This is a genomic window from Marisediminicola sp. LYQ134 (assembly GCF_046599635.1).
GTDB lineage: Bacteria > Actinomycetota > Actinomycetes > Actinomycetales > Microbacteriaceae > Marisediminicola.
Genome location: NZ_JBKIWP010000001.1, coordinates 964,165 through 1,020,173, shown reverse-complemented (window position 1 = coordinate 1,020,173; position 56,009 = coordinate 964,165). Strand labels below are relative to the sequence as shown.

General features: G+C 67.8%; 55 protein-coding genes and 1 tRNA gene (2 of these 56 only partly in view). 22 read left to right on the top strand and 34 right to left on the bottom strand.

What is annotated here, in order from left to right:
- The 3 genes in view from hisD to ACLHIH_RS04970 are tightly spaced (at most 47 nt apart) and all read left to right on the top strand, a layout consistent with a single transcriptional unit that may run on beyond the window.
- Positions 1-1,036: the 3' portion of a histidinol dehydrogenase gene (gene hisD / locus ACLHIH_RS04980; RefSeq protein WP_411315594.1), read on the top strand. It extends 275 nt beyond the left edge of the window; the window shows 1,036 of its 1,311 coding nt (coding positions 276-1,311); its start codon lies beyond the left edge, outside the window; it ends in the stop codon at positions 1,034-1,036.
- A gap of 47 nt (positions 1,037-1,083) precedes the next feature.
- On the top strand, positions 1,084-1,551 hold the full coding sequence (gene nrdR / locus ACLHIH_RS04975; protein ID WP_411315593.1) for a transcriptional regulator NrdR: 468 nt from the start codon (positions 1,084-1,086) through the stop codon (positions 1,549-1,551).
- Positions 1,552-1,558: 7 nt separating this feature from the next.
- Positions 1,559-2,602, top strand: coding sequence for a quinone-dependent dihydroorotate dehydrogenase (locus tag ACLHIH_RS04970; RefSeq protein ID WP_411315592.1), 1,044 nt, complete (start codon positions 1,559-1,561; stop codon positions 2,600-2,602).
- Here ACLHIH_RS04970 and ACLHIH_RS04965 read toward each other — a convergent pair.
- Entirely contained in the window at positions 2,577-3,155 is a 579-nt protein-coding gene (locus tag ACLHIH_RS04965; protein WP_411315591.1) for a DUF3043 domain-containing protein, read from the bottom strand. The genes ACLHIH_RS04970 and ACLHIH_RS04965 overlap by 26 nt on opposite strands.
- A 40-nt stretch (positions 3,156-3,195) precedes the next feature.
- On the opposite strand from ACLHIH_RS04965, the gene ACLHIH_RS04960 reads away from it, so the two are divergent.
- From ACLHIH_RS04960 to ACLHIH_RS04940, 5 genes are all read left to right on the top strand, one after another.
- Entirely contained in the window at positions 3,196-4,599 is a 1,404-nt protein-coding gene (locus ACLHIH_RS04960; protein WP_411315590.1) for a dipeptidase, read from the top strand.
- 92 nt (positions 4,600-4,691) lie between these two features.
- The gene (gene erpA, locus ACLHIH_RS04955) at positions 4,692-5,087 is read left to right on the top strand and encodes an iron-sulfur cluster insertion protein ErpA (RefSeq protein WP_411315589.1); all 396 of its coding nucleotides are present in this window, start codon (positions 4,692-4,694) and stop codon (positions 5,085-5,087) included.
- A gap of 217 nt (positions 5,088-5,304) precedes the next feature.
- Positions 5,305-6,177 carry a cytochrome c oxidase subunit II gene (gene coxB / locus ACLHIH_RS04950; RefSeq protein WP_411315588.1) on the top strand — a complete coding sequence of 291 codons (873 nt, stop codon included), beginning with the start codon at positions 5,305-5,307 and terminating at the stop codon, positions 6,175-6,177.
- Between the two features lie 11 nt (positions 6,178-6,188).
- Positions 6,189-7,934 carry a cytochrome c oxidase subunit I gene (ctaD, locus tag ACLHIH_RS04945; protein ID WP_411315587.1) on the top strand — a complete coding sequence of 582 codons (1,746 nt, stop codon included), beginning with the start codon at positions 6,189-6,191 and terminating at the stop codon, positions 7,932-7,934.
- A 4-nt stretch (positions 7,935-7,938) separates the two neighbouring features.
- Positions 7,939-8,385 (top strand): cytochrome c oxidase subunit 4, encoded by a 447-nt coding sequence (locus tag ACLHIH_RS04940; RefSeq protein ID WP_411315586.1) that lies wholly within the window; start codon positions 7,939-7,941, stop codon positions 8,383-8,385.
- Between the two features lie 534 nt (positions 8,386-8,919).
- On the opposite strand, the gene ACLHIH_RS04935 is transcribed toward ACLHIH_RS04940, so the two are convergent.
- The 4 genes from ACLHIH_RS04935 to ACLHIH_RS04920 are packed head-to-tail and all read right to left on the bottom strand — an operon-like array spanning position 8,920 to position 13,240.
- Positions 8,920-10,608 (bottom strand): cytochrome b, encoded by a 1,689-nt coding sequence (locus ACLHIH_RS04935; protein WP_411315585.1) that lies wholly within the window; start codon positions 10,606-10,608, stop codon positions 8,920-8,922.
- Positions 10,605-11,672, bottom strand: a complete 1,068-nt coding sequence (locus ACLHIH_RS04930) for a ubiquinol-cytochrome c reductase iron-sulfur subunit (protein ID WP_411315584.1) — start codon at positions 11,670-11,672, stop codon at positions 10,605-10,607. Before ACLHIH_RS04930 ends, ACLHIH_RS04935 begins: the two co-directional genes overlap by 4 nt.
- Positions 11,673-11,730: 58 nt before the next feature.
- Positions 11,731-12,537: a c-type cytochrome gene (locus ACLHIH_RS04925; RefSeq protein WP_411315583.1), complete on the bottom strand. Its 807-nt coding sequence runs from the start codon at positions 12,535-12,537 to the stop codon at positions 11,731-11,733.
- A 34-nt stretch (positions 12,538-12,571) separates the two neighbouring features.
- Positions 12,572-13,240: a heme-copper oxidase subunit III gene (locus tag ACLHIH_RS04920; RefSeq protein WP_411315582.1), complete on the bottom strand. Its 669-nt coding sequence runs from the start codon at positions 13,238-13,240 to the stop codon at positions 12,572-12,574.
- Positions 13,241-13,279: 39 nt separating this feature from the next.
- On the opposite strand from ACLHIH_RS04920, the gene trpD reads away from it, so the two are divergent.
- Positions 13,280-14,338: an anthranilate phosphoribosyltransferase gene (gene trpD / locus ACLHIH_RS04915; RefSeq protein WP_411315581.1), complete on the top strand. Its 1,059-nt coding sequence runs from the start codon at positions 13,280-13,282 to the stop codon at positions 14,336-14,338.
- 70 nt (positions 14,339-14,408) lie between these two features.
- Here the strand turns inward: trpD and glpK are convergent, their stop codons facing one another.
- Together glpK and ACLHIH_RS04905 are read right to left on the bottom strand one after the other, a co-directional pair.
- Positions 14,409-15,923, bottom strand: a complete 1,515-nt coding sequence (glpK, locus tag ACLHIH_RS04910) for a glycerol kinase GlpK (RefSeq protein WP_411315580.1) — start codon at positions 15,921-15,923, stop codon at positions 14,409-14,411.
- An 85-nt stretch (positions 15,924-16,008) separates the two neighbouring features.
- Complete coding sequence (locus ACLHIH_RS04905; RefSeq protein WP_411315579.1) at positions 16,009-16,767, bottom strand: MIP/aquaporin family protein; 759 nt, start codon at positions 16,765-16,767, stop codon at positions 16,009-16,011.
- A gap of 229 nt (positions 16,768-16,996) precedes the next feature.
- On the opposite strand from ACLHIH_RS04905, the gene dhaK reads away from it, so the two are divergent.
- From dhaK to dhaM, 3 genes are read left to right on the top strand one after another with little or no spacing between them, the layout of a single operon-like run.
- Positions 16,997-17,998 (top strand): dihydroxyacetone kinase subunit DhaK, encoded by a 1,002-nt coding sequence (dhaK, locus tag ACLHIH_RS04900; RefSeq protein WP_411315578.1) that lies wholly within the window; start codon positions 16,997-16,999, stop codon positions 17,996-17,998.
- Positions 17,999-18,003: 5 nt separating this feature from the next.
- The gene (gene dhaL / locus ACLHIH_RS04895) at positions 18,004-18,675 is read left to right on the top strand and encodes a dihydroxyacetone kinase subunit DhaL (protein ID WP_411315577.1); all 672 of its coding nucleotides are present in this window, start codon (positions 18,004-18,006) and stop codon (positions 18,673-18,675) included.
- Positions 18,672-19,376 carry a dihydroxyacetone kinase phosphoryl donor subunit DhaM gene (dhaM, locus tag ACLHIH_RS04890; protein ID WP_411315576.1) on the top strand — a complete coding sequence of 235 codons (705 nt, stop codon included), beginning with the start codon at positions 18,672-18,674 and terminating at the stop codon, positions 19,374-19,376. Before dhaL ends, dhaM begins: the two co-directional genes overlap by 4 nt.
- A gap of 87 nt (positions 19,377-19,463) precedes the next feature.
- Here the strand turns inward: dhaM and ACLHIH_RS04885 are convergent, their stop codons facing one another.
- The 3 genes from ACLHIH_RS04885 to hxlB form a co-directional block, all read right to left on the bottom strand.
- Positions 19,464-19,772, bottom strand: a complete 309-nt coding sequence (locus tag ACLHIH_RS04885) for a hypothetical protein (RefSeq protein ID WP_411315575.1) — start codon at positions 19,770-19,772, stop codon at positions 19,464-19,466.
- A 101-nt stretch (positions 19,773-19,873) separates the two neighbouring features.
- Positions 19,874-20,497: a 3-hexulose-6-phosphate synthase gene (hxlA, locus tag ACLHIH_RS04880; protein WP_411315574.1), complete on the bottom strand. Its 624-nt coding sequence runs from the start codon at positions 20,495-20,497 to the stop codon at positions 19,874-19,876.
- A gap of 88 nt (positions 20,498-20,585) precedes the next feature.
- Positions 20,586-21,188 carry a 6-phospho-3-hexuloisomerase gene (gene hxlB, locus ACLHIH_RS04875; RefSeq protein WP_411315573.1) on the bottom strand — a complete coding sequence of 201 codons (603 nt, stop codon included), beginning with the start codon at positions 21,186-21,188 and terminating at the stop codon, positions 20,586-20,588.
- Between the two features lie 102 nt (positions 21,189-21,290).
- Between hxlB and ACLHIH_RS04870 the strand changes: the two genes are divergently transcribed.
- The 3 genes from ACLHIH_RS04870 (at position 21,291) to ACLHIH_RS04860 (ending at position 25,363) form a co-directional block, all read left to right on the top strand.
- Positions 21,291-22,586, top strand: coding sequence for a helix-turn-helix transcriptional regulator (locus ACLHIH_RS04870; protein ID WP_411315572.1), 1,296 nt, complete (start codon positions 21,291-21,293; stop codon positions 22,584-22,586).
- A gap of 210 nt (positions 22,587-22,796) precedes the next feature.
- Positions 22,797-24,320: a hemolysin family protein gene (locus ACLHIH_RS04865; protein WP_411315571.1), complete on the top strand. Its 1,524-nt coding sequence runs from the start codon at positions 22,797-22,799 to the stop codon at positions 24,318-24,320.
- Positions 24,317-25,363: a hemolysin family protein gene (locus ACLHIH_RS04860; protein ID WP_411315570.1), complete on the top strand. Its 1,047-nt coding sequence runs from the start codon at positions 24,317-24,319 to the stop codon at positions 25,361-25,363. Before ACLHIH_RS04865 ends, ACLHIH_RS04860 begins: the two co-directional genes overlap by 4 nt.
- Before the next feature lie 167 nt (positions 25,364-25,530).
- Here the strand turns inward: ACLHIH_RS04860 and ACLHIH_RS04855 are convergent, their stop codons facing one another.
- The 3 genes from ACLHIH_RS04855 to ACLHIH_RS04845 all read right to left on the bottom strand — a co-directional run bounded on the left by ACLHIH_RS04855 (position 25,531) and on the right by ACLHIH_RS04845 (position 28,328).
- Entirely contained in the window at positions 25,531-27,162 is a 1,632-nt protein-coding gene (locus ACLHIH_RS04855; RefSeq protein ID WP_411315569.1) for a catalase, read from the bottom strand.
- Positions 27,163-27,249: 87 nt separating this feature from the next.
- Entirely contained in the window at positions 27,250-27,669 is a 420-nt protein-coding gene (locus tag ACLHIH_RS04850; protein ID WP_411315568.1) for a Fur family transcriptional regulator, read from the bottom strand.
- Positions 27,670-27,776: 107 nt separating this feature from the next.
- Positions 27,777-28,328 (bottom strand): YbhB/YbcL family Raf kinase inhibitor-like protein, encoded by a 552-nt coding sequence (locus ACLHIH_RS04845; RefSeq protein WP_411315567.1) that lies wholly within the window; start codon positions 28,326-28,328, stop codon positions 27,777-27,779.
- Positions 28,329-28,501: 173 nt separating this feature from the next.
- Here ACLHIH_RS04845 and ACLHIH_RS04840 point away from each other — a divergent pair, with 173 nt between their 5' ends.
- Positions 28,502-29,134 carry a dihydrofolate reductase family protein gene (locus ACLHIH_RS04840; protein WP_411315566.1) on the top strand — a complete coding sequence of 211 codons (633 nt, stop codon included), beginning with the start codon at positions 28,502-28,504 and terminating at the stop codon, positions 29,132-29,134.
- Positions 29,135-29,143: 9 nt separating this feature from the next.
- Complete coding sequence (locus tag ACLHIH_RS04835) at positions 29,144-29,848, top strand: DUF899 family protein (protein WP_411315565.1); 705 nt, start codon at positions 29,144-29,146, stop codon at positions 29,846-29,848.
- Positions 29,849-29,924: 76 nt separating this feature from the next.
- On the opposite strand, the gene ACLHIH_RS04830 is transcribed toward ACLHIH_RS04835, so the two are convergent.
- The 5 genes from ACLHIH_RS04830 to ACLHIH_RS04810 all read right to left on the bottom strand — a co-directional run bounded on the left by ACLHIH_RS04830 (position 29,925) and on the right by ACLHIH_RS04810 (position 34,217).
- Positions 29,925-30,305, bottom strand: a complete 381-nt coding sequence (locus ACLHIH_RS04830) for a DUF3253 domain-containing protein (RefSeq protein ID WP_411315564.1) — start codon at positions 30,303-30,305, stop codon at positions 29,925-29,927.
- Positions 30,306-30,383: 78 nt separating this feature from the next.
- Positions 30,384-30,857, bottom strand: a complete 474-nt coding sequence (locus tag ACLHIH_RS04825; RefSeq protein WP_411315563.1) for a heme-degrading domain-containing protein — start codon at positions 30,855-30,857, stop codon at positions 30,384-30,386.
- Positions 30,850-31,377, bottom strand: coding sequence for an NUDIX hydrolase (locus ACLHIH_RS04820; RefSeq protein ID WP_411315562.1), 528 nt, complete (start codon positions 31,375-31,377; stop codon positions 30,850-30,852). Before ACLHIH_RS04820 ends, ACLHIH_RS04825 begins: the two co-directional genes overlap by 8 nt.
- Positions 31,347-33,404 (bottom strand): prolyl oligopeptidase family serine peptidase, encoded by a 2,058-nt coding sequence (locus tag ACLHIH_RS04815; RefSeq protein ID WP_411315561.1) that lies wholly within the window; start codon positions 33,402-33,404, stop codon positions 31,347-31,349. The genes ACLHIH_RS04820 and ACLHIH_RS04815 overlap by 31 nt, the downstream gene beginning before the upstream one ends.
- Before the next feature lie 39 nt (positions 33,405-33,443).
- Positions 33,444-34,217 (bottom strand): SDR family oxidoreductase, encoded by a 774-nt coding sequence (locus ACLHIH_RS04810; RefSeq protein ID WP_411315560.1) that lies wholly within the window; start codon positions 34,215-34,217, stop codon positions 33,444-33,446.
- A gap of 46 nt (positions 34,218-34,263) precedes the next feature.
- Between ACLHIH_RS04810 and ACLHIH_RS04805 the strand changes: the two genes are divergently transcribed.
- Positions 34,264-35,046: a glycerophosphodiester phosphodiesterase family protein gene (locus ACLHIH_RS04805; RefSeq protein WP_411315559.1), complete on the top strand. Its 783-nt coding sequence runs from the start codon at positions 34,264-34,266 to the stop codon at positions 35,044-35,046.
- Between the two features lie 165 nt (positions 35,047-35,211).
- Complete coding sequence (locus ACLHIH_RS04800) at positions 35,212-35,577, top strand: RNA polymerase-binding protein RbpA (RefSeq protein WP_411315558.1); 366 nt, start codon at positions 35,212-35,214, stop codon at positions 35,575-35,577.
- Between the two features lie 26 nt (positions 35,578-35,603).
- Here ACLHIH_RS04800 and ACLHIH_RS04795 read toward each other — a convergent pair whose 3' ends face one another.
- From ACLHIH_RS04795 to ACLHIH_RS04750, 10 genes are all read right to left on the bottom strand, one after another.
- Entirely contained in the window at positions 35,604-36,380 is a 777-nt protein-coding gene (locus ACLHIH_RS04795; protein WP_411315557.1) for a polyprenol monophosphomannose synthase, read from the bottom strand.
- On the bottom strand, positions 36,373-37,950 hold the full coding sequence (gene lnt / locus ACLHIH_RS04790) for an apolipoprotein N-acyltransferase (protein ID WP_411315556.1): 1,578 nt from the start codon (positions 37,948-37,950) through the stop codon (positions 36,373-36,375). Before lnt ends, ACLHIH_RS04795 begins: the two co-directional genes overlap by 8 nt.
- A gap of 55 nt (positions 37,951-38,005) precedes the next feature.
- A complete protein-coding gene (locus ACLHIH_RS04785; RefSeq protein WP_411315555.1) occupies positions 38,006-40,489 on the bottom strand; it encodes a DEAD/DEAH box helicase in 2,484 nt (827 codons plus the stop codon).
- Positions 40,486-41,229, bottom strand: a complete 744-nt coding sequence (gene tatC, locus ACLHIH_RS04780; protein ID WP_411315554.1) for a twin-arginine translocase subunit TatC — start codon at positions 41,227-41,229, stop codon at positions 40,486-40,488. Before tatC ends, ACLHIH_RS04785 begins: the two co-directional genes overlap by 4 nt.
- 47 nt (positions 41,230-41,276) lie before the next feature.
- Positions 41,277-41,525, bottom strand: coding sequence for a twin-arginine translocase TatA/TatE family subunit (gene tatA, locus ACLHIH_RS04775; protein ID WP_411315553.1), 249 nt, complete (start codon positions 41,523-41,525; stop codon positions 41,277-41,279).
- Between the two features lie 86 nt (positions 41,526-41,611).
- A complete protein-coding gene (locus ACLHIH_RS04770; RefSeq protein WP_411315552.1) occupies positions 41,612-42,589 on the bottom strand; it encodes a helix-turn-helix transcriptional regulator in 978 nt (325 codons plus the stop codon).
- Positions 42,582-43,610 (bottom strand): helix-turn-helix transcriptional regulator, encoded by a 1,029-nt coding sequence (locus ACLHIH_RS04765; RefSeq protein WP_411315551.1) that lies wholly within the window; start codon positions 43,608-43,610, stop codon positions 42,582-42,584. The genes ACLHIH_RS04770 and ACLHIH_RS04765 overlap by 8 nt, the downstream gene beginning before the upstream one ends.
- A gap of 18 nt (positions 43,611-43,628) precedes the next feature.
- On the bottom strand, positions 43,629-44,531 hold the full coding sequence (locus tag ACLHIH_RS04760) for an FKBP-type peptidyl-prolyl cis-trans isomerase (protein ID WP_411315550.1): 903 nt from the start codon (positions 44,529-44,531) through the stop codon (positions 43,629-43,631).
- Positions 44,532-44,590: 59 nt separating this feature from the next.
- Positions 44,591-45,634, bottom strand: coding sequence for a tRNA (adenine-N1)-methyltransferase (locus ACLHIH_RS04755; RefSeq protein ID WP_411316316.1), 1,044 nt, complete (start codon positions 45,632-45,634; stop codon positions 44,591-44,593).
- 38 nt (positions 45,635-45,672) lie between these two features.
- Complete coding sequence (locus ACLHIH_RS04750) at positions 45,673-46,383, bottom strand: HAD family hydrolase (protein ID WP_411315549.1); 711 nt, start codon at positions 46,381-46,383, stop codon at positions 45,673-45,675.
- 123 nt (positions 46,384-46,506) lie between these two features.
- Between ACLHIH_RS04750 and ACLHIH_RS04745 the strand changes: the two genes are divergently transcribed.
- Complete coding sequence (locus tag ACLHIH_RS04745) at positions 46,507-47,571, top strand: proteasome assembly chaperone family protein (protein ID WP_411315548.1); 1,065 nt, start codon at positions 46,507-46,509, stop codon at positions 47,569-47,571.
- A 35-nt stretch (positions 47,572-47,606) separates the two neighbouring features.
- Here the strand turns inward: ACLHIH_RS04745 and mshC are convergent, their stop codons facing one another.
- The 5 genes from mshC to ACLHIH_RS04720 all read right to left on the bottom strand — a co-directional run bounded on the left by mshC (position 47,607) and on the right by ACLHIH_RS04720 (position 52,936).
- The gene (gene mshC / locus ACLHIH_RS04740) at positions 47,607-48,878 is read right to left on the bottom strand and encodes a cysteine--1-D-myo-inosityl 2-amino-2-deoxy-alpha-D-glucopyranoside ligase (RefSeq protein WP_411315547.1); all 1,272 of its coding nucleotides are present in this window, start codon (positions 48,876-48,878) and stop codon (positions 47,607-47,609) included.
- A 79-nt stretch (positions 48,879-48,957) separates the two neighbouring features.
- Entirely contained in the window at positions 48,958-49,680 is a 723-nt protein-coding gene (locus tag ACLHIH_RS04735; protein WP_411316315.1) for an ANTAR domain-containing protein, read from the bottom strand.
- A gap of 76 nt (positions 49,681-49,756) precedes the next feature.
- Entirely contained in the window at positions 49,757-50,476 is a 720-nt protein-coding gene (locus tag ACLHIH_RS04730; protein WP_411315546.1) for a GAF and ANTAR domain-containing protein, read from the bottom strand.
- Between the two features lie 196 nt (positions 50,477-50,672).
- Complete coding sequence (locus ACLHIH_RS04725) at positions 50,673-51,536, bottom strand: undecaprenyl-diphosphate phosphatase (RefSeq protein ID WP_411315545.1); 864 nt, start codon at positions 51,534-51,536, stop codon at positions 50,673-50,675.
- A gap of 56 nt (positions 51,537-51,592) precedes the next feature.
- Entirely contained in the window at positions 51,593-52,936 is a 1,344-nt protein-coding gene (locus ACLHIH_RS04720) for a M20/M25/M40 family metallo-hydrolase (RefSeq protein WP_411315544.1), read from the bottom strand.
- A 201-nt stretch (positions 52,937-53,137) separates the two neighbouring features.
- On the opposite strand from ACLHIH_RS04720, the gene ACLHIH_RS04715 reads away from it, so the two are divergent.
- Positions 53,138-53,223: transfer RNA gene (locus tag ACLHIH_RS04715), tRNA-Leu, on the top strand.
- A 310-nt stretch (positions 53,224-53,533) separates the two neighbouring features.
- Complete coding sequence (locus ACLHIH_RS04710; protein ID WP_411315543.1) at positions 53,534-54,799, top strand: FUSC family protein; 1,266 nt, start codon at positions 53,534-53,536, stop codon at positions 54,797-54,799.
- Positions 54,800-54,820: 21 nt separating this feature from the next.
- Here ACLHIH_RS04710 and ACLHIH_RS04705 read toward each other — a convergent pair whose 3' ends face one another.
- Positions 54,821-56,009: the 3' portion of a DUF222 domain-containing protein gene (locus ACLHIH_RS04705; protein WP_411315542.1), read on the bottom strand. It continues 209 nt past the right edge of the window; only the last 1,189 of its 1,398 coding nucleotides appear in the window; its start codon lies off the right edge, out of view — the gene reads right to left on this strand; it ends in the stop codon at positions 54,821-54,823.

Sequence of the window (56,009 nt, the reverse complement as noted above, 5' to 3'; positions counted from 1 at the left end):
CCGTGTCGCGACGGTCTCCCGCTCGCAGGTCCCCGCCCCCGTCACGACGACGCTCCTCGACGGGGGCACCGTGACCCAGAGGTGGAGTCCCATCGATCGCGTCGGGCTCTACGTCCCGGGAGGAAAAGCGGTCTACCCCTCGAGCGTCGTGATGAACGTCGTTCCGGCGCAAGCCGCGGGCGTGCCGTCGATCGCGCTCGCGTCGCCGCCCCAGAAGGCGTTCGGTGGCGAGGTGCACCCGACGATCCTCGCCGCCGCGGGCCTCCTCGGCATCGACGAGGTCTACGCGATGGGCGGTGCCGGCGCGATCGGCGCCTTCGCCTACGGCGTCGACGACCTCGGCCTCGACCCCGTCGACCTCGTGACCGGTCCGGGCAACATCTACGTCGCCGCGGCGAAACGCCTCGTGCGCGGAGTCATCGGCATCGACTCCGAGGCCGGTCCGACCGAGATCGTCGTCATCGCGGATGCGGGCGCCGACGCGCGACTCGTCGCCGCGGACCTCGTGAGCCAAGCCGAGCACGATGAGATCGCCGCCGCGGTGCTCGTGACCGACTCCGTCGACCTCGCCGAGCGGGTGCGACACGAACTCGACGACCTCGTGCCGAACGCTCACCACGCGGCTCGCGTGCGCACGGCACTCGGGGGAGTGCAGTCGGCGATCGTGCTCGTGGACGACATGGGCGAGGCCGCGCGGTTCAGCAACGTCTACGGTCCCGAGCACCTCGAGCTGCAGACATCCGACACCCCGGGGTTGCTCGCGCTCATCACGAACGCGGGCGCGGTCTTCGAGGGCGAGCACTCGCCCGTGAGCCTCGGGGACTACCTCGCGGGGTCGAACCACGTGTTGCCCACGGGCGGCCAATCGCGGTTCTCCTCAGGGCTCGGTGCCTACACGTTCTTGAGGCCGCAGCAAGTGATCCGATATAGCGCGACGGCTCTCGAGACGGTCGGTCGTCACGTCGTGGCCCTCTCCGAGGCCGAAGACCTGCCGGCCCACGGAGCCGCAGTGAGCGCGAGGCTCGAGCGCCCGTAGCGAGCCTGCGTCGGGTGAGCGGCTGCCGGGCCTATCCTGGGAGCACGATGTTCTGCCCCTTCTGCCGCCACCCCGACTCGCGTGTCGTCGACTCGAGGACGAGTGACGACGGCCTCTCGATCCGTCGTCGCCGGCAGTGCCCGGAGTGCGGCCGGCGCTTCACGACGACCGAGACCGCGAGCCTCAACGTCGTCAAGCGGAGCGGGGTCATCGAACCGTTCAGCCGGGACAAGATCGTCACGGGAGTGCGCAAAGCCTGCCAGGGTCGACCGGTCACCGACACCGATCTCGCGATCCTCGCGCAGAAGGTCGAAGAGGCCGTGCGCGCGACCGGTGCCTCGCAGATCGACGCCAATAACGTGGGACTCGCGATCCTCCCTCCGCTGCGAGAACTCGACGAGGTCGCCTACCTGCGCTTCGCGAGCGTCTACCAGGGCTTCGACTCGCTCGAGGACTTCGAGGCGGCCATCACGCAATTGCGCGTCGAGCACGGCGCGCCGGCATCCGCCGACTGACGCCGCCGTGTACCCCCTCCTCTTCCGCGTCGTCTTGCGCAGGCTCGACCCCGAGCGCGCCCACCACCTCGCCTTCGCCGTCATCCGCGCGATTCCGCGCACACCGTTCGCGCCACTCGTCCGCCGGCTGACCAGGCCACACCCCGGCCTCGCGACGGAAACTCTCGGGTTGCGATTCGACTCGCCGTTCGGTGTCGCCGCGGGTTTCGACAAGAACGCCGAGGGTGTCGTCGGGCTCGGAGTGCTCGGATTCGGTCACGTCGAGGTCGGAACGATCACCGCGATCGCGCAAGACGGCAATCCCCGCCCCCGACTCTTCAGGCTCGTCGACGATCGCGCCGTCATCAACCGGATGGGCTTCAACAATCGCGGGGCGCGCGACGCCGTCGACCGGCTGCGCCTCGTGCGATCACGGCGAGCACGGCCCGTCGTCGGCGTCAACATCGGCAAGTCCCGCGTTGTCGACGTCGACGCGGCCGTCGACGACTACCTCGAGAGCGCGCGGCTCCTCGCGCCCCTCGCCGACTACCTCGCGGTCAACGTCAGTTCGCCGAACACCCCCGGGCTGCGCGGGCTCCAAGAGCTCGACAGACTCGCCCCCCTCCTCGGCGAGGTCAAGAGCGCGGCTCAGGCGACCCCGGTTCTCGTGAAGATCGCGCCCGACCTCGACGACGCGGAGGTGCGCCGCATCTCCGAGCTCGTCGTCGAACTCGGGCTCGACGGCATCATCGCGACCAACACGACCCTCTCGCGGAACTCGCTGCGCGCGACCGACAGCGAGGTCGCCTCGATCGGCGCCGGCGGGCTCTCGGGAGCACCGCTCGCGGCCCGCTCGCTGCAGGTACTGCGGATCATCAGGTCGGTCGTCCCGGCCGACCTGTGTGTGATCTCCGTCGGGGGAGTCGAGACGGCCGAGGATGTCGCCGGGCGACTCGCCGAAGGCGCGACGCTCGTCCAGGGCTACACGGGGTTCCTCTACCGAGGACCCCTGTGGGCGAGACAGATCAACCGCGGTCTCGCTCGCCTCAGGTGGGAAACTTCCAGCGCTTGACCTGGGGCTTCGGAAGCCTCATCGGGCGCAACTGGATGGCGCGCATCGCGGCGTACCAGCGGGTGCCGCGCTGCACGCTGTCGGGCCCGAACTTCTTCTTGATCTTGCGCGTCACGATCGACCCGAGCAAGAAACTGTCGATGATCGTGAAGACGAAGAACGCCCACAGCGCGATGAACGAGTAGACCGCGGACTCCGGCAGGAACGTCGTGAGGATCACGAGGAACATGAGCGGGATGAGTGCCTCGCCCACGCTGAACCGCGCATCGACGTAGTCGCGCACGAAGCGACGCTGCTCACCCTTGTCGCGAGCCGGGAGATAACGCTCCTCGCCATTCGCCATGCCGATGCGCGCCTTGTCGCGCGCGGCAGCCATCTTGGCGCGAGCCTCCTTGTTGGCCGCGCGGCGGTCCGTGGGAACGAGCGGGCGCATGTTGGCAGCCTCGCGCTCACGTCTCGTGGGTGTCGCCCGACCCTTGCCTCGGGTCACACCGTCGGTGGTGAGCTCGTCGGCGACGACGTCGTCGCTCTTGCCTGCGGGGGTCTTGGCCATGGGAATCCTTGCCGATAGAAGTCCACTTAAGATTACCCGCATGACCTCCGTGCCAGCCACACACCCCGATCTGCTCGCCTCCCTCACCCGATCCGTGACCGAGGGGATGCCCTCGACGATCGCCGAGCTCGCGACCCTCGTGCGCACGGCATCCGTATCGTGGGACGGCTTCGACCCCGAGACCGTCGTGCGCAGCGCCGACGCGGTCGCGGCACTCGCGACCGACCTCGGGGTGTTCGATTCGGTGCAGATCGCGCGCGCACCCAAGGCGGGTACCGACGACCTCGGGCAGCCCGCGGTGCTCGCCACGCGCGCGGCGAAGAACGGCCGGCCCACGATCATGCTCTACGCCCACCACGACGTGCAGCCTCCCGGAGACGACTCCGGCTGGGATTCGCCGCCCTTCGAGCCGACCGTTCGCGGTGACCGCCTCTACGGCCGCGGTGCCGCAGACGACAAAGCGGGAGTCATGGCCCACATGGCCGCCATCCGCACGCTCGTCGAGGTCGCGGGATCCGACTTCGACCTCGGGCTCGTGCTCTTCATCGAAGGGGAGGAGGAGTTCGGCTCGAAGTCGTTCGGCAACTTCCTCCAGCAGCACCGCGCCGAACTCGAAGCCGACGTCATCGTCGTCGCCGACTCCAACAACTGGACGACCGAGATCCCGGCGCTCACCGTGGGGCTCCGCGGCAACGTGACCTTCAAGCTCACCGTCGAGACCCTCGAGCACGCCTCGCACTCCGGGATGTTCGGCGGTGCCGTGCCCGACGCGATGCTCGCCGGCATCCGCCTTCTGTCGACCCTCCACGACGACGCGGGCTCGGTCGCCGTCGCGGGCCTGGTCGGTCGCGACACCGACACCCCGCCGTACGACGAGGCGCAGTTGCGTCTCGAGACGGGACTGCTCGACGGGGTCTCTCCGATCGGCACGGGGTCGATCCTCGACCGGATCTGGTCGAAACCCGCCATCACGGTCACGGGCATCGACGCCCCCACCGTGGTTGCGGCATCCAACACCCTCGCGCCCTCCGTGAGCGTCAAGGTGAGCGTGCGTGTCGCCCCCGGACAGCCCGCGGAAGAGGCCCTCGCCGCGATCGAGGCGCACATCGCGACGCACACGCCCTTCGGCGCCCGAGTGACCATGAGCGACGTCGACCTGGGCGACCCGTTCCTCGTCGACACCGCCGGGTGGGGAGTCGCCGAAGCGAAGCGGGCGATGGCCGAAGCCTGGGATGCCGAACCCGTCGAGGCGGGCATCGGCGGATCGATTCCGTTCATCTCCGAGCTCACCGAGGTGTTCCCCGAGGCGCAGATCCTCGTGACGGGCGTCGAAGACCCCGACTCGCGCGCTCACAGCCCCAACGAATCGCTCCACCTCGGGGTCTTCCGCAAGGCCGTGCTCACCGAGGCCATCCTGCTCGCCCGGCTCAACGAGCGCGCCTGAGGGAACAAAAACCCAGCCCCGGTGTTTACACTGAGGCACACGATGTCCGGTGCGACCCGCGCGGACGATTGTAATTCTGGCAAGGAGTGGTCATGACCGACACGACACTGACTGGCACCTCGGCTCCCGAGGCGGACACCGAGATCCTCACCGAGGAGAGCGCTCACGGCGTCACACTCACGTCGACCGCCGCCGCCAAAGTGCGGAGCCTCTACGAGCAGGAAGCGCGCGACGACCTGCGCTTGCGCGTCGCCGTTCAGCCCGGCGGATGCTCCGGACTCATCTACCAGCTCTACTTCGACGAGCGTCTCCTCGACGGCGACGCGACCGTCGACTTCGATGGGGTCGAGGTCGTCGTCGACAAGATGAGCGTGCCGTACCTCGATGGCGCGAGCATCGACTTCGAAGACACCATCCAGAAGCAGGGGTTCACGATCGACAACCCCAATGCCGGCGGAAGTTGCGCGTGCGGAGACTCGTTCCACTGACATCCACCGTCGCGCGGTCCTCGTTATCGGGACTCGTGCAGGAGCCGCGCGAAGTTCGCTGAGCAGGCTCACAGACAAGGGAATCGCCGACGGCGGTTCCCTTTTTTGTGCAGTGACTCCCCAGGAGTGGCGTCGCTCGGGGGGTTCGGCGACGGGTAGGCTGAACAGGTCAAACAGACTGATCTCGTATCAGCCCGCGTCATCCGAAAGGTTCCCGGTGCGCTCTAACCGCCGTCTTCGATGGGCATCCATTCCGGTCGCCGCGACTCTCGTCGTCGTGCTCGCCGGATGTACCCAGGCCCAACTCCGTGGGTACCTCCCGGGTGAACCCGGGATCACCAACCACACCGACCGAATCACCGGACTCTGGGTCAACTCGTGGCTCGTGCTCCTCGCCGTCGGAATCGTGACCTGGGGCCTCGTCATCTGGGCCGCTGTGGTGTACCGCCGTCGCAAGGGCCAGACCGGTCTCCCCGTGCAGTTGCGCTACAACCTCCCGATCGAGATCTTCTACACGATCGTGCCGCTCATCCTCGTGCTCGGGTTCTTCGCCTTCACCGCTCGCGACCAGGCCGCGATCGAAACCGCGACGCCCGACCCCGATGTATCGATCGAGGTCTACGGCAAGCGTTGGGCGTGGGACTTCAACTACCTCAATGAGGGCCCCGGCGAAGAAGGCGTCTTCTTCCAGGGCGTTCAGGCGCAAGAGACCGACGACGAAGACACCATCGACTACGACCAGCTGCCGGTGCTGTACCTGCCCGTCGACAACACGGTCGAGATCAAGCTCGAGACGCGCGACGTCAACCACTCCTTCTGGGTCGTCGACTTCCTCTACAAGAAGGACCTCGTCGCGGGCAAGTCGAACTACATGTACTTCACGCCCCTCGAGACCGGAACCTTCATCGGCAAGTGCGCCGAGCTGTGCGGTGAATACCACTCGCTCATGCTCTTCCAGGTCGAGGTCGTCGAACGCGACGTCTACGACGACTACATCGCGAGCCTCGCCGCTGCGGGTCAGACCGGTACGGTCGGCAGCGAGGCCAACGTGGTCTACAACGAATCTCCGACGAACCTTCCCGAAGACTGAGAGTCAGAACCATGAGCACAGCGACTCCGACCAGGCCGAGCGGGCCGACGAACCCGTCCACTCCGGTGGGCACCGTCAAGCCGCCGGCCACCAAGGGCAACATCATCGTCGACTGGATCACGTCCACCGACCATAAGAAGATCGGGTACCTCTACCTGATCACGTCGTTCATCTACTTCTGCATCGGCGGAGTGATGGCGCTCGTCATCCGTGCGCAACTCTTCGCACCGGGCCTCGAGGTCTTGCAGACCAAAGAGCAGTACAACCAGCTCTTCACGATGCACGGCACCATCATGCTGCTCATGTTCGCGACGCCACTCTTCGCGGGGTTCGCCAACGTGCTCATGCCCCTCCAGATCGGTGCTCCCGACGTCGCCTTCCCGCGACTCAACGCGTTCGCCTACTGGCTCTTCAACTTCGGCTCGCTCACCGCGGTCGCCGGGTTCCTCACCCCGCAGGGCGCGGCATCCTTCGGATGGTTCGCCTACACGCCACTCTCGACGACGACGTTCTCTCCGGGTGTCGGAGGAAACCTCTGGGTGTTCGGCCTCGCCATCAGCGGGTTCGGCACCATCCTCGGTGCCGTGAACTTCATCACGACCATCATCACCATGCGTGCGCCCGGCATGACGATGTTCCGCATGCCGATCTTCACGTGGAACACCCTCGTCACGTCGATCCTCGTCATCATGGCGTTCCCCGTGCTCGCCGCGGCGCTCTTCGCTCTCGGCTCCGATCGCGTCTTCGACTCGCAGATCTACAACCCCGAAGCCGGTGGCGCCATTCTCTGGCAGCACCTCTTCTGGTTCTTCGGTCACCCCGAGGTCTACATCATCGCGCTGCCGTTCTTCGGCATCATCTCCGAGGTGCTTCCGGTCTTCAGTCGTAAGCCGATCTTCGGATACAAGACCCTCGTCTACGCGACGATCGCCATCGCGGCGCTCTCGGTCACGGTGTGGGCTCACCACATGTACGTCACCGGATCCGTGCTGCTGCCGTTCTTCGCTCTCATGACGATGCTCATCGCCGTACCGACGGGGGTGAAGATCTTCAACTGGGTCGGCACGATGTGGCGGGGCTCGGTGACCTTCGAGACACCCATGATGTGGGCGATCGGGTTCCTCATCACGTTCACCTTCGGTGGACTCACCGGCGTCATCCTCGCGTCGCCCCCGCTCGACTTCCACGTCTCCGACACCTACTTCGTCGTGGCGCACTTCCACTACGTGGTCTTCGGAACCGTCGTGTTCGCGATGTTCTCCGGTTTCTACTTCTGGTGGCCCAAGTTCACGGGCAAGATGCTCGACGAGCGCCTCGGAAAGATCCACTTCTGGTTGCTCTTCGTCGGCTTCCACGCCACGTTCCTCATCCAGCACTGGCTCGGGGTCATCGGTATGCCGCGTCGATACGCGACCTACCAGCCGGAGCCCGGTTACGAGTGGATGAACCAGCTGTCGACCGTCGGCGCCATGGTTCTCGGTGCCTCGATGCTTCCGTTCTTCTACAACGTGTGGATCACGGCGCGACGCGCTCCCAAGATCACGGTCAATGACCCGTGGGGCTACGGACGGTCGCTCGAGTGGGCCACCTCGTGCCCGCCTCCCCGCCACAACTTCACGTCGATCCCGCGCATCCGCTCGGAGTCCCCGGCGTTCGACCTCGCGCACCCCGAAGCGGGTATCCCGGTCGGTGTCGGTCCGCTCAAGGATGCCCCTGACGCTCCCGTCTACGATGCGTCCGACGAGAAGGTGAAGTAGTCCGATGGTCGCCAATATCCGCATCTTCTGGGTGCTCACGGTCTTCTTCCTCCTTCTCGGAGTCGTCTACTCGCTGTGGTCGTACCAGGATCACCTCGGTTCGCTCAGCGAGGTCGAGCGGGAGCAGCCCGTCGAGTGGGTCGGAACCATCGGCCTCTTCCTCGGAGCGATCCTCTCGGCACTCATCGCGTTCTACCTGTCGCGAACCTACAAGGCGCAGGGTGGCGAGCTTCCCGAAGACCGCCTCAACGCCAACATCGACGACGGTGACGCCGAGCAGGGCTTCTTCAGCCCGTGGAGCTGGTGGCCCATCGTGCTCGCCGGTGGTCCCGCGCTCATGTTCGTGGGACTCGCTGTCGGATGGTGGATCGCCGCCATCGGTTTCGCCATCACCGCGATCGCGATCGTCGGGTGGACATTCGAGTACTACCGAGGCAACTTCGGTCGCTGACCTCACGTTCCATTACCTCTGCCCCGGGCCCTGCGCCCGGGGCAGAGGTGGTTAACGGGGGCGAACCGCCCGCGACGATGAGCGTCGCGCAGAAGGTTGGGGCATGGCGGTCACAAACTGCTGCTCAAGGCGAGGAAGAGCAGCAGATTGTGACCGCGCGAGGGGATCTCTGCCGACGGCCGTGTGCCCCGGCCCGCCCCGTGGGCGGCCGGTGTGCCACCTCGGGCCCGTTCGACGACTCTCGATCACGGGAACTCAATCACGGGAACTCGATCAAGGCCACGCAACCACCGGCACTCGACTGCCGACGTTCGGCCCCCGGCGCTCGACCGCAGCCACTCCAGCTCCGACGCCGCCCCGGCCGTGAACGTCCGCTTGCACCAGCACGAGACACACGCCGCGAGGGGCCCGCCTGAGCGTGCAACGCGGCGCCGTGCTGCGTGAGTGTCCGTTCAACGACGAAGCCCACCCCGACGTGATGTCGGGGCGGGCTTCGGTGCGCTGTGCGCGGAACTCGTCAGAGCGGGGGAGGGATCAGTGCGATCCGACCTTGTCGTGCTCGAGCTCCTTCGTGGTGGCCGGCGCGATGCGATCCTCGAAGAACCACGACGACATCCCGGCCCGCACCCGCTCGGCGACGGTGATGCGGCCGCGCTTGTCGGGGCGCACCATGAGGGGCTTGTAGTCGAGGTAGCTCACGAGGCGCCAGCGCTCGTAGTCGTCGAGCTGCTCGTGCACCTCGATGTACTCGCCGCCGGGGAGACGCACGATGCGTCCCGATTCGTAGCCGTGGAGCGCGATCTCGCGGTCCTTGCGCTGCAAGCCGAGGCAGATGCGCTTCGTCACGAGGTAGGCGATGACCGGCCCGAGGAAGAGCAGCGCCTGCATCGTATGGATGACGCCCTCGAGAGACACGAGGAAGTGCGTCGCGATGAGGTCCGAGCTCGCTGCGGCCCACATGACGGCGTAGAACGTGACACCCGCGGCACCGATGGCGGTGCGGGTCGGGGCGTTGCGAGGACGCTCGGCGATGTGGTGCTCGCGCTTGTCGCCCGTGATCCACGCTTCGACGAAGGGGTAGATCGCGACGAGGAGGAGGAACACCGGCAGAACGACGAGCGGCAACAGCACGTTGACCGGATACGTGTAGCCGAAGAGCACGAACTCCAGGTGCGGTGGCACGAGTCGGAGAGCACCGTCGGCGAAGCCGATGTACCAGTCCGGCTGGGTGCCGGCAGACACCGGTGAGGGGTCGTACGGCCCGTAGTTCCACACGGGGTTGATGGTGAAGAACGAGCCCATGAGCATGAGCACACCGAAGACGATGAAGAAGAATCCACCGGCCTTGGCGGCGAACACCGGCATGACGGGCACACCGACGACGTTGTCGTTGGTGCGGCCCGGGCCAGCGAACTGGGTGTGCTTGTTGATGATCATGAGGAGCAAGTGCGCCCCGAGAGCGAGGATGAGGATCGCCGGCAGCAACAGGATGTGCAACACGAACAGTCGCGGAATCACCGAGAGGCCAGGGAATTCCCCACCGAACAGCAGCCACGAGATCCAGGTTCCGATGACCGGAACGGCCTTGACCATGCCGTCGATGATGCGGAGTCCGTTGCCCGAGAGCAGGTCGTCAGGGAGCGAGTATCCGGTGAAGCCCTCCGCCATCGCGAGGATGAAGAGCACGAAGCCGATGAACCAGTTGAGCTCGCGCGGCTTGCGGAACGCACCCGTGAAGAACACGCGCAACATGTGCAGTCCGATGGAGGCGACGAAGAGGAGCGCGGCCCAGTGGTGGACCTGGCGCATGAGCAAGCCACCGCGGATGTCGAAGGAGATGTCGAGAGTCGAGGCCATGGCCGCCGACATCTCGAGTCCGCGCATCGGGATGTAGGAGCCCTCGTACTCGACCTCGGTCATCGACGGGTCGTAGAAGAACGTCAGGAACGTTCCCGTGAGCAGGATGACGACGAAGCTGTAGAGAGCGACCTCTCCGAGCATGAACGACCAGTGGTCGGGGAAGATCTTGCGCCCGAGCGCCTTCGTGATCCCCGAGACGCTCGTGCGCTCGTCGATGTAGTTGGCCGCCGCTCCGGTGAAGCGCTGTCCGCGCGTCGGTGCGGGTGCGGCTACCGCGGTGCCGGGGGCGCCGGAACCTGAGTTGCCCGATCCGGGGGCGTCGGCGCCGGGGGCGGGGGTGGATGATGTGGTCGTCGTGCTCATGAGCGTTCCCAATAGCTGGGGCCGACAGGCTCGAGGAAGTCCGATTGGGCAACCAGGTAGCCGTCTGCATCTACGGTGATGGGGAGTTGCGGGAGGGGCCGTGCGGCTGGCCCGAAGATGACCTCACAGTGGTTGGTCACGTCGAATGTCGACTGATGGCAGGGGCAGAGCAGGTGGTGCGTCTGCTGCTCGTAGAGCGCCACAGGGCACCCCACGTGCGTGCAGATCTTCGAGTACGCGACGATTCCGTTGTATGACCAGTCGGCACGTTCCGGAGACTCGATGAGGTCCTCGGGCTTCAAGCGCATGAGCAGCACGGCTGCCTTCGCTTTCTCTTCGAGGCGGTGCTCCGACTCGTTGAGGCCTTCGGGGATGATCTGGAAGACCGACCCGAGCGTGACGTCGGCGGCTCGGATGGGCACGCCCGTGGGGTCTTGTGCGAGACGGGTTCCCGCCTCCCACATCGTGACCGAGAGGGCTTCGGCGGGACTCGAGGTGGGTCCGAGGTCGCGGAACAGCACGATCGCGGGAATGGGCGTCGCGATGAGGGCACCGATGAGTGAGTTGCGGATGAGGGCGCGACGGCCGAAACCGGACTCCTCGTTTCCGAGCTTGAACACCTCGACCGCAGCGGCGCGCGTTTCGTCTGTTCCCCTCGTGGGGTGACGCATCTCGACGAGCTCGTCACCGCGCATGAGGGTCTTGGCCCAGTAGACCGCGCCGATTCCGATGCCGAGGAGGCCGAGCGAGAGGCCTGTGCCGATGAGTGCGGTGCTGAGACGCAGAGCCGACGGGTCGGAGGGGTCGAGCGGGATGCCCGCGTAGGCGGCGACAGCGAGCACGCTTCCGACGATCGAGACGTAGAAGAGGGTGTAGACGCGACGCTCGGCCTGCTTCGCCTTCTTCGGGTCGAGATCGGTGACGCGCGGTCGGTGCGGGGGGAGACCCGGATTCTCGAATGCGTCGGCTACTTCGACGGCGGTGCCTGCCGAAGGACCGGTCGTGCCGATCCTCTCGACGGAGGATCCGGCAGCGGCGTGATCGCCGGTGTCGTCCTGTGCCATGGTCTGCCCTTTCAATTACTGCGCTGTGTGACGGTGAGGGAGCGGGGTCCGCGAGCGATCAGCTCGCTTTCGCCGCGATCCAGATGGTGACTCCGACGAGAGCTCCGAGCCCGAAGATCCACACGAAGAGACCCTCGGACACGGGACCGAGGCTTCCGAGGTCGAATCCACCGGGCGACGGGTTCTCGTCGATGTAGGTCAGGTACGTGATGATGTCGGCCTTCTGCTCCGGCGTCAGGTTCAGGTCGCTGAAGACCGGCATGTTCTGCGGGCCGGTGACCATCGCTTCGTAGACGTGCACCGGGGCGACACCGTCGAGAGCCGGGGCATACTTGCCCTCGGTGAGAGCGCCACCGGCACCGGCGACGTTGTGACACATGGCGCAGTTGATGCGGAAGAGCTCGGCACCCTCGGTCGCGTCGCCGTCACCCTGGAGGTACTCCTCGTCAGGGATGGCGGGTCCGGGGGCGAGTGACGACACGTACGCCGCCATCGCGAGGATCTGCTCCTCGTTGAACTGGACGGGCTTGACCTCGGCCTGGGGGCCGTTGGCCGCCATCGGCATGCGGCCGGTGCCGACCTGGAAGTGCACGGATGCCGCACCGACTCCGTAGAGGCTCGGCCCTGCATCCGATCCGGAGGCCGCGAGGCCGTGGCACGAGGCGCAGTTGGCGGCGAAGAGCTTCTCGCCCTCGTCGACCATCGACTGGGTGACCTCGGTGGTCTCCGCCGACGCCGTCGAGCTGAACAGGGCGTACATTCCGCCCGTGGTCAGAAGACCGATCACGAGCAGCGCGACGGTCGCGAGGGGATGACGCCGACCCGTCGCCTGACGGCTGCGGGTGTTCGTAGAGCTCTTTCGCATGCTGTGCGGTCTTTCCGGTTCGGTGCGGGGGTGCTTATTTGAGGACGTAGATGACGAGGAAGAGTCCGATCCAGACGACGTCGACGAAGTGCCAGTAGTACGACACGACGATGGCGCGAGTGGCTTCCCGGTGACCGAAGTTGCGCACGCCGTACGCGCTTCCGATGACGAGGAGGAAGGCGATGAGCCCCCCGGTCACGTGCAGGCCGTGGAAGCCCGTCGTGAGGTAGAAAGCCGAGCCGTAGGAGCTCGAGGCGAGACTGACGCCTTCGCTCGTGAGGAGGGCGTACTCGAAGATCTGGCCGCAGATGAAAATGGCGCCCATGGCGTAGGTGAGGAAGAACCACTCGACCATGCCCCAGTCTTTGGGCTTCCAGCTCGTGCGGCGAGGCTGGAGGCGCTCTGCGGCGAAGACACCGAACTGGCACGTGACCGACGACAGCACGAGGATCGTGGTGTTGACGGCCGCGAACGGGACGTTGAGGAGACCGGCCTCTTCGCTCCAGAGCTCGGGAGAGGTGGAGCGGAGGGTGAAGTAGATCGCGAACATCCCGGCGAAGAACATCACCTCGCTGCCGAGCCACACGATGGTGCCCACGGCGACGACGCTCGGTCGGTTTACGACGGGGGCTCCGACTGAACGAGAGAGAGAGGCTGTAGACACCTGTCCATTATGTCCGATAGCGCATGACACTTTTGTCATTCGGGCTGAGCACTTGCGGGGAAAGCTAGGATCGTCGCCATGTCTTTCGCCCCGTCGTGGCCCGGTATTCTCAGCTCGCTGTTGGACGGCGAGGACCTGTCGATCAGCGAAGCATCATGGTCCATGCAGCAAGTGATGAGCGGCGATGCATCTCCCGCGCGGCTGGCTGCTTTTCTCGTCGCCCTGCGCGCCAAGGGGGAGACCGTCGACGAGATCGTGGGCTTCCGCGACGCCGTGCTCGAGAACGCTGTTCCCCTCGAGGTCGACCCTCTCGCTCTCGACATCGTCGGCACCGGGGGCGATCGCTTCGGCACCGTCAATGTGTCGACGATGGCCTCGATCGTCGTCGCGGCGACGGGCGTTCCCGTCGTCAAGCACGGCAATCGCGCGGCGAGCAGCGCCTCGGGGTCGTCCGACGTGCTCTCCGCGCTCGGCATCGACCTCGACCTGTCGCCCGACGGTGTCGCTCGCGTGCTCCGCGAGACGGGGATCACCTTCGCCTACGCGGCGCTCTTCCACCCGGGTTTCCGCCACGCGGGCCCCACGAGGGCCGAACTCGGCATCCCGACGGTGTTCAACTTCCTCGGTCCGCTGTGCAACCCGGCGCGGCCCGAAGCATCCGCTGTGGGTGTCGCCCACCTCGACAAGGTGCCGCTCTTCGTGGGCGTCTTCCAGACGCGCGGCGCGACCGCGCTCGTGTTCCGCGGCGACGACGGACTCGACGAGCTCACGACGACCGGGCACAGCCACATCTGGGAGGTCACGCGCGGCGCGGTGACGGAGCACGACCTCGACCCTCGGGACCTCGGAATCCCGCGCGCGTCGATCGACGACCTCATCGGGGGAGACCCCGACCACAACGCGCGCATCGCGCGAGACACGCTCGCGGGGCGGCACGGTGCCGTTCGCGACATCGTCGTGCTCAACGCTGCGGCGGGGATCGTGTCGTTCGAACTCGCGACAGACCACTCGCGGCTCGACGTGCCGCTTCTCGACCGCTTCCGTGCGGCTATGGATGTCGCGAGCGAGGCCATCGACTCCGGTCGCGCGACGGCCCGGCTCGACGACTGGGTCGCCGCGACGCAGCGCGCACGCTAGACCCGCGCACACGGCGAAGGCCAGGGCTCGCGCCCCGGCCTTCCGTGCTGTTTGTCACACCGTGTGGTGGTCACACCACGTCGTCGTCGACCCAGTCGAACGTCTTCGTCACGGCCTTCTTCCAGTTGCGCAGCAAGCGCTCGCGCTCCGCCTCGTCGAGGTTCGGCTCCCAGCGGGCATCTTCCTGCCAGTTGGACCGGAGCTCGCCGAGGTCGCTCCAGAAGCCGACCGCGAGCCCCGCGGCATACGCGGCACCGAGGGCGGTCGTCTCTGCGACGACGGGGCGGATGACCGGCACGTTGAGGATGTCGGCCTGAAACTGCATGAGCTCGTTGTTGGCGACCATTCCGCCGTCGACCTTGAGTTCGGTGAGGTCCACACCCGAGTCGGCGTTGACGGCGTCGAGCACCTCGCGGGTCTGGAACGCGGTCGCCTCGAGCGCGGCACGAGCGATGTGCCCCTTGTTGGCGAACCGCGTGAGCCCCACGAGGGCACCGCGCGCGTCGGGACGCCAGTACGGCGCGAAAAGACCGCTGAAGGCGGGCACGAAGTAGACGCCTCCGTTGTCGTCGACGGTCTTCGCGAGCGCTTCGATCTCGGGGGCCGAATTGATGAGCCCGAGGTTGTCGCGCAACCACTGGATGAGCGACCCCGTGACGGCGATCGACCCTTCGAGCGCGTAGTGCGGCGCGTCGTCTCCGAGCTTGTACCCGAGGGTCGTGAGCAGCCCGTTCTCCGAGCGCACGATCTCGGTGCCGGTGTTGAAGATCAGGAAGTTTCCGGTGCCGTAGGTGTTCTTCGACTCTCCCGTGTCGAACGCCGCCTGACCGAACGTGGCCGCCTGCTGGTCGCCGAGGATGCCGGAGATCGGCACTTCGCGCAGGAGGCTCGACTCGGAGACGTGGCCGTAGACCTCCGACGAACTCTTGATCTCGGGGAGCATCGACTTCGGCACTCGGAAGACCTCGAGGATGTCGTCATCCCACTGGAGTGTCTCGAGGTCCATGAAGAGGGTGCGCGACGCGTTCGTGACGTCGGTGATGTGGACGCCGCCGTTCACCCCGCCCGTGAGGTTCCAGACGACCCAGCTGTCGGTCGTGCCGAAGAGAAGGTCGCCGGCTTCGGCCTTCTCGCGAGCGCCCTCGACGTTCTCGAGGATCCAGACGATCTTGGTGCCCGAGAAGTAGGTCGCGAGAGGCAGACCGACCTTGGCCTTGAAGCGGTCCGTTCCGCCGTCTTCGGCGAGGCGGTCCACGATCTTCTGCGTGCGGGTGTCTTGCCACACGATCGCGTTGTAGATGGGCTTGCCCGTCGTCTTGTCCCACACGACCGCGGTCTCCCGCTGATTCGTGATGCCGACGGCCTTGATGTTGTGCCGCGTGATGTTGGCCTTCGACAGCGCCTGGCCGATGACCTCGCGCGTGTTGTTCCAGATCTCGGTCGGGTCGTGCTCGACCCACCCCGCCTTGGGGAAGATCTGCTCGTGCTCGAGCTGACCGCTCGTGATGATGCTTCCGGAGTGGTCGAAGATGATGGCGCGCGTGCTCGTCGTGCCCTGGTCAATCGACAGGATGTAGTCGGTCATGATGCTCCTCGTGTTGGTTCGGTCGTCGAGTGGGTTGGGGGCGTCGAGCGGTGCACCTCGTCATCGAGCCGCACCGCCCGACGATCTAGCTGAGGATCGGCAGGAGCGGGATCGAGAGGGCACCCGCGAGGGCACCTCCGACCACGGGTCCGACGATGGGCACCCAGGAGTACGCCCAGTCGGATGACCCCTTGCCCTTGATCGGCAGGATGAAGTGCGCGATGCGCGGCCCGAGGTCGCGCGCAGGGTTGATGGCGTATCCCGTGGGTCCACCGAGCGACGCGCCGATACCGACGACGAGCAGGGCGACGGGGAGGGCGCCGAGAGCCGCGAGCCCGCCCCCCGGCTCCTGGCGGGAGAAGCCGATGACCACGAAGACGAGAACGAACGTGCCGATGACCTCGGTCACGAGGTTCCAGCCGTACGAGCGGATGGCGGGACCGGTCGAGAAGACGCCGAGCTTGTTCGCGGCCTCGGGCTCCTCGTCGAAGTGCTGCTTGTAGGCGAGCCAGACGACGATGGCTCCGATGATCGCTCCGAGCACTTGAGCGCCGATGTAGGCGATCACCGAGACGAAATTGACCGGAACGCCCGAGCCGAACTCCTCGGCGCCGCTCGTCACGAGGCCGATCGTCACGGCGGGGTTGAGGTGCGCTCCCGAGTTGTAGGAGACGATGACACCGGCGAAGACCGCGAGGCCCCATCCGAAGTTCACCATCAGGAAGCCGCCGCCGAGCCCCTTGTTCTTCGCGAGTGCGACGTTCGCCACCACACCGCAACCGAGTAGTACGAGGAGACCCGTACCGAGCACTTCCGAGAGGAAGACCACTCCGAGATTGTCCACACTGACCTTCTTTCGTGTCTTCGAGGGTGGCTCACTCCATTGGGGCCACCCTCGTAATGGCTACAGCGTAGCGCTCGGTATCGCACCCTCGAGGAAGATTTTCGCGAGTCGGACAACCGTTCCCTGGCGGCCATCCGGGGAGTAGGTTGGCATCGGATCGCGAGATCGCACGGCGGTCCGTCCACGTGCTGACGCGGGAGATCCGCGGGCGAGGGATAAAGGAATTTCAATGAAGAAACTCATCAATGATCCGAAGAACGTCGTCGACGAATCGGTCGCGGGGTTCGGCGCAGCCCACGGCGATGTCGTCACCGTGTCGACCGACCCGCTCTACATCGCTCGCGTGGGCGGCCCGGTCGCCGGCAAGGTCGCGATCGTGAGCGGAGGCGGGAGCGGACACGAACCATTGCACGGCGGTTTCGTCGGCTTCGGGATGCTCGACGCTGCCGTGCCGGGACCCGTGTTCACGTCGCCGACGCCCGATCCGATTCTCGCGGCGACACGCGCCGTCGACGGGGGAGCGGGGGTGCTCCACATCGTGAAGAACTACACGGGCGACGTCTTGAACTTCGAGACCGCCGCGGAACTCGCCGAGATCGAGGGGCTCACGGTCGCCTCCGTGATCATCGACGACGACGTCGCCGTCAAGGACTCGCTCTACACGGCGGGCCGACGCGGCGTCGCCGGCACCGTGCTCGTCGAGAAGATCGCGGGCGCCGCGGCCGAGCGCGGCGACGACCTCGCCGCCGTCACCGCGGTCGCGCAGAAGGTCAACGACAGCGTGCGCTCGATGGGTGTCGCACTCACGCCGTGCACGGTGCCCCACGCGGGCGAGCCGAGCTTCACCCTCGGAGACGACGAGATCGAGATCGGTATCGGAATCCACGGCGAGCCCGGTCGGGAGCGCATCGCGCTCGAGCCCGCCGACGCGATCGTCGACCGCATCCTCGATCCGATCCTCGAGGATCTCCCGTTCTCGAGCGACGACTCGGTTCTCCTGTTCGTCAACGGGATGGGCGGCACTCCGTCGGTCGAGCTCTACGTCGTCTACCGTCGCGCGGCGGAATTGCTCGCCGAGAGGGGGATCACGGTCTCCCGCTCCCTCGTCGGCAATTTCGTCACGTCTCTCGAGATGCAGGGCGTGTCGATCACCGTGCTCAAGCTCGACGACGAACTGGTCGAACTGTGGGATGCCCCGGTGCAGACCGTCGCGCTCCGGTGGGGGCGGTAGGCACCGTGGCGCTCGGAACATCGTGGGCCACCGACTGGGTCGCTCGAAGCGCCGAGGTCATCGCGTCGAACCGCGTCGAACTGATCACCCTCGACAGGACGATCGGCGACGGCGACCACGGTGAGAACCTCGATCGCGGGTTCTCCGCCGTCGCGGGCAAGCTCGCTGACATCGCGTCGGACGCCGTGCCGGGCGACGTGCTCAAGGTCGTCGCGACCACGCTGATCTCGACGGTCGGGGGAGCCTCCGGTCCGCTCTTCGGCACCGCCTACCTCAAAGCGGCGGGAGCGGTCGCGGGCCGGGAGTCGCTCGACGGGGAGGCGGTCGTCGCTCTCCTCACGGCGGCACGCGACGGGATCGTGCTGCGTGGAAAGGCCGAGCCGGGAGACAAGACCATGATCGACGCGTGGACTCCGGCCGTCGATGCCGCCGTCGCCGCGCTCGGGCGGGGGGAGACCGAGGCGGCGATTCTCACCGCCGCGGCCGACGCGGCGGAGGAGGGTGCGGCCCTGACCGAACCCCTCGTGGCTCGCAAAGGCCGTGCGAGCTACCTCGGGGAGAGGGCGATCGGACACCGCGACCCCGGGGCCCAGTCGTCTGCGCTGCTCTTGCGCGCTGCCGCGGAAGCGGCGGTCGCCGCGGGCCGATCCGCACCCTCATCTCCGGGATCGTCGTGACGGTCGGCCTCGTCGTCGTCTCGCACAGCGCGCTCATCGCGGAGGGCATCCGCGACCTCGCGAGCCAGATGGCCTCGACGACGAGGATCGTCCCCGCGGGCGGAACCGACGACGGCGGCATCGGCACGAGCTTCGACGCCGTGTCTGCGGCGATGACCGACGCCGACGACGGTGACGGCGTCGTCGTGCTGTGCGACCTCGGATCGGCGATCCTCACAGCCGAGACCGCCCTCGACTTCCTCGACGACGATGTTCGCGCTCGAGTCCGCATCGCCGACGCCCCCGTCGTGGAGGGCGCCGTCGCTGCCGCTGTCGCGGCCGAGACCGGACAGACCCTCGACGAGGTCGTCGCCGCCGCGGAGTCGGCGAACCGCCGCGCGCCCGAGGCCGAGCTCGAGTCGGCAGCCCGCTCTGACCCCCGACCCGAGGTCGACGACGCTGCCGCCGCCGTGTCGCAGACGGTGACCCTGCGCAATCGCGACGGCCTGCACGCGAGGCCGGCAGCGGAGTTCGTCAAGCTCGCGAGTCGATTCGATGCGGATGTCGAGGTCAACGGTGTCGACGCGAAGAGCCTCTTGCGCATCATGTCGCTCGGTCTCGCAGCCGGACGCGAGGCGACGATCGTCGCTCGCGGTCCCGCGGCACGCGACGCGGTGGACGCCCTCGTCGACCTCGTCGAGAGCGCGTTCGGCGAGCCCTGACCCGAGTCGCAAGCGGCGCGAGCGACGCCGATGTCGCGCGGCGGTGTGGCCCGAGCGCCCGGCTGCGCGTGTCTCCCCGGGAGACGCTCAGCGGGTGGCGTTCGCCACGACGGTGACCGAGACGAGCGAGACGGCGGCGATCACGAGGAGCCCGGCGGCGAGCAGTCGAAGCCGGAGCGGACGACGGGCGACGGTGATCCGCACGACGATCATCGCGACGTAGACCACGGAGATCGTGATCGCGGCGGTGATCGCGACGCCCGGCGGATCGAACCGTGCGAGGGGGATGAGTACCGCGAGCGCGATCGCCGTGAACGCCGCGCCCATGACGAGCCAGATACGGCCCGTCGACGTCGTGAGGGCGGGCTGGTTGCGCATGCGAGTCGGGTCACTCATGGTGTCATTCTCCTTCGCGAGGATTGGGGGAGTCGTGAGAAGCACGATGGCTCGCGGCCGACAGTGTCGGTCGCGAGCCATCGAGCGTCGTAGGTCGTACCTCAGGCGATAGCGGCACGCAGCTCGGCCGCGGCGGCGGCGGGGTCGTCCGCCCCGTAGATCGCTCCGCCGGCGACGGCGACGCGCGCTCCCGCGTTCTGGACGTCGGCGATCGTCTTCGTCGAGACGCCGCCCGCGACGGAGAAGGCGACATCCGCTTCGGCTCCGTCGTCGAGGAGCGTCTGGAAGGTGAAGCCCTCTTCGGCCTGCTCGTCGAGACCCGCGTGCATCTCGACGAACTCGGCACCGAGCTCGGTGACCTCGCGAGCACGGGTCACCTTGTCTTTCACGCCGATGAGGTCGACGACGACTCCCTTGCCGTGGGCACGAGCCGCCTTGACGGCTCCTGCGATCGTGCTGTCTCCTGCGGTGCCGAGGACCGTGACGAGGTCGGCTCCCGCCGAGAACGCGATGTCGGCTTCGAGCTCGCCGGCATCCATCGTCTTGAGGTCGGCGAACACGATCTTGTCGGGGTGCGCGTCTTTGATGGCGCGGACGGCGCAGAGCCCCTCGGCCTTGATGAGCGGCGTGCCGAGCTCGATGATGTCGACGTGGGGCGCGACTTTGCCGGCGAGTTCGAGGGCGGCGTCGGTCGTGAGAACGTCCATGGCTACTTGCAGTTGCATGAGGTGATCCTTTTCTTGTGGGGGAGGAGAGCGGTCGAAAGGGGATTGCGGGAGGTCGCGCGTCGGCGGTGCTCGACCCGCGGCACGCTCACTCGAGGTTCGCGTGGCGCGGCCACAGCTCGTCGGCGGGCACTCCCGAGCGACGCCACAGCGCGTCGAAGATGCCGTCGCCGATGATGACGATCGCGTGCTCGAAGAGTCCGCCCGCGTATTGCCGCGAGAGCGATCCCGAGTGGTCCTGCTTCTGTGCGGCGGGAACGATGACGCACTCGCTCGCGAGGTCGGCGAGGGGGGACTCGGCGTCCGTCGTGAGCGCGACGACGTGCGCACCGGAGTCGCGCGCGGTCGTCGCTGCCGAGACGATCGCCGACGTCGTCCCCGATCCGCTCGCGGTCAGAAGCACGTCGTCTGTCGTGATCGCCGGCGTGGTCGTCTCGCCGACGACGTGCACGGTGAGGCCGAAGTGCATGAGGCGCATGGCCGTCATCCGCAGCGCGAGCCCGGATCGGCCCGCACCGAAGACGAAGACGCGCGGTGCCGCGGCGATGCGCTCGGCCACGCGGTCGAGGTCGATCGTCGCGTCGCTCGCGAGCATCGTGCTCACGAGGTCGGAGAGTTCGCCGTCGATGAGGGCGATCGACTCGGCGACCGTCGGGGTCGGGGTCGGGGTGGAGGGTGCGGCGTCGGGCATGCATCCATGCTCGTCGCGCGGTCTCCGGCGTGCCGCCCGCCGACCGGACGGACTCGCCTACCCGGCCGGGTAGTTCCCACCCGCCGCGGGTAGGGTCGGCGGATGTCGTCGCCCACCCCCGCTCACACCGACCTGCTCGACGACCTGCGGGCCGTTCTCGAGAGCCCGCTGCTCGATATCGCCCGAGCTCTCTCCGAGATGCTCGCTCCGACGGTCGCCCACTCGGCCCTCGTGATCTTCACCGAGGACTGCACCGGGCGACCGCGCAAGCGGGCCGGCGCCGCCGAGATCATCGATCACGTGACGATCGCCGAGCTCGACGCCATCCGCGCCGACCGTGCGCTCGATCGGTCGAACGGGCCGAATGACGAGAACGGTTCGCCAGGGGCGGTCACGACCGTCGTCGTCGTCGCCGGTCGGGAGCGCGACGCTCTCGTCTGGGTCGCCGACACCGGATCGCTCCTGGTCGTGACCGACCCGGTGCCCGCGCCGCACACGGATGCCGGGAGACTGCACTCCGAGGTGGCACGCGTGTGGGAGATCGTGGCTCTGAGCATCCGACAGCAGGTCGCCGCGGCCGCGCCGACCTACCTCATCGATTCGCGAGCGGCATCCCGGGAGCGCTCGCGCATCGTCGCCGAACTCAGCGACGAGCACGCCACGACCCTCGAGGCCCTCCTCGGCGTGCTGCGTTCCCCGCGATCGACCGACGACGCCGCGCGCAGCACCGCCGCGAACATCGCCGCGAGCGCCATGGTCAGGCTCCGCTCGGTCACCGATCGGGAGAGGTCGATCGCCGAGGAGCCCGTCGCGAAAGCCTTCGCGCGGTTGAAAGACGACCTGCTGCCCCTCGTGCGCTTCGGCGGGTTCGACATGGAGTACGTCGACCCTCCCGTGCACGGCCGCCCCGTTCCGGGGGAGGTCGCTCACGCGGGTCGCGCGATCGTGCGCGGCGCCGTGCTCGCCCTCGTCGAGCAGCACGGGGTCGGTCGGGTTCGCGTGCAGTGGGACTGCGACGGCCACAACCTGCTCGTCAACATCCGCGACGACGGACCCGGCGACCTCACGATCGAGAGCGCGAGCGTGCGCCCCCTCGCGGCACGGGTCGCTGCCCTCGACGGGGAGTTCCGTGTCGAGGCGACGCCCGGGTGGGGGTCGGATATCGCGGTCCGGATGCCGCTCGACGCCCCCGCCGCGCCACCGGCGTCGGCGACCGAGTGGGCGCTGAGCTCGAGGGAAGCCCAAGTGCTCGAACTCGTCGCCGCGGGGGAGCGCAACCGGGCCATCGCTCGCGACCTCTCGATCAGCGAGAACACGGTGAAGTTCCACGTCGCCAACCTCTTGCGCAAGGCCGGGGCCGCCAATCGGGTCGAACTCGCGGCCCTCGTGCGCGGCTGACGAGACGCGGGCTCCGCGGAAGTCTGAGGAGTCGTCGCGGTCAGGGGAGTCTCAGAGTGATGACCCGGTACTCTTGGTCCACTTGTCAAACAACCTCAGAAAGGCGTTGAGAGCGCACATGCCCTCCACCTTCCTCTCCTCCGGTGCCATGGACACCGACCCGCACCAACCCGGCTCGAGGGCATCCACGCCCTCGATGGAGGTGATCACATGGTGATCGAGGCCCTCCTGCTCCTTCTCGTCGGCATCGTCGTCACTCTCGTGATCATCGCCGCGAACGGCTATTTCGTCGCGCAAGAGTTCGCCTACATGTCGGTCGATCGCAACAAGCTCGGCGCTCAAGCCGCGGCTGGCGACGCCTCCGCCGCGCGGGCGCTCACCGTGACGAAGCGCACCTCCTTCATGCTCTCGGGGGCTCAGCTCGGCATCACGATCACCGGACTCCTCGTCGGATTCGTCGCCGAGCCGCTCATCGGCCAGTCGATCGGCGCTCTGCTCGGCGGTGTAGGTATACCCGCTGCGGTGAGCATCACCCTCGGAACCGTGCTCGCCCTCGCGCTCGCGACGATCGTGCAGATGATCTTCGGTGAGCTCTACCCGAAGAACCTCGCGATCGCGAACCCCGAGCCGCTCGCTCGGGGACTCGCGCGATCGACGTCGTTCTATCTGCTGGCCTTCGGATGGCTCATCACCGTCTTCGATCACGCGGCGAACGCGCTCTTGCGTCTCCTGCGCATCGAGCCCGTGCACGACGTCGACTCGAGCGCCACGGCGCGCGACCTCGAGCGCATCGTCGCCGACTCGCGTGACAGCGGCGACCTCCCCGCCGAGCTGTCGTTCATGATCGACCGCATCCTCGAGTTTCCCGAGCAAGACGTCGAGCACGCGATGATCCCGCGCTCGCTCGTCGACACCGTGCGACCCGAGACCACGATCGGCGAACTGCGCGAGCTCATGGCACGCGCACACACGCGATACCCCGTCGTCGACGATGAGAGCCAGCCCCTCGGGGTCGTGCAGCTCGTCGACGTTCTCGGAACCACGCTCTCGCCCGACGCCTCGGTGACCGAGCTCATGCGACCGAGCGCGGTCGTGCCGACCCTCATGAAGCTGCCCAACGCGCTCGCGGAGATCGTGCGGTCGAAGAATCAGCTCGCGTGCGTCATCGACGAGTACGGCGGATTCGCGGGAGTGCTCACGCTTGAAGACCTCGCCGAAGAAGTGGTCGGCGAGATCACCGACGAACACGACGAGGAGGCCGGACCGTCGATCCAGCCCGACGGCGACGGGGTCTGGCTCATGGATGGCGACGTTCACGTCGACGAGATCCAGCGGGCTCTCGACGTCGAACTGCCCGAGGGTGACTTCGAGACCCTCGCCGGTTTCGTGATCGCCGAGCGCGGCGGTCTTCCTGCCGAGGGTGAAACCCTTCACATCGAGATCCCGGATGATCCGGGCGATCTGATCTTCGACGACGAGGTGCACCGATCCCTCACGGTCCAGGTGCTCGAAGTCGACAGGCACGTGCCGAGTCGCGTTCGCGTGACCCTCGTGCGCCGGTCGAACTCGGACGACGAGCCCGATGAGAAGCCCGACGAGGTTGCCGGAACTGCCGAGACGAGCGGATCCCCGGAGGCCGGCGATACCGCCGAGACCCCCGAACCGAGCGTGCTCGAGGTCAGGGACACCGTGACCGCGACCGACGACGACACCGCGAAGGAGGTCGACCGATGACCGACACCATCATCGTCATCCTCGTCACGGTGGCCCTCATCGCGCTCAGCGCGTTCTTCGTCATCATCGAGTTCGCACTGCTCGGGGCTCGCCGTCACCGTCTCGAAGAGACCGCCGCGACCGACCGGTCCGCGAGGGCCGCCCTCAAGGGCGTCAACGAGCTGACCCTCATGCTCGCGGGTGCCCAACTGGGAATCACCGCGTGTACCTTCGCCCTCGGAGCGATCACCAAGCCGGCGCTCGACTACTGGCTCGGCCCGATCTTCGAAATGTGGGGCATGCCGGACTGGGTCGCGGGAACCCTCGCGTTCGCGCTCTCCCTCTTCGTCGTGACCTTCCTCCACCTCGTCGTCGGTGAGATGGCACCCAAGTCATGGGCGATCGCCCACCCCGAGACGGCGGCGAAAGTCATCGGAATCCCGTCTCGCGTCTACATCTGGCCGTTCCGTCCGCTCCTGGGCTGGGTCAACAGCATCGCGAACCGTCTCGTGAAGGCGTCCGGGGTCGAGCCAGTGGAGAGCGCGGCGGTCGGCGGGCACAACACGCAGACCATCGGCCACCTCGTCGAGCTCTCCGCGCAAGCGGGAACCCTCGAGAAGTCGTTCGAGACCCAGCTCTCCGGAGCGCTCGAGCTGCAGACCCTGCGGCTCGACGAGCTCGTCAACCGTTCGGCCACGCCGACGGCGGTCGGGCACGGGGCGACGGTCGGAGACATCCAGCGTGCCGCCGTCGACTCGGGTCACTTGCGCATTCTGCTCGGCACGGTCGGAGACGACGTCACCGGAATGGTGCACGTTCGCGACACGATGCTCGAGTCGGTCGACGCCCCGGCGGCGCCTTTCGCGCGCGAGGTTCTCGTGCTCGAAGGCAAGACGCCGGCGTACGAGACGCTCGCGCGCATGCGGGCGACGAGCCAGCAGCTCGCCGTGGTCGTCGACGACGAGAAGTTCATCGGCGTCGTGACGCTCTCGGACGTCTTGCTGCGGGTGCTCCCGCAACTCGACGAGGTGTCGAGCCCGTCGGTGTCGCCCACGACGCGGTAGTCGGTCTCCGCGGAGAACGTTTTCTGCAGAGAATGCCAGACCGAGAGCGGTCGACCTCCGGGTCGGCCGCTCTCGTCGTTGTCGCGCCGGCACAACGCCGAAGCGGCGCACCCCCGAGGGGATGCGCCGCTTCGCGAGTCGCCGGGTGGCCCGGCGTCAGGGTCGGATCAGACGAGCACGACGCGCTCGTTGGGCACACAATGCGTCATCACGAGACCGCTGACGTCGCGCGGACCGTTGGCACCGAGGTTGGCGAGACGGGCGAGCTCGTCGTCGTCGAGCGTCTGCGTCGCGAGGGGTTCGAGGTGCTTGACCTCGTCGACGGTGATGCCGATGCCCTCGCCGAGGCGGAGGCCGAGTTCGTCGTCGACCAGGAGCATGTGCCAGACCATGCGCTCTTGAACGGGGCGAGCAGCCTGACCGATGAGACCCGTGAGGTTGGCGACGAGGTCGTCTTTCTCCCACTGCTCGAGCAGCTGGTAGCGCTGACCCGCCTGCGTGTAGTCGTTCGTGCGGGGCAGACGAGCGCGAGTCAGGCGTCCCTCGTAGACCGGACCCTGCTCGGTGTGAGCGGGCTTCGGAGCCTCCTGCAGTCCGCCCGTGATCGACGGCTCGTAGTTGACATGAGGGTTCTGGCCGGTCTGGTCGACGTGGTACGACATCTGGCCGTCACGCTGGTTCGTGGCGACGGGGACCTTCGGGCTGTTGACCGGCAACTGCAGGTAGTTGGGGCCCACGCGGTAGCGCTGCGTGTCGCTGTAGGAGAACGTGCGACCCACGAGCATCTTGTCGTCGGAGAAGTCGAGACCGTCGACGAGCACTCCGGTGCCGAAGGCGAGCTGCTCGTTCTCGGCGAAGTGGTTGGAGACGTTGCGGTTGAGCACCATGGTGCCGACGGTCTTCGGCGGGAAGACGTTCTCGGGCCAGACCTTGGTGTCGTCGAGCGGGTCGAAGTCGAGTTCGGGGTGCTCGTCGTCGCTCATCATCTGCACGCGGAGCTCCCACTCGGGGAAGTCTCCCGCCTCGATCGAGTCGTAGAGGTCCTTCGAGGCGTGACCGAGGTCGCCGCCCTGGATGACCGCGGCATCCGCTTCGGTGAGGCTCTTGACTCCGGCTTTCGGAATCCAGTGGTACTTCACGAGAACGCTCTCGCCGGCCTCGTTGACCCACTTGTAGGTGTTGACCCCGAAGCCCTGCTGGGTGCGGTAGTTGGCGGGGATTCCGCGGGGGCTGAAGAGGTTGACGAGCATGTGCATCGACTCGGGGGTCTGCGACATGAAGTCGAAGATGCGCGATGCCTCCTGGCGGAAGGTCACGGGGTCGGGCTTGAGGGAGTGGATGACGTCGGGGAACTTGATGGCGTCACGGATGAAGAACACGCCCATGTTGTTGCCGACGAGGTCCCAGTTGCCGTCTTCGGTGTAGAACTTGACGGCGAAACCGCGGGGGTCGCGGGCCGCTTCGCTCGAGTCGCGCCCGCCGATGACGGTCGAGAACCGGATGGCGATGTCGGTGCGCTTGCCCGCCTCTTGGAAGAGCTTCGCGCGAGTGAATTTGGCGATGGGCTCGTCGCCCCAGGTGCCGGTCGCTTCGAAGTAGCCGAAGGCGACGGCTCCACGGGCGTGGACGACGCGCTCGGGGACCCGTTCGCGGTCGAAGTGGGAGACCTTCTCGAGGAAGTGGTAGTTCTCGAGGGTGGCGGGGCCGCGGGCTCCAACGGTGCGCTGGTTCTGGTTGTCGTAGACAGGGTGCCCCTGTCGTGTGGTCAGGTTCGTCGGTTCGGTGGTGTCGTCCGTCATGAACGTGCCTTTCTCTCGTGGCGTTCCCGGGCTGTCCGGGAGGGAGGAAGTGGGGGAGGGCAGGGGAGGGGAGGGGAGGGGAGGCGGTCAGGCCGGAGCACACTCGGCGCACAGACCCCAGAAGGTGATCTCGGCCTGGTCGATGCGGAAACCGGCGGTCTCCGACGGGGTCAGGCACGGCGCTTCGCCGTGGACGCAGGGGATGTCGCTCGTCTTGCCGCACGACCGGCACACGACGTGATGGTGGTTGTCGCCGACGCGTGACTCGAAGTGGGCGGGGAGTCCCGCGGGTTGGATGCGCCGCACGAGCCCCGCGTGCTCGAGAGCGTCGAGCGAGTCGTAGACCGCTTGAACCGACACGCCCCCGATTCGCGCGCGCACGAGTTCGACGAGCGCGGCCGCGCTCAAGTGCTCGTGGGGCTCGGTGCCGTCGAGCACATCGAGCACGGCTGCGCGCGGCGCCGTGGCCCGGAGGCCGGCGTCGCGGAGTCGCTCGGTGGTCTGCATACGTCCCTCTTGCTTATTTGGATTGATTCCAAACTAGCGCGCGATGGGCGGTGGCGTCGAATCCGCCGCGGGAGTGTCGGACATCGCCCAGGGGGAGTGGTGCGAGATCACTCCGCCGCGGGCTCGGCGGGCGTCTCCGCGGTTGCGACGATCGTCGCGCGGGCGAGGATGTGCGATGCCATCGTGAAACCGAGGAAGGCCGGGGTGCAGTCGTCCGGAACCCCGATGTCGTCGACGTCGAGAGCGTGAACGGTGATGACGTAGCGGTGCTCGCCGTGCCCCGCGGGGGGAGCCGCGCCGACGAATCGCGGTGCGCGCACCTCGTTGGGCACCGTGATTGCGCCCTCGGGGAGGAGCGCGAGGTCGGGGTCGCCCGCTCCGGCGGGGAGGGACGAGGTGTCGGCGGGGAGGTTGGCGACAGCCCAGTGCCAGAATCCCGACATCGTCGGAGCGTCGGGGTCGTACACGGTGACGGCGAAGCTGCGGGTCTCCGCGGGCGCACCCGTCCAGGAGAGCTGCGGTGATTCGTCGCGGCCGCCGGGGAGCCCGAACATCCCGGACAGCTGAGCCGGAGCGAACGGGCTGCCGTCGGTGACGTCGTCGCTCGTGAGGGTGAAGCTCGGAACCTCGGGGAGTCGCGCGAAAGGATCGTTGGCCATGGTGGCTTCTTTCTGTCGGAGTGGCGGGACGGAGACTGGATCTCTTTCAACATATGCCCCTTCGCCCGCGACGGGATGTGAGAGTCGCCGTCGTGGCGGCCCCGGTGCTCGAGCGGTACCGTGGTCCGGTGATCGCCCCGACGAGGGGGGCGGGCTCGAAGGGGAGTGGGAGCATGAGCGCCACACTGACGGTCGATTTCTTCTGCAGTCTCGACGGCTACGGTTCTGCCGAGGGGTGGCCGGGCTACTGGGGCAAGGAGGGCCTCGAGCTCGTGGCTGACCGGGTGAAGACGTTCGCGCACGACCAGGTGCTCGTGTTCGGTGCGACGACGTTCCGTGAGTTCAGCGAGTTCGTGACGGAGTTCGACGAACCGTATTTCGACAGGTTGACCGAGCTGCCCAAGATCGTGTTCTCGAGCACGCTCGACGAACGCTCGCCCGGATGGCAGAACTCGACGGTCATCGCCGAGGATGCCGTCGGTGCGATCGAGCGCCTCAAGCGCACGACCGATGTGCCGATGCGATCCCACGGCAGCATCACGCTCAATCGGGCTCTGCTCGCCGCCGGCCTCGTCGACCGACTCGAAGTGATCCTGTTCCCCGCGGTGACCGGGCGAGCGGGGTACGCGTCGCTGTTCCACGGCGGGGCGGAGTTCGACCTCGACCTCATCGAGTCGTCGGTCTTCGACGCGCGCACGATCAAGCTCGTCTACGCGCCGACCCTCCACGGCGCCATTCCGGAGGGCGTTGGGCCGCAGCCGAGAGACCGGGGGAGTGCCCTCGACGGCGCCCCGAGCCTTGGCTAGCCTCTCACCATGGTCATCGCACAGCCGCCCATCGTCGACGATGCGGAGTGGCGGCGTCAGGTCGCCACGCTAGCGGCGCAGGAGAGCGCCGTCGCTGCCGAACTCGACCGCCTCGCCGCGGCACGCAAGAGGATGCCGATGGTGCGAGTCGATCGTGACTATCTGTTCGAGGGGCCGAGCGGCGAGGTCTCGCTGCTCGACCTCTTCGAGGGCAGGTGCCAACTGATCCTCTACCGGTTCTTCTTCGAAGAGGGAGTGGATGGCTGGCCCGATGCCGGATGCGTCGGATGCAGCTCGTGGGCGGACGGGGTCGCTCAGCTCGGCCTCCTGCACGCGCGGGACATCACCTTCGCGATGGCGTCGCCCGCGCCCCAGCCGACCATCCGGGCGTACGCCGAGCGGATGGGATGGACGGACAAGCCCTGGTACACGATTCGCACCGAGGCGTTCACCGACGACTTCGGAGCCACCGAGTGGTTCGCGATCAACGTGTTCCTCCGTGTGGGCGACGACATCTACCGCACCTACTTCCTCCAGGACGGCGCCATGGTCAGCAGCATCGGCAGTGTCACGTCTCTTGCTGCGCTCACGCCCTACGGCGGCCAGATCGAGGGGGAGGATGTGCCGGAGGGGTGGCCTCAAGCGCCCATGGCGCACTGGATGCGCCGTCACGACGAATTCGGAGGACTGACGCCTCCATCCCGCCTCACTTGACATAATGTGCATTATCGGCGCATTGCCCCGCGCGGGTGGGCGCCCGAGAATGAGGCGGCAGCCCCACCCGCACGCGTTACGCGCGGCGGATGCGGATCGGCCCTTTGGCCGTCGACGGATCGACGACGCTGCCGCGCTGCGTGATCTCGACATCGCCGCTGTCGACGAGTCGTCGTGCGGCTCGCCTGGCCGGCTCCATGAGGTCTCGCCAGTCGTCACCGCCGACGGCTCGAGCCGCCTCCGACGGGCAGATCGTCGCCGACGCCGCTCGGGTGCTCAGGAGAGACAGGATCGACTTCTCCAAGTCTCGATCGGTGGGTGAGACTTTGCGGCTGCGGCAGGAGGAACTGCAGTATGCGACATCCGCCCAGTTCTTCTCCCACTTCTTGCGCCACTCGATCGTGCGCCCGCATGAACGGCACGTCTTCGATTGCCTGTCGGTGGCGTGTGACATCATGCCCTCACTGTGCCTCACGCGTGTGACAGTGGGCTGTGTCGGTGGGCCGCGTCAGCGAGCTGTGTCCGTGACACCCGGTCACTGCGAGGCGAGCAACGAGCGGATGCCCTCGACGGCCAGGTCGTGGTCGTCGCGCTGCGGCAACCCCGACACCGTGACGGTGCCCACGACTCCGACGTCGCGCACCGCGATCGGGAACGCGCCGCCGTGACCCGCGTAGACGAGCGGATCGATCCACGGCGCCTCCTCGAAGGCGTTGCCGTTGACGGCGGCGCGGAGGCCGGCGAGGTGCGAGCTGATGCCGAATTCGCGCACGGTGTTGACCTTGCGGGTGACCCAGCGGTCGTTGTGCGCCGCGGTGCCGTCGAGGGCGGCGTGGAACAACTGCTGCTCCCCCCGCGTGATGTCGATCGTCACGGGCAAGCCGCGGTCGCGCGCGAGGCCCACGAGAGTGCTCCCGAGCTGCCAGGCGTCGTCGTTCGTGAATCTCGCGAGCACGAGGTCGCGTTCCTGGGCTTCGACCTCGGCGATGCGAGCGGCGATGTCAGTCATGGCTGCGGTCCTTTCGGTGATCCTGTGGCGTTGCGCTGAGTGGCGTTGGTGTGGCGTGCTGAGCGATGAGGTCGAGGAGCATGGGCGGCTCCCACGATTCGGTCGTCTCGCGGAGCTCGTCGAGTGACCACCAGCGGTGCGCGAGAACGTCGATGCGCTCGTCGTCGGTCCAGTGCGTATCGGAGGGCACGAATCGGTCGGTGTGGAGAACGTAGAACTCGGCGTGCCCCGTGTCGTGGTCTCCCCCGGTGTAGTCGACGTCGAAATCGAACGCGAACACCGGTTCACCGAGGTCGTCGACGGCGAGCCCGGTCTCCTCGAACAGTTCGCGCACGGCGGCCTCGTGGTGGGACTCCCCCGGGTCGACGCCGCCACCGGGGGTGAGCCACCGCGTCGGTTGTGCCGGAACGGAACCGAGCGTGTAGAACATGAGGATTCGCCCGCTCGGGTCGACGACGAGGATCCGCGACGTCGCGCGGTGCCGGGCGATCATGCCGACACCGGCAGGTGGCGCGCCCACCACTCGAGGGTGGCCTCGAGCCTCTGCACGCGGTGACGCGGGCTCCCGGTGCGCGGCAGATCGTGGCTCTCGCCGGCGAAGAGCAGCAGCTCGGTGTCGACCCCGCGCCTCTTCAGAGCGAAATAGAACCTCTCCGCCTGGTCGGAGGGATTGCGGCGGTCATGCTCCGCGTGGATCACGAGGGTCGGAATGTCGATGCCGTCGATCCGGTCGTGGATGCTCAGGGCGGCGAGTCGGGCGCGGTCGGAGCCGGGGTAGTCGTCGGCGAAATACACGCTGATGTCGGATGCGCCGACGTACGTCGACGGATCGAGATACGGGCGTTCGATGATCGCCGCGGAGAAGAGGTTCTCGTCTGCCGTGAGCCACGCCGCGAGCCACGCGCCGTACGACGCTCCCGCGACGCCGATCCGCGTGCTGTCGATGCTCGGCGTGCGCTCGAGAACCCCGGCGAGGAAGTCGAGGATGTCTGCACGATCCGGAGCGCCGAGGTCGTGCCTCGTGGCGCGAGCGTGCGACTCGCCGAAGTCTGCGGCGCGACGCAGATCGGACATGATGACGGCGTACCCCGCCGTCGCGTAGACCTGCGCCTCGTCGAACAGCGAGATCGAGAACGACGCGTACGGTCCCTCCGGCACAAGGACTATCGCGGGATGCGGACCCACCCCGGGAGGCTCGACGACCCAGCCGTGAAGCCCGTGGCCGTCGCGGGCGGTGACCGTGACCTCGGTCGGCACGAGGATGTCGAGGTGCGAGACATCCGCCGGGCTGAACAGAGCGCGCTCTCCCCCGGGGTCGACGACGACGAGGGTCGCGGGGTGGGCCGCCGTCGACGTGCTCGCGACCACGACACCGTCGCGCTCGTCGAAGCCCGTGACCTCGAGGTCGCCCGACAGGATGACGTGGGTCCTGCCCTTGCCCGCTCCGTGCACCTCGACGAGGTCGAGGCGTCCGTCCCACCGTTTCGGCACGATCACGCCCGTCTCGGTGACGACCATCGCCAGATCGAGCTCGCGGAAGTCTCTCGCGAGGTGGATGAGCCCGGTCGGGATGGTCCACCGCGGGTTCGTCGTGTCGACCGACATGAGCGCGGTCGCGTCGACGTTGAGCCTCGCCTGCGGTTCCGTGCCCGTCTGATCGGTCGCGGTGAAATAGAGCTCGCCGTGCCGACCCATCGCGAGAGCCCCCATCGTCGTCGCCGCGATCTTCGCCGGAGTGTTTCCGGGGGTGTAGACATGGTCTCTCGGGTAGGCGGCGTCGAAGGTGATCTCGAGGATCGAGGTCGTGAGTGTCGACCTGATCGACGACAGCCCGGTCCAGACGGCGAAGACCGATCCGCCCGAGGGCGCGAAGACGATGCTCGTGTGGGTGCCCGCCTGAGTCGAGATCTGGCACGCGATCGCCGAGTCGACCGGGCCCACCTGTGCGGGTCGCGTGACGTCGAGGAGAAAAACGTGCGCCTCGCGGTCCCGATCGAAATCACCATCGAACCCGGCACCATCGGAGCGGTACTTGAGAGTCGTGATCCTGCGCGGGTCGTCGGGAGCGGATGCGTCACGGGCGAAACGGTCGGGGTCGAGCACGCCCGCGATGAACGCGATGCGCGTCGAATCGGGTGACCAGACGAAAGAGGCGACGCCGAGGGGCGCCGCGGTGGCGATGACCGGCGTGACCGGGGCATCCGGAGCGGCGCCCGCGCCGGTCGTCGATGCCGGGACCAGGGCGATCTGGCGTCGCCCGTCGACCTCGGTCTGGTAGGCGAGCCACTCACCGTTTGGCGAGAATGCGGGCGCCGAGTCGAGAGGGCCCCGAGTGAAGCGCGTCGGCGCTCCCCCGGTCACTTCTCGTCCGGTCGCTTCTCGCCCGGTCGGCGTGTCGACCCGGCCGAGAGAAACCGTCCAGAGCTCGCCGACGTACCGGTTCGCATCGACGTCGGCGCGACGGGTGGCGACGACCGCTCGCGAGCCGTCGGGGTGGATCGTCGGCGTGCCGAGAGTGACGAGCGCGGAGATGTCGGAGGGTTTCATCGAGGCCCATCGTACGGAGGTGCGGTGGAGCCGAGACCCCTAGCTGCGGAAGTCGCTCACGTCGCCCACGTAGCGCGTGTTGCCCGACGGCACCGGCTCGACGACCGCGAGGGCCACCTCGGCGGCGAACTCGCCGACGTTGTAGAGGCGCCCCGCGGCATCCTTGCGCGCACTGATCGCCCCGGGGTTCGCCCGCTCGAGCAGGGTCGCCGTGATGGTCCCCTCGATCATGTCGCCCGACACGACGACGAACTCGACCTGCTTCTCGGCGAGGGTCGGAATGAGCTCGCGGAGCGCGACCTCTCCCGCTCGCTTGCTGAGGGCGACGGGGAGGTATTCGGGCATCGTCTCGACCGTGTCGATGAAGTGGGCCTGGTGACTCGTGACGAAGACGACGCGAGCGCCCGGAGCGAGCAGCGGCAGCGCCTCGGTGAGGAGGTCGACCTGGGCGTCGCGGTTGAGCGCCATCGCGTAGTCCTCGGCCATCCCCGACTCCATGCCGCCCGAGGCGTTCATGACGAGGATGTCGAGCGCGCCCCACTCGCTGCGGATCGTGTCGAACATCGCCGACCGTGATGCCCGGTCGGTGAGGTCGGCGCCGATGGCGATCGCCGCGCCGCCGCCGTCTTCGATCGCCGCGACGAGCTTGAGTGCCCGTGCCTCCTTGTTGCGGAAGTTGATGACGACGCTCGCGCCCGCCGCGGCGAGATAGCGGGCCGTGTCGGCGCCGATCCCCCGAGACGAACCGGTGACGAGGGCGCGCTTGCCGTCGAGCGAGTGGGCGGGCAGAGTCGAGGCGTCGGTGCTGTTCACGGGTGTCGACCCTAGCAACTCCTCCGCTCGAAAGGACGCACGGCCCATGTTCGACGACCGCCCCCGCTCGCCCTTCTTCAGGGGCACTCCCCCGCGGGTCATCGCGCACCGGGGCCTCGCGCTCGAGGCGCCCGAGAACACCGTGCTCGCGTTCGCGGCGGCACTCGCCGCGGGTGCCGACATCCTCGAGACGGATGTGCACGTGAGCGCCGACGACATAGCCGTCGTCAGCCACGACCCCGACCTCTCGCGGCTCGCCGGGCGGGCGGGGGATGTCTCCCATTTCCCTCTCTCGCAACTGGCCACGATCGACCTCGGGTCGGGTCAGACTTTCTCGTCTCTCGCGGAGGTGCTCTCGGCGTTCCCCGACGCGCGGTTCAACGTCGACGTCAAGACGCCGGGGGCCATCGGCCCCACCGTCGCGGCGGTGCGCAGCGCGAAGGCCTCCGATCGCGTGCTCATCACCTCGTTCTCCGACTCCACTCGACGCGACGTCGTGCGGCGACTGCCCGGGGTCGCGACATCCGCGTCTCCCCGCATCGTCATGCTCGCGCTGCTCGCGATCCTCGCGCGCTCGACCCGGCTGCTCGGCTGGGTCACGAAGAGCGTCGACGCGATGCAGGTGCCCGAGCGTTACGGACCCGTGCGCGTCGTCACGGCTCGCACCGTCGCGTGCTTCCACGCCGTCGGCATGGAGGTGCACGTGTGGACGGTCAACGAGGCTCGCGACATGGATCGACTGCTCGACATCGGGGTCGACGGGCTCGTGACCGACCGCGCCGACCTCGCCCGGATCGTCATCGAAGCACGAAAGTCAAGGGGCATCTGAACCGGTCGTCCGCCCCCTAAGGTGGGGGTGCCTCGGCCCGGATCCCGACATGCCGGTCGCCCTCCAAAGCACTGGGAAACCTCTGTAAACGCTGGGTGCGGGAATGTTTCAGGCCATCCTCGGGGTTGTGCTCATCACGAAGTAATGCGAGAAAGGGGCCACACCATGGCAGATCGCAGTTTGCGCGGTATGCGACTCGGATCCCAGAGTCTGCAGAGCGAAGAAGGCGTCACCTTCTCACCGCGAATCACCAGTACCTACCAGTCGGCAGATGGAACGACCTTCGACGTGACATTCGCGTCGGACGCCGAGATTCCGCAGAGCTGGGAGTCACCGAAGTCGGGTCAAGAGGGAATCCTCATCGCCGCCGATGGCAAGCCCGTCGTCATCGAGCCCGTCGACACGAAGGTTCCGCGAACCCACTGGGACATGCTCCTCGAGCGTCGCACGCGCGGCGAACTCGAAGAACTGCTCAACGAGAGGCTCGACGTGCTCCGTGCGCGCAAGGGCCAGCAGAAGGTCGGCGCGTAACTCGAACATCGGACGTCCCCGTCGCATCACGCGCCGGGGACGTTTTTTGTTGCCGGTGCGGCCGTCGACGACCCGCGGATCGGGTCGACGCGGCGGAGCGCCCTCGTGAGCCCCCACCACGTGACGCGAGCGAGAGCCTCGACGACGATGGCCGTGCGCATCTTCGACACTCCGTGCACTCGCTCGATGAAGGTGATCGGATGTTCGACGACGCGGGCGCCTCCGCGCTCGAGCCGCCACGCCATCTCGACTTGGAAGCAGTACCCCTGCGATGACACGGTGGAGAGGTGCGCGTGCCGCAGGGCGGCCGTGCGCAGCACGCGGAAACCCGACGTGAGGTCGCGGATCGACGACCCGAGCACGAGTCGGGAGTAGGTGTTGCCGCCGCGGGAGATCACCTGGCGCAACCACGGCCAGTTCTCGACGCGACCGCCGGGCACCCAGCGCGACCCGATGACGAGATCGGCGCCCTTCCGTGCTGCCGCGATCATGGCGGGGAGCGTCGCAGGATTGTGCGAACCGTCGGCATCGATCTCGACGACGAACTCGTATCCCCCCTCGATGGCCCGATCGAACCCCGCGAGGTAGGCGGCGCCGAGCCCTCCCTTGGCCTCGCGGTGCAGAACCGAGATGCCGGCGTCGGTTGCGGCGAGGTCGTCGGCTCGTCGCCCGGTGCCGTCGGGGCTCGCGTCGTCGACGATGAGGAGGTCGGCCGACGGCACGGATTGCCGGATGCGGCCGACCATGCTGTCGATGTTCTCGATCTCGTCGAAGGTCGGCAGCACGATGAGGGTGTCAGCCACGCGCCCTCCTCGAGCCGATACTGAGGGCGATGAGCCCCGCGAGTGAGAGCCAGGCGATCGCGAGCTCGAGTTCCCGACCGAAGACCGTCGAGGGTGTCGTCGTAGAACTGAGGGGCACGTCTTCGATCATCGATCCGGGTTCGAATGTCGGCAAGCGGTCGATTGTGCTGCCGTCGGGGGCGATAATCGCCGACGTTCCGACGGTCGAGATGTTGACGACGCTGCGGCCGGTCTCGAGAGCCCGCATGCGCGCGATCGCGAGCTGTTGCACGCTCTCGTCGCTGCGCCCGAAGTCGGCGTTGTTCGTGGGGGCGAGGATCACCTCGGCCCCGTCACCGATCATCTGACGCACGAGAGCGTCGTCGACGATGTCGAAGCAGATGGCGACGCCCGCGAGAACACCGTCGATGTCGAAGATGTTGTCGCGTTGACCGATCGAATAGTCCCGAGGGATGAGGGAGAGCAGGTCGGGGGCGAGCGGGTACCAGAAGTCGCGATCGGGCAGGTATTCGGCGAACGGCACCGGGTGGATCTTGTCGTAGATGTCTGTCGCGCCCTCGCCCCGCTCCCACAGCAGGAGGCTGTTGTAGACGTCGTCGCCGGGCGTCGTGATGGTTCCCGTGACGAGGGGCGCGTTCATCCGTTCGCTCACGAGGTCGAGGGCGGATGCCGCCTGGCTGATCTCGAGGGGGTCGAGATCGGAGGCGTTCTCGGGCCACACGACGACGTCGACGTCTTCGCCGTAGAGGGGCTCGGTCGCGGCGATGTGGTCGTCGAGGATCTCGCCGGCACGGTATTCGGCGAAGAGACCCGCGTCGGAGTCGCCCTGTACGGCGGCGACGCGCATGGTGCCGCTTTCGACGATCGGGAACGCGGGCATGAGCGCGAGGATGGCGATGAGTGCGACGGGGAGGAGGCCCGAGACGATGCGGCCGGAGGACCGCGTGTGGCGGTAGGCAGCGGCGATGAGAGCGGCGACGAGAGCGAGCAAGAACGAGAGCCCCGAGACGCCGACCCACGCGGCGAGGTCGCCGAAGACGCTCTCCGACTGAGAGAACGCGAGGCGTCCCCACGAGAAACCGCCGTACGGCCACGAACTCGTGACGAGTTCCCGACCCGTCCACAGAGCGGCGACGACGGCGGGGACGACGAGGATGCGCAACCACCACCGCCGCGAGAGTCGATCGCCGAACCTCCACGCGAGCGTGATGAGCACGGCCCCGATCGCGAAGAAGACCGTCTGCAGCCCCGCGAGGGCGAGCCACGGCACCGCCCCGAGGTAGATCGTGAGCCAGAAGATGTGGGTGCCCCAGAAGGCGAAACCGCCGACGAGCCCGACGAGGAGCGACGTGAGCACCGAGCGCCCCGCGAGCGCGACGAGGATGAGGGGTGTTCCGACGAAGACGAGCGGCCACCACCCGAGACCGGGGAACGAGAGAGACAGCACCACTCCCCCGACGGCGGCGAGGAAGATCGCGAGGTAGAGGGGAACGGTGCGTCCGGCCGGAGTGGTGATGCTGCCCGTCGGGGTCAGGCCCCAGCGGTGCTGCTCAGGGGCGTGCGCGCTCATTCGACCCAGCCTAGGTGGCGACTCGGTGTGCGACCTGCGTGTGGATGCCGCCGGGTCACGCGACGCTGCTGTAGGCGACGATTCCGCGCCTGATGAGGTCGAGCGCCGTGCGCGCTTTCGGGCCGACGGGGGCATCGGCGACCATCGAGAGCTGGTCGAGGAGGTCGATCGTCTGCTTCGAGAGTCTCACGAAGTCGCCCGCCGCGAGTTCGGCATCCTTGAGGACCGAGTTGAGACTCGCACCCTGAGCCCACCGGTTCATCGCGAGTGAGAGGCCCGTCGAGATGGGGGCGCTGCCCGGGAGCTTGTGCTTCGACTCGAGGTCGTCGAGCCGACTCCAGATGTCGGTCGTCGCGTCGAGGGCGGGGCGGAAGGCCCCCTTCGGCAGGTAGCGGTCACTCAGCTGGCCCTCGTCGCGCCGCGGCTCGTAGATGAGGGCTGCCGCCATCGCCGCGAGCCCCGCGGGGTCGAGGTCGTTCCACACTCCGCGCCGCAGACACTCGGCGACGAGGAGGTCGCGGTCGCCGTATATGCGCTTGAGCATGCGCCCCGAGGGGGCGAGCTGCACGGCACCGTGCTCGTTGCGATCGAGGTAGTCGAGCTCCATGAGCACGTCGGTCACCCGGTCGAAGACGCGGGCCACGGCCCCCGTGCGCGACCGGATCTGCCGCGTGAGGTCGTCCGACTGTTTTTTGAGCTTGAACCAGCGCTCGGACCAGCGCGCGTGGGCTTCGCGGTCGTTGCACGCGTGGCACGGGTGCTGCTTCATCCGTCGGCGCAGGGCCTGCAACTGGTGCTGACGCTTGTCGCGTTCGGCCCGGCTCTGCAGGTCGCCGCGCACGGCCCCCTTGCGCTCGAGGTCGGTGAGTTCGCGTCGGATGCCGGCGTACTCGGTGAAATCGCCCAGGTGGCACTGCATCGCCTGGGCGTAGCCGTCCAGGGATTCCTGCTGGCTGCGAACCTTGCGTGCGAGGTCGACGACCGCGCGGTCCGCCTGGAACTGCGCGAACGACGACTCGAGCACCTCGCGAGTGCGCTGACGCCCGAACTGCTCGATGAGGTTTACAGCCATGTTGTAGGTCGGCCGGAAGCTCGAGTTGAGGGGGTAGGTGCGCCGGGAGGCGAGGGACGCGACGGCTTGGGGGTCGAGCCCGTCTTGCCACTGGATGACGCTGTGCCCCTCGACGTCGATGCCGCGACGACCGGCGCGACCGGTCAACTGGGTGTACTCCCCCGGTGTGATCGGCACGCGGGCTTCGCCGTTGAACTTCTCGAGCTTCTCGAGAACGACCGTGCGAGCGGGCATGTTGATGCCGAGCGCGAGGGTCTCCGTCGCGAAGACCACCTTGACGAGCTTGCGGCGGTAGAGCTCCTCGACGACCTCCTTGAACGCGGGGAGCATGCCGGCGTGGTGGGCGGCGACCCCGCGCTCGAGCCCCTCGAGCCACTCCCAGTATCCGAGCACGGCGAGATCCTCGTCGAGGAGCGTACGGCAGCGTTCCTCCACGATCTCGCGGATCTCGTCGCGTTCGTCGGTCGTCGTGAGTCGTGCGCCGGCGCGGAGCACCTGGGAGACGGCCTGGTCGCATCCGACCCTGCTGAAGATGAAGAAGATCGCGGGAAGCAGGTTGTGGCCGTCGAGCAGGGAGATGACCCCCGCGCGGTTCATGCGGGCATCGTCGGGTCGAGCGCCCGAATGGTAGCCGCCGCGCGAGCCGCCCGAGCCGCGGGATCCCCCCGATCGGCCCTGGCGAGCAGACGAGGCGCGGGCGCCGCCCCGAGACATCTGCACGAGTTCGGGGTTCACTCGCGTGATCGCCGCGAGCCCGGCCGGGTCGAGGACACTCCGATCGCTCGAAGCGAAGAGGTCGACGAGCTTCGTGCGCATGAGGATGTGCTGGTCGAGAGGCACGGGGCGCTCCTCTGACACGATGACCTCGTTGTCGCCGCGCACGGCCTGGAGCCAGTCGCCGAACTCCTCGGCGTTGGAGACCGTCGCGCTCAGCGAGACGAGGCGCACCTCGCGCGGGAGATGGATGATGACCTCCTCCCACACGGCACCGCGGAACCTGTCGGCGAGATAGTGCACTTCGTCCATCACGACGAAGGACAGGTCGCTGAGGAGGTCGGAATCCGCGTAGAGCATGTTGCGGAGAACCTCTGTCGTCATGACGACGATGCGGGCGCTCGAGTTGATGTTGGTGTCGCCCGTGAGCAACCCCACCTCGCTCGCGCCGTACTCCGCGACGAACTCCTGGAACTTCTGGTTGCTGAGCGCCTTCATGGGCGCGGTGTAGAAGACCTTCGCGTGGGGTTCGCGCATGGCGAGGTAGACCGCGAACTCGGCGACGATCGTCTTTCCTGCGCCGGTCGGGGCGGCCACGAGCACCCCGCTCCCCCGCTCGAGGGCGGCGCACGCCGCGATCTGGAACGGGTCGAGGTCGAACTTCAACCGGCTGCGGAACGCGTCGAGCCTCGGCAGCCCGCGCCGCGATTTCGATGCGGCGAACCGCTCCGCCGGCGAGAGTTGGTCGGTCACAGCGGGGCTCCCTCGGTGACGAGTCGGGCTCGGCGGCGCGCCACGACGCGATCCCGCATCCACGCGATGCCCACGGCCGCGAAGTAGAGGCCGATCATGGGGATGGCGAGGAGGAACATCGAGAACACGTCGGCGGCGGGCGTAGCGAACGCGCAGAAGACCGTGATGGAGAGGATGGCCCAGCGCCACCCCGTGAGGATCGCCTTGGCCGAGATCACACCCATGAAGTTGAGGAGCACGACGAAAACGGGGAGCACGAACGCGACACCGACGGCGAGGATGAGCTTGAGGGCGAAATCGACGTAGTACTTCGACAGCAGGATCGTCGAGTCTTCGGGTGGCGCGAACCGTGCGAGCACCGAGACGATCTCGGGGAAGATGAAGAAACCGGCGGCGCACCCGACGAGGAAGAGCGGCACCGCGGAGAAGAAGAAACCGAAGGTGTAGCGCTTTTCGGTGCGCGTGAGGGCCGGTGTGACGTAGGCGAAGATCTGGTAGAGCCAGACAGGGCTCGCGAGCACGATGCCGACGGTGATGGCGATCTGCACGCGGAGGTCGAACGGTCCGGTGAGGCTGTCGTAGTTGAGTTGTGCTTCACCCGCGAGCTGGGTGATGGGTTCGCGCAGCAGTGCGAGAACGAACGGCGCGACGATGAAGCCGACGATCGCGGCGACGAGCACCGCGAGGGCCGAACGGAACAGTCGCTTGCGCAGTTCGAGGAGGTGCTGGGCCAGCGACATCCGACCTTCGCCGTTCGCGCGTTTCTGGGAACGCGCGGCCATCGTGACTATGGCTTCGGCGGGTAATCATTCGAGGTCGACGGAGTCGACCCCGGTGCCGAGGTGTTGCGCACGGGCTGAGCATCCGGAGTCTGATCGACGTCGTCGTCGCGTCCGCTCTTGATCTCGTTCTTGAAGATCTTCATCGACTGACCGACACTCTTTGCGAGAGCGGGGAGCTTGGCGGCACCGAACAGCAGGATGATGACGGCCAGGATGATGATCGCGTGTACCCCGGTGAGATTTTGCCACGGCATGATTCGGTCCTCAGATCTCGCGTAGGAAGTGGTGCTGTCGCATCATTTTACGCACTCGAGGGTAGGAATCGTCTGCACGTCGCTCCTCAGCGGGCGTAGCGCGCGGCGGCAGCCGTCGCCCACTGCTCGACGATCGCGCGTGCCTCGGCGGGCTCGACGACGGTCACGAGCCCGGGCAGCCCCGCGATGAGGCGCTTGAGCCCGTGATAGTGGGTGACCCTGATGGTCGTGCGCTCGCGATCGCCGACGGTCGTCGTGACCGAATCGTCGGCGAGGTAGTCGGCGATGAGCGAGCTTGCGCCCTTCGCCATCTCGATCGTCACGGGGAGGTCGTCGCTCGACCCCTCGAAGAGTTTCTCGGGAAGGGGCACGTCTCTCGCGGTGCGTCGCAGCGGTTCCGTCGTCGCTCGCAAATGCGAGATGCGGTCGAGGCGGAACGTGCGCACGGCCTCGCGCGAGTGGTCCCAGCCGCGCAGATACCAGTCGGTGTCGACGGACTCGATGCGCAGAGGGTCGACGAGTCGCTGCTCGTGCTCGCCGCGCGCGTTGATGTAGTCGAACCCGACCGCGACCCCCGCGCGCACGGCGTCGCGAATGGTCGCGAGAGCCGAATCGGCGGCCGACGACTCGACGGCCACGAGGCTCGGTGCCGACGACGACCCTCGGGCGAGTTTCGAGAGCAGCGAGTCGATCGCGGCGCGGTCGGCGTTCTCGGGGAGCGCCGAGAGATACTGCAGCCCCGCGATGAGCGCCGCTGCCTCCCGCCCCGAGAATCGCGGTGAGTCGTCGATCGCGACGAGGTTGGTGATGACGATCTCGTCGTGCTCCTCGAAGCGGTCCCAGGCGATGTCGAAGAGGTCGCCGTGCTGGTACTGGCTCGTCTCCCCCGGTACACCCGACACGGCGATGAGTCGCACCGACGCGCGGATCTGCGCTTCGGGAACGCCGAAGTGCGCGGCGGCGTCGGCGACCGACACCTGGTCGTGGTCCATGAGCCAGGGGATGAGCGAGAGAAGGAACGCGAGTTTGTCGGTCGCGAGCTGCGCCGGAACACGGTCAGCCACGAGGCACCTCCCGGTCGGCGTCTGTTGCAAGCGGCGCGTGGTCGGCTGCGAGGCGGTCGAGCCTCTCGATGACCGCCGCGCGCAGACCCTCGGGTGAGAGCACGAAGACCTCGGGGCCGAACGACGCGAGCTCGTCGGCGAGGATGTTCGCGTCGCTGTAGTGGAGCTCGAGGGAGCCGTCGGGCCGCACCGACGTGCCGCGGCGCTTCGACAGGCGGGCCTGGGCATCCGACTCCGGTCGCACCTCGACGACGGCCGAATTCGATGCCCACACCGCTTCGAGTTCGCGCAGGGCCTCGGCGGGATGATCGCCCTCGCGGGGTTCGAAGGTGCGGCCGGTCGCGACCACGCCGCTCACGATCCGACTGAGCAGGAAGGTGCGTCGAGCTCCGGTCTCGGCCTCCTCGGCGCTCACGTGCCAGCGGCCCTGGTGCTGGATGAGCGCGAGGGGAACTATCGTGCGGACCCTCGCATCCGTCTCGCCGGGCTTGAGGTAGGAGAAGCGCACGATCTGGTGTTTCTCGAGCGCCGAGTCGATCGGGTCGAAGGCGGCGTCGCGCACGCGCACGCGCGGGGCGTAGCCGAGCACCGGAACGTCGGCCGAACCGCCGAGCGAACGCAGTTTGAGCAGGGCGCGGCGTGACTCGGCTGAGAGCGACCCCTCACGCCACACCATCGTCGCGAGACCCAGAAGCGTGAGCTCCTCGGGCGAGAAGACGACGTCCGACGGCAACTCGTAGCTCCCGCGCGGGATGCGGTAGCGCAGACTCTGGTTGTTTCCGGCCTGCCCGGGCGAATCGATCGTCTCGAGAGGCACCCCGAGGTCGCGGATGTCGTCTTTGTCGCGCTCGAACTGCCGCTCGAGGTTGGCGTTGTCGCCGGAACGGTCGAAGCGCTGGCGGTACCCCTGCACCGTCGAGAGGATCTCGTTCTTGGTCAGTCCGGTCTCTGTGGAGAGCAGAGCGAGCACGAGGCTGAAGAGTCGCTCCTCGACGGGCACCCGGGGTGCTTTAGCGGACACGGAGACCCACGATCGGACTCAGCCGACCGTGCCGAGGATGTCGACGACGTAGACGAGGGTGCCTGCCGCGGGGGCGCCACCGACGCCCGCGAGGTCGGGGGGAATGACCGCGAGCACTTGCGAACCGACCGTCTGGCCCGCGATCGCGCGGCTCAGACCCTCGCTCACCTGGCCACCCCCGAGCTGGAGGAACGCGGCGCTCCCCGACGTCCAGCTCGACTCGGCGACCGTGTCGGTGTCCCAGTTGATGGCCGTGTACTTGACGATCACGGCGTCGGTCTCACCGACCTCCTCGCCGTCACCCTGCTTGAGAACCGACGTGCGGTAGTCGCTCGGAGCCTCGGAGTTCGGGATCGTGATGCCGGGGGTGCCGTCGGGAGCCGTGACGACCGCGGGCATGCCCGCGACGGGCAACTGGTCGACACCGTCGGCACGCGACTCGAAGGCCTCGATGACGTCGACGACGAAGACGATCGGTTCGGAGGAGCTGCCCTCCGCCGCCTCGTCGGGGGCCACGATGGCCACGCGCGACCCGACCTCGGCGCACTCGAGGCCCTCACCGAGGGCCGCGAGACCGTCGCTTCCGACCGTGAAGAGGCTTCCGCCCGCGGGGTCGTACGCCGTGGTCTGCAGAGGGGTTCCGTCGGTTCCACTCAGAATCGTGGCCTCGATGATGACGGGCTGACCGTCGTGGAGCACGGTGCCGTCACCCGGAATGAGCACCGAACTCTCGACACCCGTGCTGATGAGCGGCTGCGGAAAACTGACCTGCGGAGCGGTGCCGAAGTCGCCGGTCGCGGTGACGAGGCTCGAGGTCTCCCCCTCGGTGACCGAGCAATCGGATGTCGACGGCGCCGTGCTGCACGCGGACAGGGCGACGAGCATGCTCGACGCGACGATGAGCGCGGGGAGTTTGCGCACGACGGCCTTCTTTCGGTGTTCGGGAGTCGACCGGTCAAGTCTAGGTGTCGATGCGAGGCTCACTGATTCGGCGGCGTCTCGGGCTCGGGCGTGGGCTCGGCTGCGGTCGCGGAGCCCGTCGTCGCTGCCGCCTCGGCCGCGATGGCGAGATCGGCGGCGGTCTGCGCCGCCCGTGCCGCCTTGCGCAACCTCTTGTCTGTCGCGCTCCGCTCGCCGAGCGCCCCGGGTGTCCACGCCTCGACATCCTCGTCGGAGAAATCGGTCTTCGAGGCACGCCTCTTGAGCTGCGGGAGCACCGCGCCCGGCGCGAGACGTCGCGCACTCAGGAGGAACCCCGTGTGGGCGACCATGCGATGGTCGGGGCGGACCGCGAGGCCCTCGACGTGCCATCCGCGGATCATCGTCTCCGACGAGTCGGGGTCGGTGAAGAGGCCCGTGCGACGGATCGCCTCGGCGACGCGAGACAACTGGGTCACCGTCGCGATGTAGCAGACGAGCACACCGCCGGGCGTGAGGGCGTCGGCGACATCGTCGATGCACTCCCACGGGGCCAGCATGTCGAGCACGACACGGTCGACCGACGCGGGTTCGACGGTGGACGGCAGCTCTTCGACGAGATCGCCGACCGTGACCGACCAGTTCGTCGGTGTCGCCCCGAGAAAGCTCGTGACGTTGCCACGCGCGATATCGGCGAACTCCTCGCGGCGCTCGAACGAGTGCAGGCGACCGGTCGGCCCGATCGCGCGGAGGAGCCACAGGCTGAGGGCACCCGACCCGACACCCGCCTCGACGACGGTCGCGCCCGGGAAGATGTCACCGAACGCGACGATCGCCGCGGCGTCCTTCGGGTAGATGATGGCGGCGCCGCGCGGCATCGACATGACGAAGTCGTTGAGCAGCGGACGCAGAGCGAGGTACTCCTCGCCCGTCGTGCCGAGAACGACCGAGCCGTCGGGCTTGCCGATGACGTCGTCGTGGTTCACTCCGCCGCGGTGGGTGTGGAAGATCTCGCCGGGCTCGAGGGAGATGGTGTTGAGCCTGCCCTTGGGGCCCGTGAGCTGAACGCGGTCGCCGGGGAGGAAGGGGCCGCTCTGGCGGCGCATCGCCGCGGGGGTCTCGGCGGTGTCGGGGGTCTCGTCGGTCACGCGATCGCCGCCGCGGTGTGGGCGGAGAACACGGCGGCGATGTCGCTCGTCGACCGACCCGCGAGAGTCGTCCACTGCGTGTGGGTGCCGTCGTCGGGGAGCGCGGCGTGCAGCGGGATCGCGATCGTCGCGGCACCCGAGGCCACGGCCGAGGCAAGCCCGGGAGCGGAGTCCTCGATCGCGACGCACCGCTCGATCGGCACGCCGAGGAGGGCTGCGGCATGGAGGTAGGGAGCCGGATGGGGTTTCGGCAGCTCCACGTCATCGCCGCCGACCACGACGTCGAACGCGTCGAACCCGATCGCCTCGACGATCTGAACGGCCATGCGGTGCACCGACATCGTGACGAGGGCAGTGCGCACGCCGTGCTCACGGAGGTCGGCGAGGAGCTCGCGAGCACCCGGCCGCCACGGAACCTCGACGGCCACTTGCTCGAGAACGCGGGTCGTCATCCACTGGATGATGTCGTCGACCGCGAGCGTCACCCCGCGCGACTGGAAGATCGTCGCGGCGTCGCGGAGGCCCATGCCGACGACGGTGAGGCCGTCGTCGTGGGTCCACGTGCCGCCGTAGGACTCGATGAGCTCGGTCTCGGCGCGCATCCAGTAGGGCTCGGTGTCGACGATCGTGCCGTCCATGTCCCAGAGCACCGCCTCGGGGAGGGTCGCCGTGGACGAGGAGGGGGTGGTCGGGGTCAAATCAGTCACGGTGACTCATAGTACCGGCGGCCCGGTGTCGGGCCTCGCGCACGAGCGTGGGGTGCGCAAGCGGGCAACTAGTGTTGTCAGACGGTGTACACGGGCCGTCGAGCCCGTCGATGGAGGATCTTCGTGACTGATGGCTCGGGACTGCTGAGCGGGCGACTGCTCGTCGTCGCATTCGAGGGGTGGAACGACGCGGGTGAGGCGGCGAGCAACGCGGTCCGCACTCTCAAAGACCTCCTCGACCTCTCCCCCATCATCGAGGTCGAGTCGGAAGACTACTTCGACTACCAGTTCAACCGTCCCCTCGTGACGGCGGATGACGACGGCGAACGGTTGCTCGTCTGGCCGAGCGTGACGGTCTTCGGGCCCACCGGGCCGACCGGGTCGTCGGATGTCGCTGGTGCCGGCGCTCCTGACGCGGGCGCCGGGTCAGTCGATGACGACCCCTCAGCACTCGGTACCCCCGCGCTCGAGGAGGACGACGGCGACATGACGGTCGGCACGGCCGATCGGTCGAACATCTACCTCCTGCTCGGCACGGAGCCGTCACGCGGGTGGAAGAGCTTCACGCGGGAGATCCTCGAGACGGTGAAAGACGCCGGCGTCACCGGGATCGTGATGCTCGGCGCGATGCTCGCCGACGTGCCCCACACGAGACCCATCTCGGTCTTCGTGACGTCGGAGAACGCGACGGTGCGTGCGGAGCTCGGGGTCGAACGCAGCTCGTACGAGGGGCCCGTCGGCATCCTCTCGGTGCTCGGGGAGGCGGCCGAGAAGTCGGGGGTTCCGACCCTGTCGATCTGGGCGTCGGTGCCGCATTACGTGCACAACGCACCCTCTCCGAAAGCGACGCTCGCGCTCATCGACAAGCTCGAAGAGATTCTGGATGTCGTCATTCCGCGCGGTGACCTCGTGGACGAGGCGGCGACGTGGGAGAGCGGGATCGACGCCCTCGCGAGCGAAGACGAAGACATGTCGAACTACATCGAGCAGCTCGAGCAAGCGCGCGACACTGTGGACTCCCCCGAGGCGAGCGGCGAAGCGATCGCGCAGGAGTTCGAGAAGTACTTGCGTGGCAAAGGCGACGGCAAGGGTGACGGCCGAGGCGACGGCAAGGGTGAGGACAAGCCCGACGGTGGTGCTCCCGGCGGCTCGCCGAGCGGAACCCCGCCCTGGCGCCCCAAGGACTGACACGTGACGCTCGGCCCCGGCGCCGGGCCGTGTCGCTAGGCCGTGAGGTCGACGCCGAGAAGGGCGTGGATCGCGGTGACGGACATCCGCGTCGCGGGAGCCCCCGAGTCGACGGCCGAGTCCACCGCGCGGAGGGCCGCGGGCGTGTCGAGGTCGTCGGCGAGGGCTGCGCGGATGCCCGTGACGAGGTCGTCTGTGACAAGGTCGTCCGGCTCCGACGCTGTCGTCGCGTCGGCGGTGCTCGCCCACTCCCGCCACCGGTCGAGCCGGCCGGTGCCGCGCGCGAGAACGTCGTCCGTCCACTCGGCGTCGGCCCGGTAGTGGTGGTCGAGAAGGGCGAGGCGGATGGCGCGAGCGTCGACCCCCGCGGCGGTCAGGCGCGAGACGAGCACGAGGTTGCCGAGCGACTTGCTCATCTTCTCGCCGTCGAAGCCGACCATGCCGGCATGCGAGAAGATGCGAGCGAACGTCGCGCCGCTCAGCGCGGTCGCGTGTGCCGCCGAGAACTCGTGGTGCGGAAAGACGAGGTCGGAGCCTCCGCCCTGCACGGTGATCGTGTCACCGAGGTGGCGCGTCGCGATGACCGAGCACTCGATGTGCCAGCCGGGGCGACCGGCGCCGAGCGCGGTCGACCACTGCGGTTCGCCCTCGCGAGCGGCACGCCAGAGAAGAGGGTCGAGCCGGTCGCGTTTGCCCGCGCGGTCGGGGTCTCCCCCGCGTTCGGCGGAGAGGGTGAGCATCGTCTCTCGGTCGAGTCGGCTCTCGGCGCCCCACGACCACGCGGTGTCGGCGTCGGCGGCCGCGCTGTCGAAGTAGAGGTCGGGCACGGCGCCGAGGGAATCGGATGCGGGGACCTCGTAGGCGAACCCGCGCGAGACGAGTTCGGCGACGGCATCCGCTATCTCGTCGACCATCTCGGTGACGGCGACGAAATGGTCGGGCGGGATGATCGAGAGCGCGGCCATGTCGCCGCGGAACAGGTCGGTCTGCGACGCCGCGAGCTCACGCCAGTCGACACCGGTCGCGGTCGCACGCTCGAGGAGCGGGTCGTCGACATCCGTCGTGTTCTGGGCGTAGACGACGGGGATGTCGGCATCGAGCCACGTGCGCACGAGGGTGTCGAAGGCGAGGTACGTGGCGGCGTGCCCGAGATGGGTCGCGTCGTAGGGCGTGATGCCGCACACGTAGAGGGTGGCCGTCGGAGTGCCGGGAGCGGAGACGAGAGATCCGGTCGCGGTGTCGAAGAGCGTCGGAACGGGGCCGGTTCCGGGCACGCGGGGAACCTGGGGTCGGTTCCACGAGTGCATCCGTTCAGCCTAAGCGAGCGGCGGGAGCGCGCCGACCACGAGAAGTGAAGCGCCGCGCGTCGCGGGCGTGCGTCGTGCCTTACAGGCGCAGCGAGCGCTCCACGATCGCGTCGGCGACCGACCGCAACGAGAGGCTGTTGTTTCTCGCGTACGTGCGTAGTTTCACGAACGCCGCGTCCATGTCGAGGTCGTGGCGGTAGGCGAGAACACCCTTCGCCTGTTCGATCACCACGCGGCTCTCGAGCGCACTCTGCAGTTGCTCGGCGGTGGCCTCGCTGCGGTTGTGTCGGCGCTCCTGCAGGATGCCGATGGTCGCGACATCCGCGAGCCCCTGGGCCGCCGCGATGTCGGCCTCCCCGAGCTCGCCCGTGACGGTGCGGAACAGATTGAGAGCACCGATGACGGTGTCGCGCAGACGCAGCGGCACAGCGTGAACGGCGCGAATGCCTTGAGCGGCGGCGGCGGTGTGGAACGCCGGCCAGCGGTCGGCGACCTCCGAGATGTCGGCGACATCCACGGGGCGACCCGTGACGAAACACTCGACACACGGACCGGCCCCGGCTTCGAGCTGCATGATCTCGATGAGATGGCTGCGTTCACTCGTCGACGCGACGACCGACAGCGTTCCCGAAGCGTCGGCAAGCAGCAGTCCGGCCTCCTGAGCGTCGAGCACATCGGCCGACGTGTGCACGAGCGTGTCGAGGAGGTCGAACACGTCGTAGTCGTCGACGAGAGTGTCGGCGAGGGTCACGAACGCTGAGGTGAGGCGTCGCTCCCGTGACGGTGGAGCGTCGGCCGTGATGTCGCGGGTGCCTTCGGGGGTGGCCTCGCGGGTGCGCGGGCGGAGGGAGCGGAGTTCGTGCTCGCGGCCGGTCGCGTCACTCACGATTCGTCCTGAAGTCGATTCGTCGAGCGATAACGTCGCGGGCGACATCCCGAACGGGGCGTCCGGTCGCGAAAGAGTGCGCGCGCAACAAAAGTGCGGCGTCGTCGGGGGTGATCTCGAGTTGCGCGAGGATCATCCCCGTGGCCTGGTGCATCTCGCGCTGAGCGAGGTGGGCGCCGAAGTCGTCGACGTCGTCGTCGAGCAGACGGCGGATGACCTGCCACGCGGCGAGGTCGGCGAGTTCCCGAGCGTGCCTGACCTCCGTGTCGGTGAGGCAGTGAGGGGTGCTCGAGTAGAAGTCGATGGCGCCGATGCCGAGTCGGCCGACGATGAGCGGGAACGCGAACATCGACGCGACCCCGCGGGTGGCGGGTTCGGTGCGTGCCGCTTTCTGGAAGACCGGCCAGGCGCTGTGACCCGCCGTGGCGGAATCCTTCGACCCGTCGTCGTCCAACTGGTGCACCAGAACGGGTGTGCGAGTCGAGAGAGACACCCAGCTCGGCCCCTCGCCGAGGTCGATCTGCAACTGGTCGAGCCTCAGCACGGTGTCGTCGCTCGCGCACACGGTCGACTGTGAAGCGTCACCGAGCACGGTGACGGATGCTCCCGTCACGTTGATGACCGACAGTAGGGGTTCGCACAGGTCTTCGTGTGCTCTGCTCTCGTCACGCAGGTGGCGTTTGGCGGCCTCGAACGCGCGGGTCTCGGTCAACAGCGGCGTTCCCCTCGTGTGTGGTGGATCGGTTCGACCTCGGTCGGGCCGAGACGGGCCGGAGCGCCTCGACACGGGCGGAACGGGTCGGAACGGATCGAGCGTGACTATCGGCCGTGCCCAGATTAGGGCATCGGGGGGCACGGCCGGCATCGCGGGCACCGTGGGCGCCGGTCGCGGTCGGTGCGGGCTCGGGTCAGAGGGGGTCGAGGACTCCGGTGGCGAGCAGCACGAGGAGGGTGCCGCCGAGGGCGATGCGGTAGATCACGAAGGGCATGAACGAGCGGGTCTTGATGTAGTTCATGAGGAAGGCGATGACCGCGAGGCCGACACCGAACGCGACGATCGTGGCGACACCGGTCTCGAGGTAACCGAACGGACTGCCGACATCCGGTTCGGTGATGCTGTTGTAGAGCTCGTAGAACCCGCTGCCGAAGACGGCGGGAACGGCGAGCAGGAAGGCGTACTGCGCGGCGGCGGGGCGCTCGTAACCGAGAGCGCGGCCCATCGTCGTGGTCGCGCCAGACCGGGAGACGCCGGGGATGAGGGCGAGCATCTGGGCTCCGCCGTAGAGCAGGCCGTCGCGGTAGGTGAGGTCGGTGAGGTTCTTGGTGCGGCGACCGTAGAGGTCGGCGACTCCGAGGATGATTCCGAACACGATGAGCACGATCGCGACGAGCCACAGCGACCGGAAGCTCGACCGGATGGTCTCCTGCAGAAAGAAACCCGCGAGCACGATGGGAACGGTGCCGATGATGATGAGCCAGCCCATCCGCACGTCTGAGTCGCCGCGGGCGATGTGGCGCGGGTCCGAGGCGGGGAGTCGGCGCGCACCGAAGTGACGGAACCACTTGCCGATGATGCGGGTGATGTCACCCCAGAAGTAGACGAGCACCGCGGCTTCGGTGCCCAACTGGGTGATCGCGGTGAAGGTCGCCCCCGGGTCGGTCGCCGAGGGGAGGAACTCCCCCGCGATGCGCAAGTGTGCGCTCGACGACACCGGGAGGAACTCGGTGAGGCCCTGGAGGAGGCCGAGGATGATCGCTTCGAAGAATCCCACGCGGGTGCAGCCGTTCCTGTTGTCGCCGGTCGTGCTCGCGGGCTCGGGGTCGCGAGCTAGTAGTCGAGCAGCAGGTCGCCGAGAACCTGCCTGCCGAACACTAGTGCGTCGAGCGGCACGCGTTCGTCGACACCGTGGAACATCCCGGGGAAGTCGATCTCGGGGGGCAGTTTGAGTGGTGCGAAGCCGTAACCGGTGATGCCGAGGAGCGAGAGCGCCTTGTTGTCGGTTCCGCCGCTGAGCATGTAGGGCAGAACGCTCGCACCGGGGTCGCGGGCGAGGAGAGCGGATGTCATCGCGTCGACGAGGGGGCCCGATGTCGGGTTCTCGAGACCGACGTCCCTGTGCATCACGATGATCTCGATGTCGTCGCTGAGGAGTTCGCGCACTTCGGCGAGCACGGCGTCCTCCTGGCCGGGCAGGGTGCGGATGTCGATGAGGGCTTCGGCGGTGTCGGGGATGACGTTGTGCTTGTACCCGCCGCTCACGAGTGTGGGGTTGGTGGTCGTGCGGAGGGATGCGCGGATGAAGCTCGCCGCTGTTCCGGTGCGGATGGCGAGTTCGTCGGGGCCGACCACGTCGACGTCCTGGTCGAAGATGCGGGCGAGCTCGGAGACGAGTTCGGTGGTCGTGTCGGTCATGGTGATCGGCCAGTCGCGGCGACCGAGGGTGGCGACGGCTTCGGCCAGTTTGGTGACGGCGTTGTCGAACATCACGCGGGAGCCGTGGGAGGCGGTGCCGCGGGCGACGAGTTTGATCCAGACGAGGGCTTTCTCCGCCGTCTGCAGGAGGTAGGCGCGTTCGCCTTCGAGGGTGATCGAGTATCCGCCCACTTCGCTGATCGCTTCGGTCGCTCCGGCGAACAGGTCGGGGTGTTCGTTCACGAGGAAGTGGGAGCCGAGTTTGCCGCCGTCTTCTTCGTCGGCGAAATATCCGACGATGATGTCGCGGCGGGGCTGCTTGCCGCTGCCGAGGATGTCGCTCATCGCGGTGAGCATCATGGCGTCCATGTTCTTCATGTCGACGGCGCCGCGCCCCCACAGCAGACCGTCTTTGATGACGCCGCCGAACGGGTCGACGCTCCAGTTCGCGGGGTCGGCGGGGACGACGTCGGTGTGTCCGTGGAGCACGAGGGCGGGGAGCGAGCTGTCGCGTCCTTCGATGCGGGTCACGAGGGAGACGCGTCCGGGTTCCGATTCGAAGAGCCGGGGGGTGAGACCGAGGCCCTGCAGTTTGGCTTCGAGGTAGGCGGCGGCATCCGCTTCACCGTGGGAGCGGCCTTCGCCGTAGTTGGTGGTGTCGAAGCGGATGAGGTCGCGGGCGATGATCGCGGTCTCGTCGAGGGGGGTGCCGTGGTCGTCGAGCTCGGTGCCGGCAGGGGTCGAGGTGTCAGAAGGCATACGCCCCACGATAGCGACTGGGCCGGGGGTGCTCGACGGGTGCCGGTGGATGCTGGGTGGGCGGTCGATGGCCGTTCGGCGGGTGCGCGGCGGGTGCCCGTGGGGCTCGAGGGGGTCGAGTTGTTTCGGGGTGCCGTGTGCGTGCTATTCTCGACCGTCGGCAGTTGAGGCGGAAGAGATTTCGCAGAATCTGCCGGATGCGCGCGGATGGCGGAAATGGCAGACGCGCTAGCTTGAGGTGCTAGTGCCCGTATTAGGGCGTGGGGGTTCAAGTCCCCCTTCGCGCACAGCGATGGTCCGGCCTGATGGCCGGGACCGATTCGGACACAGGGCCGCGACGATCAGAATCTGATCGTCGCGGCCCTGTGTTGTTTCGGCAGGCGGTCGGATCGGCACTGTTCGGTCGAAGTGCGGGGCCGTGGGTGTCGGCTTCGCTCGATTTGGAGCGGGTGTGTCAAGGGTCTCCGATCCCCGGCCTCGCAGGTGGGGTGCTCCTTAGACTCGTCGGATGTCTGCCGCCGTCGTGTGCCCTCCCCCGTTCGCGTGTCGTGACGTCGACCCGTGCGTCGCCCCGTGAGTCGTCAGGCGAGGCGCCCCGTGAGTCTGTGGCGCCGGGGTGCTTCGGAGGTGCGTGATGCGGTGCGGCCGTGGCGCCTCATCCTGGCGGCGAAGACGGCGCTCGCCGCAGGTCTCGCGTGGATCGTGGGCGGCCTTGTTCCCGGTGCGGTCGAGGACTACTCCTACTACGCTCCGCTCGGTGCACTCGTGAGCATGATGCCGACGATCGCGGGGTCGGTGCGCACGAGTGTGCAGACGGCGGTCGCTCTCGCGAGCGGTATCGGTCTCGCGTGGCTCATCATCGTGCTCGGTGGTCCGACGCCCTGGAGTGTGCCGATCGCTGTCGGGGTGGGTGTGCTTCTTTCGGGTGTGCGTGCGCTCGGCCCCGGACGGAGTTACGTTCCCATCACGGCCCTGTTCGTCCTCGTCGTCGGGGGAACCGATGCTGAGTCCTATTCGCTCGGCTACATCGTGCAGATGGCGATCGGGATGGCGGTCGGGCTCGCGGTGAACCTCCTGGTGGCTCCTCCGCTGTATTCGAGAATGTCGGCGGGACGTATCTCGGCTCTGCGGGTGCAGACGGCGTCGGGTCTGCGCGATATCGGCTCGCAGCTCGCTGACGACCGGCGCGCTGACGACTTGCGGTGGAAGCAGTACACCGATGCCCTCTATGAGGAGCTCGTGCAGGCTGACGATCTCGCCGTGCAAGCGCGGAAGAGCCGACGGTTGAACCTCCGGTCGCGGTGGAACCGTCACGATTCGCAGAAGGATTACGACGACCTTCAGACGCTGCGGTGGTTGCGGAGCAGGGTGGTCAACGTCGGGGAATCGCTCAGTGGTGACGTGTCACGGGTGGCGCCCACGTTGGGTTCCGAGTTGCGTGGTCCGCTTGCGGCGGTGCTCGAGGCATCGGCTGATCTGGTGTCGGAGTGGGATGACGAGCGCAGAGCGGATTCGGAGTCGGCTAGGTCGGTGCACACGACCGGGACGACCGGGACGACCGGGACGACCGGGACGACCGGATCAGAGGGAACGGCGAGTTCGGTGCGTGCGACGCGGAATGTCGAGAATGCCATCCGCGAGCTCGAGGAGGCGTTCTCGCGGCGGCCCCGGCCGGCGACCATTCCCGATGAGGCGATCGGGTCGGTCATCTTCGATGTCCGGCGCATCAGTGCACTCGTGGGAGAGCGATTGCGTCAAGGCAGTGGCAGTGGCAGTGGCAGTGGCAGCGGCAGCGGCAGTGGCATTGGCAGTGCTGGCAAGGAGGACGGCGATGAACCGGCGTCGTCGAAACCGGTTGGCTGAGCAAGGTTTCGCTGCCTCGATTCACACGGCGATCTCGTGGCTGACCGGGCTCCGGGACGGCATCGGAATGAACACCCGCTGAGGGTCGACGTCCGGTGGTGGTCGTAGGAAGTAGTCGGCTCGGTCTCGGTGCACTTGCCACCGGTTGTCGTGGATCAGCAGATGATGCCTCCGACACAGGAGGATGCCGTCGGCGATGTCGGTGCGGCCCTCGACACCAGCCCACGGGTTGATGTGGTGGGCCTCGCAATACGACGGCGGACGTTCACACCCGGGGAACCGGCATCCGCCGTCTCTGACGGTCAACCCGATGCGTTGCCGTTCGGTGAACAGGCGCCGGTCCCGTCCGACGTTCACGCACTGGCCGTCGCGGTCGAAGCCGACGCTGATGACTCCGGTGTTGCAGATCGCCCGTTCGATCGTCGGAGCCGACACGGTGTCGGTGCGGCCCTCGATGAACCCGGGGCCGGTGCGGTTCTCGAGCCGGTCCGCGGTCACCACGATCCGCACGGCCGGGCGGCGCCCGCCGAACAGGGCGCCAGGGTCTGCGTCGACGGCGAGGCGCACCAGGTCGACGAACGCGTCGGCACTGACCTGCTCGTCGGTGCGGCCATCGTTCAGCAGCTCCTCCGCGGTCGCACGGGCGGTCGGGTCGACGAACCGGGGACCACCCCGCCGCGGTGACAGGATCTGCGCAAACGCCTCGGCGACGAGAGCACCATCCTCGGGGGCGAGCCGCCACGACCCGCAGTGCATTCCGGTCGCAGTGTCCCACCAGGTGCGCACTGTTCGGAGGTCGCGCAGCTGTTTCTCCCGCCGTTCGACACCCTCGACATCGAGAATGTCCCGCACCTGTCGGGCATGCCGGTGGACCTGGTCAGGCGTCAACCCGGCAGCGGCCAAGACCAGTTCCCTCGCCGCAGCGCGAAGAACACCGTCGTCAACATGGGTGATATCGGAGAACACCCGCCGGATCGCGTCGACAGCATCGAGCGACAGGGTTCCCTCCCGCAGGGCAGCCGCAAGAACGTCAGGCCATCGTTCACGCGACAACGGTGTGATTTCGTCGGCGGAACCAGCGGACGCGGTGAACTCTGACTCGGCGAGGAGCGCGCCGGTCTCGACGAGCCGGGTGGCTTCGATGCGACTCACGTGCGCAACCCGCTGGATCATCGCGACAGGGCTCACGAAACCCGCCTGTTGGGCCAAG

Excerpts from the sequence above, each read along its gene's own strand:
- ACLHIH_RS04920 (WP_411315582.1), bottom strand. The coding sequence starts at position 13,240 with ATGACAAAAGTGTCATGCGCTATCGGACATAATGGACAGGTGTCTACA.
- dhaK (WP_411315578.1), top strand. The coding sequence starts at position 16,997 with ATGAAGAAACTCATCAATGATCCGAAGAACGTCGTCGACGAATCGGTC.
- ACLHIH_RS04805 (WP_411315559.1), top strand. The coding sequence starts at position 34,264 with ATGTTCGACGACCGCCCCCGCTCGCCCTTCTTCAGGGGCACTCCCCCG.
- ACLHIH_RS04755 (WP_411316316.1), bottom strand. The coding sequence starts at position 45,634 with ATGCGCCGCCAGAGCGGCCCCTTCCTCCCCGGCGACCGCGTTCAGCTC.
- ACLHIH_RS04720 (WP_411315544.1), bottom strand. The coding sequence starts at position 52,936 with ATGCCTTCTGACACCTCGACCCCTGCCGGCACCGAGCTCGACGACCAC.
- ACLHIH_RS04825 (WP_411315563.1), bottom strand. The coding sequence starts at position 30,857 with ATGACTGACATCGCCGCTCGCATCGCCGAGGTCGAAGCCCAGGAACGC.
- lnt (WP_411315556.1), bottom strand. The coding sequence starts at position 37,950 with ATGAGCGCGCACGCCCCTGAGCAGCACCGCTGGGGCCTGACCCCGACG.
- ACLHIH_RS04830 (WP_411315564.1), bottom strand. The coding sequence starts at position 30,305 with ATGATGTCACACGCCACCGACAGGCAATCGAAGACGTGCCGTTCATGC.
- ACLHIH_RS04815 (WP_411315561.1), bottom strand. The coding sequence starts at position 33,404 with ATGAAACCCTCCGACATCTCCGCGCTCGTCACTCTCGGCACGCCGACG.
- ACLHIH_RS04885 (WP_411315575.1), bottom strand. The coding sequence starts at position 19,772 with ATGAGTGACCCGACTCGCATGCGCAACCAGCCCGCCCTCACGACGTCG.
- ACLHIH_RS04935 (WP_411315585.1), bottom strand. The coding sequence starts at position 10,608 with ATGAGCACGACGACCACATCATCCACCCCCGCCCCCGGCGCCGACGCC.
- ACLHIH_RS04850 (WP_411315568.1), bottom strand. The coding sequence starts at position 27,669 with ATGCAGACCACCGAGCGACTCCGCGACGCCGGCCTCCGGGCCACGGCG.
- mshC (WP_411315547.1), bottom strand. The coding sequence starts at position 48,878 with ATGCACTCGTGGAACCGACCCCAGGTTCCCCGCGTGCCCGGAACCGGC.
- trpD (WP_411315581.1), top strand. The coding sequence starts at position 13,280 with ATGTCTTTCGCCCCGTCGTGGCCCGGTATTCTCAGCTCGCTGTTGGAC.
- ACLHIH_RS04840 (WP_411315566.1), top strand. The coding sequence starts at position 28,502 with ATGAGCGCCACACTGACGGTCGATTTCTTCTGCAGTCTCGACGGCTAC.
- ACLHIH_RS04925 (WP_411315583.1), bottom strand. The coding sequence starts at position 12,537 with ATGCGAAAGAGCTCTACGAACACCCGCAGCCGTCAGGCGACGGGTCGG.
- hxlA (WP_411315574.1), bottom strand. The coding sequence starts at position 20,497 with ATGCAACTGCAAGTAGCCATGGACGTTCTCACGACCGACGCCGCCCTC.
- ACLHIH_RS04965 (WP_411315591.1), bottom strand. The coding sequence starts at position 3,155 with ATGGCCAAGACCCCCGCAGGCAAGAGCGACGACGTCGTCGCCGACGAG.
- glpK (WP_411315580.1), bottom strand. The coding sequence starts at position 15,923 with ATGACCGACTACATCCTGTCGATTGACCAGGGCACGACGAGCACGCGC.
- tatC (WP_411315554.1), bottom strand. The coding sequence starts at position 41,229 with ATGTCGCTGGCCCAGCACCTCCTCGAACTGCGCAAGCGACTGTTCCGT.
- ACLHIH_RS04865 (WP_411315571.1), top strand. The coding sequence starts at position 22,797 with ATGGTGATCGAGGCCCTCCTGCTCCTTCTCGTCGGCATCGTCGTCACT.
- ACLHIH_RS04960 (WP_411315590.1), top strand. The coding sequence starts at position 3,196 with ATGACCTCCGTGCCAGCCACACACCCCGATCTGCTCGCCTCCCTCACC.
- ACLHIH_RS04845 (WP_411315567.1), bottom strand. The coding sequence starts at position 28,328 with ATGGCCAACGATCCTTTCGCGCGACTCCCCGAGGTTCCGAGCTTCACC.
- ACLHIH_RS04870 (WP_411315572.1), top strand. The coding sequence starts at position 21,291 with ATGTCGTCGCCCACCCCCGCTCACACCGACCTGCTCGACGACCTGCGG.
- ACLHIH_RS04855 (WP_411315569.1), bottom strand. The coding sequence starts at position 27,162 with ATGACGGACGACACCACCGAACCGACGAACCTGACCACACGACAGGGG.
- ACLHIH_RS04860 (WP_411315570.1), top strand. The coding sequence starts at position 24,317 with ATGACCGACACCATCATCGTCATCCTCGTCACGGTGGCCCTCATCGCG.
- tatA (WP_411315553.1), bottom strand. The coding sequence starts at position 41,525 with ATGCCGTGGCAAAATCTCACCGGGGTACACGCGATCATCATCCTGGCC.
- ctaD (WP_411315587.1), top strand. The coding sequence starts at position 6,189 with ATGAGCACAGCGACTCCGACCAGGCCGAGCGGGCCGACGAACCCGTCC.
- ACLHIH_RS04930 (WP_411315584.1), bottom strand. The coding sequence starts at position 11,672 with ATGGCACAGGACGACACCGGCGATCACGCCGCTGCCGGATCCTCCGTC.
- ACLHIH_RS04835 (WP_411315565.1), top strand. The coding sequence starts at position 29,144 with ATGGTCATCGCACAGCCGCCCATCGTCGACGATGCGGAGTGGCGGCGT.
- ACLHIH_RS04940 (WP_411315586.1), top strand. The coding sequence starts at position 7,939 with ATGGTCGCCAATATCCGCATCTTCTGGGTGCTCACGGTCTTCTTCCTC.
- hxlB (WP_411315573.1), bottom strand. The coding sequence starts at position 21,188 with ATGCCCGACGCCGCACCCTCCACCCCGACCCCGACCCCGACGGTCGCC.
- erpA (WP_411315589.1), top strand. The coding sequence starts at position 4,692 with ATGACCGACACGACACTGACTGGCACCTCGGCTCCCGAGGCGGACACC.
- nrdR (WP_411315593.1), top strand. The coding sequence starts at position 1,084 with ATGTTCTGCCCCTTCTGCCGCCACCCCGACTCGCGTGTCGTCGACTCG.
- ACLHIH_RS04800 (WP_411315558.1), top strand. The coding sequence starts at position 35,212 with ATGGCAGATCGCAGTTTGCGCGGTATGCGACTCGGATCCCAGAGTCTG.